At 56.5% G+C, this 48,420-nt stretch carries 53 protein-coding genes and 2 pseudogenes (1 of these 55 cut by a window edge); 28 read left to right on the forward strand and 27 right to left on the reverse strand.

Going from position 1 to position 48,420, the window contains the following annotated elements; genetic code table 11:
• The 8 genes from pqqD to Q0816_RS20325 form a co-directional block, all read right to left on the reverse strand.
• Positions 1–239, reverse strand: the 5' portion of a protein-coding gene (gene pqqD / locus Q0816_RS20290) for a pyrroloquinoline quinone biosynthesis peptide chaperone PqqD (protein WP_298854156.1). 34 nt of this gene lie to the left of the window's left edge; only the first 239 of its 273 coding nucleotides appear in the window; it begins with the start codon at positions 237–239; its stop codon lies beyond the left edge, outside the window.
• Entirely contained in the window at positions 239–988 is a 750-nt protein-coding gene (gene pqqC, locus Q0816_RS20295; RefSeq protein ID WP_298854069.1) for a pyrroloquinoline-quinone synthase PqqC, read from the reverse strand. The genes pqqD and pqqC overlap by 1 nt, the downstream gene beginning before the upstream one ends.
• Complete coding sequence (pqqB, locus tag Q0816_RS20300) at positions 985–1,881, reverse strand: pyrroloquinoline quinone biosynthesis protein PqqB (protein WP_298854072.1); 897 nt, start codon at positions 1,879–1,881, stop codon at positions 985–987. The genes pqqC and pqqB overlap by 4 nt, the downstream gene beginning before the upstream one ends.
• Before the next feature lie 23 nt (positions 1,882–1,904).
• Positions 1,905–2,006 carry a pyrroloquinoline quinone precursor peptide PqqA gene (gene pqqA / locus Q0816_RS20305; protein ID WP_085823998.1) on the reverse strand — a complete coding sequence of 34 codons (102 nt, stop codon included), beginning with the start codon at positions 2,004–2,006 and terminating at the stop codon, positions 1,905–1,907.
• Positions 2,007–2,108: 102 nt separating this feature from the next.
• A complete protein-coding gene (locus Q0816_RS20310) occupies positions 2,109–2,792 on the reverse strand; it encodes a response regulator transcription factor (protein ID WP_298854079.1) in 684 nt (227 codons plus the stop codon).
• Between the two features lie 9 nt (positions 2,793–2,801).
• The gene (locus Q0816_RS20315) at positions 2,802–4,403 is read right to left on the reverse strand and encodes a HAMP domain-containing sensor histidine kinase (protein ID WP_298854081.1); all 1,602 of its coding nucleotides are present in this window, start codon (positions 4,401–4,403) and stop codon (positions 2,802–2,804) included.
• Positions 4,400–5,191 carry an ABC transporter permease gene (locus Q0816_RS20320; protein ID WP_298854083.1) on the reverse strand — a complete coding sequence of 264 codons (792 nt, stop codon included), beginning with the start codon at positions 5,189–5,191 and terminating at the stop codon, positions 4,400–4,402. Before Q0816_RS20320 ends, Q0816_RS20315 begins: the two co-directional genes overlap by 4 nt.
• Positions 5,188–5,934 carry an ABC transporter ATP-binding protein gene (locus Q0816_RS20325; RefSeq protein ID WP_298854085.1) on the reverse strand — a complete coding sequence of 249 codons (747 nt, stop codon included), beginning with the start codon at positions 5,932–5,934 and terminating at the stop codon, positions 5,188–5,190. The genes Q0816_RS20320 and Q0816_RS20325 overlap by 4 nt, the downstream gene beginning before the upstream one ends.
• A gap of 179 nt (positions 5,935–6,113) precedes the next feature.
• Here Q0816_RS20325 and Q0816_RS20330 point away from each other — a divergent pair, with 179 nt between their 5' ends.
• The 5 genes and pseudogenes from Q0816_RS20330 (at position 6,114) to Q0816_RS20350 (ending at position 9,552) form a co-directional block, all read left to right on the forward strand.
• Entirely contained in the window at positions 6,114–6,551 is a 438-nt protein-coding gene (locus Q0816_RS20330) for a thiosulfate oxidation carrier protein SoxY (protein ID WP_298854086.1), read from the forward strand.
• A 15-nt stretch (positions 6,552–6,566) separates the two neighbouring features.
• Complete coding sequence (gene soxZ / locus Q0816_RS20335) at positions 6,567–6,899, forward strand: thiosulfate oxidation carrier complex protein SoxZ (RefSeq protein WP_298854088.1); 333 nt, start codon at positions 6,567–6,569, stop codon at positions 6,897–6,899.
• A 74-nt stretch (positions 6,900–6,973) separates the two neighbouring features.
• Positions 6,974–7,285, forward strand: coding sequence for a cytochrome c (locus tag Q0816_RS20340; protein ID WP_367180548.1), 312 nt, complete (start codon positions 6,974–6,976; stop codon positions 7,283–7,285).
• Between the two features lie 24 nt (positions 7,286–7,309).
• A complete protein-coding gene (locus Q0816_RS20345; protein WP_298854090.1) occupies positions 7,310–8,569 on the forward strand; it encodes an NAD(P)/FAD-dependent oxidoreductase in 1,260 nt (419 codons plus the stop codon).
• A 228-nt stretch (positions 8,570–8,797) separates the two neighbouring features.
• A pseudogene (locus tag Q0816_RS20350) lies at positions 8,798–9,552 on the forward strand (IS5 family transposase).
• Between the two features lie 82 nt (positions 9,553–9,634).
• Here the strand turns inward: Q0816_RS20350 and Q0816_RS20355 are convergent.
• From Q0816_RS20355 to Q0816_RS20365, 3 genes are read right to left on the reverse strand one after another with little or no spacing between them, the layout of a single operon-like run.
• A complete protein-coding gene (locus Q0816_RS20355) occupies positions 9,635–11,014 on the reverse strand; it encodes an MATE family efflux transporter (RefSeq protein WP_298854091.1) in 1,380 nt (459 codons plus the stop codon).
• A 12-nt stretch (positions 11,015–11,026) separates the two neighbouring features.
• Positions 11,027–11,614 (reverse strand): helix-turn-helix domain-containing protein, encoded by a 588-nt coding sequence (locus Q0816_RS20360; protein ID WP_298854092.1) that lies wholly within the window; start codon positions 11,612–11,614, stop codon positions 11,027–11,029.
• 8 nt (positions 11,615–11,622) lie between these two features.
• Positions 11,623–12,204 (reverse strand): carboxymuconolactone decarboxylase family protein, encoded by a 582-nt coding sequence (locus Q0816_RS20365; RefSeq protein WP_298854093.1) that lies wholly within the window; start codon positions 12,202–12,204, stop codon positions 11,623–11,625.
• Between the two features lie 296 nt (positions 12,205–12,500).
• On the opposite strand from Q0816_RS20365, the gene Q0816_RS20370 reads away from it, so the two are divergent.
• From Q0816_RS20370 to Q0816_RS20385, 4 genes are read left to right on the forward strand one after another with little or no spacing between them, the layout of a single operon-like run.
• Positions 12,501–13,247 carry an amino acid ABC transporter ATP-binding protein gene (locus Q0816_RS20370; protein ID WP_298854094.1) on the forward strand — a complete coding sequence of 249 codons (747 nt, stop codon included), beginning with the start codon at positions 12,501–12,503 and terminating at the stop codon, positions 13,245–13,247.
• Between the two features lie 2 nt (positions 13,248–13,249).
• Entirely contained in the window at positions 13,250–14,098 is an 849-nt protein-coding gene (locus Q0816_RS20375) for an amino acid ABC transporter permease (RefSeq protein WP_298854095.1), read from the forward strand.
• A gap of 30 nt (positions 14,099–14,128) precedes the next feature.
• Positions 14,129–14,962, forward strand: coding sequence for a transporter substrate-binding domain-containing protein (locus tag Q0816_RS20380; RefSeq protein ID WP_298854097.1), 834 nt, complete (start codon positions 14,129–14,131; stop codon positions 14,960–14,962).
• Between the two features lie 54 nt (positions 14,963–15,016).
• The gene (locus Q0816_RS20385) at positions 15,017–15,898 is read left to right on the forward strand and encodes an amino acid ABC transporter permease (RefSeq protein WP_298854098.1); all 882 of its coding nucleotides are present in this window, start codon (positions 15,017–15,019) and stop codon (positions 15,896–15,898) included.
• A 77-nt stretch (positions 15,899–15,975) separates the two neighbouring features.
• On the opposite strand, the gene Q0816_RS20390 is transcribed toward Q0816_RS20385, so the two are convergent.
• From Q0816_RS20390 to Q0816_RS20400, 3 genes are all read right to left on the reverse strand, one after another.
• Entirely contained in the window at positions 15,976–16,293 is a 318-nt protein-coding gene (locus tag Q0816_RS20390) for a non-heme iron oxygenase ferredoxin subunit (RefSeq protein ID WP_298854099.1), read from the reverse strand.
• Between the two features lie 3 nt (positions 16,294–16,296).
• A complete protein-coding gene (locus Q0816_RS20395) occupies positions 16,297–17,238 on the reverse strand; it encodes a fatty acid desaturase family protein (protein WP_298854100.1) in 942 nt (313 codons plus the stop codon).
• Positions 17,239–17,392: 154 nt separating this feature from the next.
• On the reverse strand, positions 17,393–18,478 hold the full coding sequence (locus Q0816_RS20400) for a hypothetical protein (protein WP_298854101.1): 1,086 nt from the start codon (positions 18,476–18,478) through the stop codon (positions 17,393–17,395).
• A 96-nt stretch (positions 18,479–18,574) separates the two neighbouring features.
• On the opposite strand from Q0816_RS20400, the gene Q0816_RS20405 reads away from it, so the two are divergent.
• Together Q0816_RS20405 and Q0816_RS20410 are read left to right on the forward strand one after the other, a co-directional pair.
• Complete coding sequence (locus tag Q0816_RS20405; RefSeq protein ID WP_298854102.1) at positions 18,575–19,498, forward strand: LysR substrate-binding domain-containing protein; 924 nt, start codon at positions 18,575–18,577, stop codon at positions 19,496–19,498.
• Positions 19,499–19,600: 102 nt separating this feature from the next.
• Positions 19,601–20,647 (forward strand): aromatic ring-hydroxylating dioxygenase subunit alpha, encoded by a 1,047-nt coding sequence (locus Q0816_RS20410; RefSeq protein ID WP_298854103.1) that lies wholly within the window; start codon positions 19,601–19,603, stop codon positions 20,645–20,647.
• 67 nt (positions 20,648–20,714) lie between these two features.
• Here the strand turns inward: Q0816_RS20410 and Q0816_RS20415 are convergent, their stop codons facing one another.
• The 3 genes from Q0816_RS20415 to Q0816_RS20425 form a co-directional block, all read right to left on the reverse strand.
• Complete coding sequence (locus Q0816_RS20415; RefSeq protein WP_298854105.1) at positions 20,715–21,017, reverse strand: GNAT family N-acetyltransferase; 303 nt, start codon at positions 21,015–21,017, stop codon at positions 20,715–20,717.
• A gap of 42 nt (positions 21,018–21,059) precedes the next feature.
• Positions 21,060–21,191, reverse strand: a complete 132-nt coding sequence (locus Q0816_RS20420; protein WP_298854106.1) for a hypothetical protein — start codon at positions 21,189–21,191, stop codon at positions 21,060–21,062.
• Positions 21,192–21,498: 307 nt separating this feature from the next.
• Positions 21,499–22,287, reverse strand: coding sequence for a phytanoyl-CoA dioxygenase family protein (locus Q0816_RS20425; protein WP_298854108.1), 789 nt, complete (start codon positions 22,285–22,287; stop codon positions 21,499–21,501).
• Between the two features lie 278 nt (positions 22,288–22,565).
• On the opposite strand from Q0816_RS20425, the gene Q0816_RS20430 reads away from it, so the two are divergent.
• From Q0816_RS20430 to Q0816_RS20455, 6 genes are all read left to right on the forward strand, one after another.
• A complete protein-coding gene (locus Q0816_RS20430) occupies positions 22,566–23,840 on the forward strand; it encodes an FAD-dependent oxidoreductase (protein ID WP_298854110.1) in 1,275 nt (424 codons plus the stop codon).
• A gap of 14 nt (positions 23,841–23,854) precedes the next feature.
• A complete protein-coding gene (locus Q0816_RS20435; protein ID WP_298854111.1) occupies positions 23,855–24,112 on the forward strand; it encodes a sarcosine oxidase subunit delta in 258 nt (85 codons plus the stop codon).
• Positions 24,099–26,969 (forward strand): 2Fe-2S iron-sulfur cluster-binding protein, encoded by a 2,871-nt coding sequence (locus tag Q0816_RS20440; RefSeq protein ID WP_298854113.1) that lies wholly within the window; start codon positions 24,099–24,101, stop codon positions 26,967–26,969. The genes Q0816_RS20435 and Q0816_RS20440 overlap by 14 nt, the downstream gene beginning before the upstream one ends.
• 1 nt (position 26,970) lies before the next feature.
• On the forward strand, positions 26,971–27,468 hold the full coding sequence (locus Q0816_RS20445) for a sarcosine oxidase subunit gamma family protein (RefSeq protein ID WP_298854114.1): 498 nt from the start codon (positions 26,971–26,973) through the stop codon (positions 27,466–27,468).
• A 13-nt stretch (positions 27,469–27,481) separates the two neighbouring features.
• Complete coding sequence (locus Q0816_RS20450) at positions 27,482–27,898, forward strand: RidA family protein (protein WP_298854115.1); 417 nt, start codon at positions 27,482–27,484, stop codon at positions 27,896–27,898.
• Positions 27,899–27,989: 91 nt separating this feature from the next.
• Positions 27,990–28,922, forward strand: coding sequence for an AEC family transporter (locus Q0816_RS20455; RefSeq protein WP_298854116.1), 933 nt, complete (start codon positions 27,990–27,992; stop codon positions 28,920–28,922).
• Between the two features lie 10 nt (positions 28,923–28,932).
• Here the strand turns inward: Q0816_RS20455 and Q0816_RS20460 are convergent, their stop codons facing one another.
• Genes Q0816_RS20460 through Q0816_RS20490 form a run of 7 tightly spaced genes read right to left on the reverse strand, consistent with a single transcriptional unit; the run spans position 28,933 to position 36,539 of the window.
• Positions 28,933–30,219 carry an amidase gene (locus Q0816_RS20460; RefSeq protein WP_298854117.1) on the reverse strand — a complete coding sequence of 429 codons (1,287 nt, stop codon included), beginning with the start codon at positions 30,217–30,219 and terminating at the stop codon, positions 28,933–28,935.
• Positions 30,216–31,406: a DUF1116 domain-containing protein gene (locus Q0816_RS20465; protein ID WP_298854118.1), complete on the reverse strand. Its 1,191-nt coding sequence runs from the start codon at positions 31,404–31,406 to the stop codon at positions 30,216–30,218. Before Q0816_RS20465 ends, Q0816_RS20460 begins: the two co-directional genes overlap by 4 nt.
• Positions 31,406–32,032: a hypothetical protein gene (locus Q0816_RS20470; RefSeq protein WP_298854120.1), complete on the reverse strand. Its 627-nt coding sequence runs from the start codon at positions 32,030–32,032 to the stop codon at positions 31,406–31,408. The genes Q0816_RS20465 and Q0816_RS20470 overlap by 1 nt, the downstream gene beginning before the upstream one ends.
• Entirely contained in the window at positions 32,032–32,664 is a 633-nt protein-coding gene (locus Q0816_RS20475; RefSeq protein ID WP_298854121.1) for a hypothetical protein, read from the reverse strand. Before Q0816_RS20475 ends, Q0816_RS20470 begins: the two co-directional genes overlap by 1 nt.
• Positions 32,661–34,031 (reverse strand): aromatic ring-hydroxylating dioxygenase subunit alpha, encoded by a 1,371-nt coding sequence (locus Q0816_RS20480; protein ID WP_298854123.1) that lies wholly within the window; start codon positions 34,029–34,031, stop codon positions 32,661–32,663. The genes Q0816_RS20475 and Q0816_RS20480 overlap by 4 nt, the downstream gene beginning before the upstream one ends.
• A gap of 24 nt (positions 34,032–34,055) precedes the next feature.
• A complete protein-coding gene (locus tag Q0816_RS20485; protein WP_298854124.1) occupies positions 34,056–35,516 on the reverse strand; it encodes an aldehyde dehydrogenase in 1,461 nt (486 codons plus the stop codon).
• A complete protein-coding gene (locus Q0816_RS20490) occupies positions 35,517–36,539 on the reverse strand; it encodes a succinylglutamate desuccinylase/aspartoacylase family protein (protein ID WP_298854126.1) in 1,023 nt (340 codons plus the stop codon). It lies immediately after the preceding gene.
• A gap of 130 nt (positions 36,540–36,669) precedes the next feature.
• Here Q0816_RS20490 and Q0816_RS20495 point away from each other — a divergent pair, with 130 nt between their 5' ends.
• Genes Q0816_RS20495 through Q0816_RS20505 form a run of 3 tightly spaced genes read left to right on the forward strand, consistent with a single transcriptional unit; the run spans position 36,670 to position 38,881 of the window.
• Positions 36,670–37,764 carry a histidinol-phosphate transaminase gene (locus Q0816_RS20495; RefSeq protein ID WP_298854127.1) on the forward strand — a complete coding sequence of 365 codons (1,095 nt, stop codon included), beginning with the start codon at positions 36,670–36,672 and terminating at the stop codon, positions 37,762–37,764.
• The gene (locus Q0816_RS20500) at positions 37,764–38,312 is read left to right on the forward strand and encodes a decarboxylase (RefSeq protein ID WP_298854129.1); all 549 of its coding nucleotides are present in this window, start codon (positions 37,764–37,766) and stop codon (positions 38,310–38,312) included. Before Q0816_RS20495 ends, Q0816_RS20500 begins: the two co-directional genes overlap by 1 nt.
• Positions 38,309–38,881, forward strand: coding sequence for a thiamine pyrophosphate-dependent enzyme (locus Q0816_RS20505; protein WP_298854130.1), 573 nt, complete (start codon positions 38,309–38,311; stop codon positions 38,879–38,881). The genes Q0816_RS20500 and Q0816_RS20505 overlap by 4 nt, the downstream gene beginning before the upstream one ends.
• On the opposite strand, the gene Q0816_RS20510 is transcribed toward Q0816_RS20505, so the two are convergent.
• Both Q0816_RS20510 and Q0816_RS20515 read right to left on the reverse strand, forming a co-directional pair.
• Positions 38,868–39,758, reverse strand: a complete 891-nt coding sequence (locus tag Q0816_RS20510; protein WP_298854132.1) for a LysR substrate-binding domain-containing protein — start codon at positions 39,756–39,758, stop codon at positions 38,868–38,870. The genes Q0816_RS20505 and Q0816_RS20510 overlap by 14 nt on opposite strands.
• A 146-nt stretch (positions 39,759–39,904) precedes the next feature.
• Positions 39,905–40,507 carry a helix-turn-helix transcriptional regulator gene (locus Q0816_RS20515; RefSeq protein ID WP_298854134.1) on the reverse strand — a complete coding sequence of 201 codons (603 nt, stop codon included), beginning with the start codon at positions 40,505–40,507 and terminating at the stop codon, positions 39,905–39,907.
• A 233-nt stretch (positions 40,508–40,740) separates the two neighbouring features.
• Between Q0816_RS20515 and Q0816_RS20520 the strand changes: the two genes are divergently transcribed.
• The 4 genes from Q0816_RS20520 (at position 40,741) to Q0816_RS20535 (ending at position 43,435) form a co-directional block, all read left to right on the forward strand.
• On the forward strand, positions 40,741–40,911 hold the full coding sequence (locus Q0816_RS20520) for a hypothetical protein (protein WP_298854158.1): 171 nt from the start codon (positions 40,741–40,743) through the stop codon (positions 40,909–40,911).
• Positions 40,912–40,946: 35 nt separating this feature from the next.
• Positions 40,947–41,627: an IS6 family transposase gene (locus Q0816_RS20525; RefSeq protein ID WP_298854136.1), complete on the forward strand. Its 681-nt coding sequence runs from the start codon at positions 40,947–40,949 to the stop codon at positions 41,625–41,627.
• Positions 41,628–41,945: 318 nt separating this feature from the next.
• Positions 41,946–42,203 (forward strand): helix-turn-helix transcriptional regulator, encoded by a 258-nt coding sequence (locus Q0816_RS20530; RefSeq protein ID WP_298854138.1) that lies wholly within the window; start codon positions 41,946–41,948, stop codon positions 42,201–42,203.
• Positions 42,203–43,435 (forward strand): type II toxin-antitoxin system HipA family toxin, encoded by a 1,233-nt coding sequence (locus Q0816_RS20535; RefSeq protein ID WP_298854140.1) that lies wholly within the window; start codon positions 42,203–42,205, stop codon positions 43,433–43,435. Before Q0816_RS20530 ends, Q0816_RS20535 begins: the two co-directional genes overlap by 1 nt.
• A 43-nt stretch (positions 43,436–43,478) precedes the next feature.
• Here Q0816_RS20535 and Q0816_RS20540 read toward each other — a convergent pair whose 3' ends face one another.
• Positions 43,479–44,180: a GntR family transcriptional regulator gene (locus Q0816_RS20540; protein WP_298854142.1), complete on the reverse strand. Its 702-nt coding sequence runs from the start codon at positions 44,178–44,180 to the stop codon at positions 43,479–43,481.
• A gap of 123 nt (positions 44,181–44,303) precedes the next feature.
• On the opposite strand from Q0816_RS20540, the gene Q0816_RS20545 reads away from it, so the two are divergent.
• The 4 genes and pseudogenes from Q0816_RS20545 to Q0816_RS20560 all read left to right on the forward strand — a co-directional run.
• Positions 44,304–45,254, forward strand: a complete 951-nt coding sequence (locus tag Q0816_RS20545; protein WP_298854144.1) for a hydroxyacid dehydrogenase — start codon at positions 44,304–44,306, stop codon at positions 45,252–45,254.
• A 37-nt stretch (positions 45,255–45,291) separates the two neighbouring features.
• Positions 45,292–46,242 carry a tripartite tricarboxylate transporter substrate binding protein gene (locus tag Q0816_RS20550; protein ID WP_298854146.1) on the forward strand — a complete coding sequence of 317 codons (951 nt, stop codon included), beginning with the start codon at positions 45,292–45,294 and terminating at the stop codon, positions 46,240–46,242.
• Between the two features lie 84 nt (positions 46,243–46,326).
• Positions 46,327–48,282, forward strand: a complete 1,956-nt coding sequence (locus tag Q0816_RS20555) for a tripartite tricarboxylate transporter permease (protein WP_298854148.1) — start codon at positions 46,327–46,329, stop codon at positions 48,280–48,282.
• A 61-nt stretch (positions 48,283–48,343) separates the two neighbouring features.
• Positions 48,344–48,420 (forward strand): annotated as a pseudogene (locus Q0816_RS20560) (sulfopyruvate decarboxylase subunit alpha); the annotation flags it as partial.

Consider the following 48,420-nt stretch of genomic DNA (forward strand, 5'->3'; position numbering starts at 1 on the left):
GCATCCAGAAAACCCGAACTGTCTTCGGCGATTTGATCATTCGGGGCGTTGTATTTTTCCGACAATATCGCTGTGATTTGGTCAAAACTGCGCTGGCCGTCGACTTCAGCCAAAATCGCATGTCCAACCTGATCCAACGTCACGGCCCTTTCTGGTGCCAATAAAACCCATTTATCCCGTACGGAATCGAAATGGATGCGCACACCACGCGGGAGCAATGGGATCTCCTGCGCCAGCATCACGATGCCCGCCGCATCAGAAGACCTGTGTCCGGTTTCCAGGCTCCCGGTGGAGTGCGGGCGGGCTCGACATAGGCACCCCACAGGGCATCCAGTTGTGACCACAGAACATCTGTCTTGAAAATTAGAGCCTTGGCCGCAGCATCCTGCTTTTCAGCAGTATCCGAATGATCCAATACCCACGCCAGACCAAAAGCCACGTCTTTCGGGGCTTCTTTTAGGCGATTGCGGAAATAGGACAAGGATCTGTCGTCCGCAAAATCGTAGTGTTGAAGCAGACCCGCAATCCTGCTGGCGTGAATTTTCGGCGCAAAAAGTTCCGTAAGCGAAGCCGCAACGGCCTCAAGCAGCGTCTTTTCGCGGACAAATCGCACATAGGCATCCACCGCGAATTTGGTGGCAGGCAAGACGCCCTCGCACGAGGCGACGTAGTCCGGATCAAGCCCGACCGCCTCGGCCAGCCGCAACCAGCGCCTGATGCCCCCCTCGTTCTCATCGGTGCCGTCATGATCTTCAATCCGTGACCGCCAGGCGCGGCGTAGGGCCGAATCTTCGACCCGAGACATGAAGGCGGCGTCTTTCATCGGGATGGAATGCTGGTAATAATACCGGTTGATCACCCAGGCGCGGACTTCATCGGGGGTACATTGACCGCCGTGCAGGCGATGATGAAAGGGGTGCAGGTCGTGATAGCGCTCGGCCCCGATCTGGCGCAGCCGGTCCTCAAAATCGTCGCGACTTTGGGTCATAGCGTGATCTCCATTCCATCCCGACCTATCGTCCAGCCTTTGGCGCACGCCTGCGCATTCTCGGCACTGTTCGGGCGCAGAACCGGGTTGGTGTTGTTCATATGGACGAACACCTTGCGTCCGATCTGCATATCAGCAAAGCCAGCAATCGAGCCTTCGGGACCGTCCATCGACATATGCCCCATACGTTTGCCTGTTTTCTGACCCAGGCCGGTCCGCACCATCTCATCATCCTGCCAAAGCGTGCCATCAAAAAATAAGAGGTCGGCCCCATCAAGCTGCGCGCGTAGTTCTGGCGTCAATGCAGCGCAGCCCGGGATGTAATAAGCCGACTTTCCTTGCGTGTGCAGCGCTACCCCAACGGTCTGTTCGCCGACCAGATCCGTTTGGACATGTTCCCCTTCCAGATACAGAGGCACTTTTCCGGGCACTGGAAACAGGGTCGCAGTGAGGTTTGTAACCAGTTCAAAGGGCTCATTCAGCAAGATCGGCCTGCGTTTCACGACTGAGGCGTTCAGGGCATCGAAAATCGGGTTTTCTGCAATCACGTCATGAATGCTGTTGGTGGCAAACAACGTGAAGGGCTGCATCTCACGCAACGTGAGCAGGCCGGCCACATGGTCGATATCCCCGTTTGTCACCAGCACTGATTGAACCGGCATCTCTCGCAACCCTGTAGGAAACAGGAGGGGTGTATTGCCCAGTTGTATGCGAATATCCGGAGAAGCGTTCAGAATGGCCCAGTTCTGGCCATCGGGGGACACGGCGAGCGACGATTGCGTTTGCGCGGGAATTTCTCCGCGTCGTGCAAGATTGCAGTTTTCGCAACCGCAGTTCCATTGCGGAAGGCCGCCTCCAGCAGCGGCCCCAAGTATTATTGCGCGCAACGTCATCTAGTGTTGGCGCTTGCGGCTGATCAGATCAGGCCGCCACCACGCTCATCATCATGATCGGGGCCGTACATATTGATTTCCATGCCGCACTCGATTTCGCGGATAACAGGTTTGCTCCAAGCCATATCGGGGTCCTCCTCCTAAGATGTGCTTGCAATCAATGTGGCAGGTCTCATGCGCCCGTGCGACTCTTAATTCATAAGAAGGAATTAGACTTTGGTCGGTACTCAGGTGTCATCCAACAACGGAGCAACCCCTTGAAGGCAAAAGCCTTGATTGCGTATCGTTATGATTTCAAAACCAAAATCATCGGATACTAACTTTTTGCGCAGATAGCCTATGTAGACATCGACCACATTTTCGTTACTGGATCTCTCCTGCGACCAAAGCGTGTCAAACAGCTCACCGCGTGATATCGGAGATCCGGCTTTGCTGTTGAGCAGCATGAGCAGATCGAACTCGCGTTCAGTCAGCGCGATGCTAGTCTCTCCGATGGCCAGGGTTCGGTCTTGCGCCGATATCCGGGCAGGATCCGGGCGTTGCGAGAGCACCCGTTGTTCCTGCACCTGTAGCCGGGCGACAAGTTCGTCAAAGCTGAAGGGCTTCACGACATAGTCGTCAGCTCCGGCCTCAAGCCCGGCGGCGCGATGATCGACGTCAGAGAGGGCCGACAACATCAGGATAGGAATCGCGACACCAGCCGTGCGCGCAGCCCGAACCAGTTCGATACCACTGTCTGCGCCCAGCATCACATCAACAATCGCACCCGAGAATTTACCGCTCTTCAATCGCTCCAGCCCTTGATCAGCGCGGTTTTCCGCTTCGGCTGAGTAGCCGTGCAGTGACAGGCCTCGCACAAGTGCCGAAGCAATTTTTGGGTCGTCATCAATGATCAGCAATCTTGAAGCCATGGGATCACACTAAGTCTCTGCCAACGGCAATCGAATGCCGACATTTGTACCGGCACTTGTGCCCAAGGCGCGTTCACGCGGGACTGGGCTGTCTATCGAGATCGATCCTTTATGCGCCTCGACGACCCATTTGGCCAAGGCCAGCCCGACGCCAAATCCCTGACTGTTTGTTGCTCCGCTCTGAACAAACCGTTCAAATATCTGATCTTGGGCACTCTCGGGAATACCTGGCCCGTTGTCGGTTATCTGTATCTGAACATTCCCGTCCGCTGATTGACCAGAAATCGACATTGCTTTGCCATCGCGTGCGTGCCGGATCGCATTGCGCAAAAGGCTGAGTAGAACCTGACGCATCCAGCTTGGATCGCAATGTAATGTACAATCCGAGAATTCGCCCGCTTCTAACCGCATGCTGGCGCTGTCGATTTCGGGCTGAATGTCATTCACAACTGTTTGCATTAACGCGCGCAGAGCAATATCGCGCAGTTCTAAAGCCAGTTCTCCGCTTTCAGACCGCGCAACACGCAGTAAATCGTCGATGCGCTGGTTCAGTTTTGCAGCACTGGTTTCGATCGTCGCCAAAGCCTCTGGCGCGGTCTGGTTGTCCCGTTGACCAATCTGGGACTCCATCATGATTACCGTCAGCGGTGTGCGTAATTCGTGGCTGATATCAGCAAAAAAGCGGCGGCGGTTTTCATCAATCCTGGACAAAGTATCGTTCGCCGCGCTGAGTTCCCGTGTCCGCTGAGCAATCGTCTCATTCAACTGGGCCCATTCTGCCTCAACCTCATCCTGACGCTGCTTCAACGCGGCTGCCATGCGGTTGGTCTCGCCATACAATTGGCCGATCTCGTCGTTGCGAGTTTCTGGCAGCGAAATAGCAAAGTCGGATTTGCCGACCTGAACTGCCGCGTTTCGCAGCCGGTCCAGACGAGAGAATTGTGGTCGCACCAACCCAAAGTAAAACCATGCCGTGCTGAGCAAAGCAAATAGCGCAAGCGCCATTGCGACCCAGGTCAGCGTCAGGCGGGTCCGTTCGATCCCGGCCAATATCGCGTTTCGAAACAACACCTCTGTATTCACGGCCTGGCTGAGCAAGGGGTCAAATGCCGATGCAAACGAGTCGATATGAGCGCGCAATCGTGCCTGATCAGCCTCTGTATCAGCAAGCCCGTCCAGCGTATTGGCCAGCAGCGCTTCCATCCTAGCCAGACCCAGGGATTGGGTTCCGTACCGGGATTGTTCGTCCAGCCCAAGCGACTGAACGGCGGTTACGGCTTCCTCCACATCGGATCGAAGTTGCAGAAAAGTTGTCCCGATCTGATTCTGGATCGGGGACAGTCGATCCAATCGGGTTTCGACGGATTGACCAGTCTGGATCGACTCGGTTGCGATCACAAGAAATGTGGCGGCCTGGGTCGACAAAGTGGCATAGCGCGCCATCCGGGTTTCTGAGGCCAACGCGGTCTCCAGACGGTTGGCGACGGTTTGCATCCCGAAATAGAGGATGGCCGCCGTCAATAATGTGCCTGACCCAAGCACAACCGCCCCAAGACCTAATCGGGTTTTGAGAAGCAGGCTGCGTTTCGTGGTTTCGGGCTGGGTCGTCATGATTTCCGCTTCATCAGACCACGTGCCGGATCATATCCCCATACGGCAATCGTGCACAAAACGACCGTGGACCCAAGAACCCAGATTAAGGCCCCCCAATTGATCTGCAGGTAAAGCAGGAACCTGATCAACTCGACAACATGCGTGAAGGGATTGAAGGCACAGATATCGCGCAGCAAGGGAGAGCTCTCGGCCATTTTCCACAAGGGGTAGAGGGCCGAGGACAGAAAGAACATCGGGAAGATGACAAAGTTCATCACTCCGGCGAAATTCTCCAGTTGTTTGATGAAACTGGACAGCACCAGACCCAGCGCACCCAACATCAAACCACCCAGAAGCAAACCGGGCAGCACTGCAATATAGCCCGGCAGGGGCAGGACAATACCGAACAGCGCTGCCAGTGCCAGAAACGTATAGACTTGAAGGATTGAAATTGCCGTTGATCCCAGCAGGCGGCAGAACAACAGCCACCAGCGCGGGAACGAGCTAGTCAGCAACAGGCGCATCGAACCCATCTCGCGGTCATAAACAAGGCTGAGCGAGCTTTGCATCCCATTAAACAACAGAACCATCGCGCACAGACCCGGTACGATGTAGGTCTCATATGTGATGTAGGTCTGATAGGGAGGGATAATCGACAGGCCAAGCGCCGCGCGAAACCCTGCTGCGAAGATCAATAGCCACACCATTGGCCGGACCAGAGCCGCAAGAAACCGTTCGCGTTGATGGATGAACCGTAGAAACTCGCGCCCGATAATGGCACGTGCGACACCCCAGAACCCGCTCATGCCGGGACCTCGGTTTGGGACAGGAACCAATCGGACAGCGTTTGATCACCTCGTAGGTCGCTTGTCTGTCCACGGGCCAGAATCTGACCGCGATGCAGCACGAGCAACTGGTCATCGTCGCGCACTTCATCGGTGAGGTGCGTGGCCCAAAGAACACAAAGTCCTTGCGTGGCCAGGTCGTGCACATGGTCGGTGATCGCCTGCCGCGCTGCGGCATCAAGCCCGACGGTTGGCTCGTCTAATAGCAGCACTGACGGGTCATGCAGAAGGGCGCGCGCCAACTCCATGCGGCGGCGATGACCTCCATTCAAATCACGCACCCGTTCTCCGGCACGTTCCCGCATGTTCAACCGGTCCAGCGCCGCGTCGATCCGCGCAGGAACCTCTGAGCGCGGCAAACCGTGCAGGGCGGCGAAATAGGTCATGTTCTGATATACGGTCAGACCCAGATCCAGAGTTGGTTGCTGAAAGACCACGCCAAGTTTGCCCAGGGCCTTGCGGGGGGCTTGGCGCAGGTTGCAACCCGCAACACTAATTTCGCCGTCTGGTGCCACAAGCAATCGTGTCAACAGTGATACCAGAGTCGATTTTCCAGCCCCGTTCGGGCCGAGCAGTCCGCAGAAAGTTCCTGCTGATATCTCGAAAGAAACTGTATCCAAAGCCGCTTTGGTGCCATAGTGAAAGCTTAACTCGAGTACGGCGAGACCGGGATTGGCTTCTGCCGATTGCCGCGTGTTTGACATTCTTCCTCCGTCCCGAGCCGTAGGGCTTGACCGCAGCTTGCAATGTCGGCTCGCGTTTCTCAACCTTCCTGTCTGAGGTGTGACCGCGACTTAAGTATGTGAAGGGTCACGGATATGTTATGTATCCGTACAGTGGTGACGCAGTAACATCGGCGTCAGACTAATGAGAAAGGGCCGCAATGTCCTTAAATCGGCGCGATGCACTGCAGGTGAGCCTTGGGGCATTGTTATGCCTTGCTTTGCCCGTACGCGCGCAGGATTTGGTGGCTTTGCCGAACGTCGCGACGCTCGAAGAACTGATCGCCAGTTTTGCCGGTAACGCGCCAACTGCGGACAGCGGTGTCTCCATTGATATGGAAGCAATTGCAGAGGATGGCTATCGCGTACCGGTAACCATTGACGCTCCCTCGGCAGAGGAGGTCATGTTAATCGCGCCCGGCAATCCGGTTCTGCCAGTTCTCAGGGTTCGGTTTGGGGTTCTGGCTGGTGCGCACTCTATTTCAACCCGCATGCGACTGGGACAATCCCAAGAGATATTAGCCCTCGCGCGGCTGCCAGACCGCAGTGTTCACCGTGGTACACGGGCGACTTTGGTCGTCGTAGGCGGTTGCGCATGACAGAGGAGTTGTGACATGGCTACAGGCGTCAAAACCCGCGTCAAGCTCCCCAAACAGGCCCGCGCTGGCGAGGTGGTCACGATCAAGACCCTGATCACCCACCGTATGGAATCCGGCAATCGTCTTAATTCCAATGGCCTGCCTATCCCCCGGTCGATCATTCATCGTTTTCGGTGTGAATTCGAAGGTGAACTGGTCATCGAACTCGACATCGGCCCCGGCATTTCGACAAATCCGTTTTTTGAGTTTCAGGCGATTGTTCCGGGGCCCGGGGTTTTTACTTTCAGTTGGTTTGACGATGACGGTGCGATCTACACCGACAGCCGCGCGATCTCGGTCGTTTCATGATGCCGGCGGAAGTGGTGGTTTTGATTGCAGGTGTAATTTACAAACGTTGTACGTTGAATGATCGTGGAACAAAGTTGAGGAAGGCCATCCTTAGCACCTGCATCTGTTTTGGCACATTGCCGATCGCCGAGGTAAAGGCAGACGCAGAAGTCGGAGATGTCGAACTCGGTGCGTATCTGTCTGCGGAATGTGTGACCTGCCATCAGACAAATGCCGAGACGGACGGTATCCCGCAGATTGTCGGACTTGATCCCAACGCGTTTGTGGATGCGATGCTGGCGTATAAGACTAAACAGCGCGAACATCCGATCATGCAGATGATGGCTGGGCGTCTGAACGATGAAGAAATAGCAGCGTTGGCGGCATACTTTAACGCGCTGGAGTGAAAACAGCCGCAGAGAGGGGTTTAGATGACGTGGAATAGACGCAAATTTCTGGGTGCTGCGACAGGCGCTTTGTCAGCGCCGGCAGTTCTGGCGGAAGGTAGCGGAAAGCCCCGGGTCGTCGTCATTGGTGGCGGCGCTGGAGGGGCCACTGCGGCGCGTTATATTGCAAAGGACAGCGATGGTGCAATCGATGTAACCCTTGTCGAGCCGTCACAGGTTTATTTCAGCTGCTTTTTTTCCAATCTCTACATCGGGGGACTGAAATCGATCGATGAGATCGGACATACCTACGGTGCGCTTGCTGCAAAATATGGGATCAACGTCATCCATGATTGGGCCGTTGCGGTCGATCGGGTCGGTAAAAATGTGACTTTGGCAGGTGGTCAAGTGCTGCCCTATGATAAGCTGATCCTGTCACCGGGTATCGATTTCGTCGAAGGGTCCGTCCAAGGCTGGGATCTATCAGCGCAAAATAAAATGCCCCACGCCTATGAGGCCGGTTCTCAGTCTCAGCTTCTACGTGCCCAGATAGAGAACATGCCCCAGGGTGGGGTGTTTGCAATGGTCGCGCCCCCAAACCCCTATCGCTGTCCACCCGGTCCATACGAGCGTATTTCGATGGTGGCGCATGTTCTGACAACCACCAACCCAACCGCTAAAATAATCATTGCCGATCCGAAACCGAAATTCTCTAAAATGGCGCTATTCGAGGATGGCTGGGCAACGTACTATCCGGGCATGATCGACTGGATTGGTGAAGATTTTGGCGGCGGAGACGTATCGGTCGACCCGGATCAGATGACGCTGGTGATTGACGGTGAAGAATTGGCCGTTGATATCTGCAACGTTATTCCTGCGATGAAAGCCGGGCGTATTGCCGAGATCGCGGGTGTTACGGATGGCCGATGGGCTCCGGTGAACTCAGCTGATATGTCCTCGAAAACAGACCCGGATGTTTATGTTCTGGGCGATGCCAGTCAGCAGGGCGATATGCCAAAATCCGGTTTCTCGGCCAATTCGCAAGCCAAGGTCTGCGCCAATGCCGTCCGCGGTGCGCTGACCGGTTCACGTATGTTCCCGCCAAGATACGCAAACACCTGCTGGTCATTGATTGCCGTAAATGACGGCGTCAAAGTCGGCGCGACATATGAAGCAACTGAAGAAAAGATAGCGCGTGTTGACGGCTTTATCAGTCAGGTTGGTGAAGATGTTACTCTGCGCAAGACAACCTACGAAGAATCCGAGAATTGGTACGCCGCCATCACAGGGGATATGTTCCGCTAGGGGTTTTGTTTTGGAATTTGTTGACAATTACTGAGTGCGGCAGTTCTGATTGCTGATAGACATGGATTGGACAATTCAGAATCGCGTAAGCTAAATTATGTGAAACTTGCACCCGCCCGCATTATTGCAAATCAAACGGCGCATGTGGCCTAGGTTCTGGACCCACTAAATTGGTTGTCGGCATCCCGTCCACATGATTCAAGCGCTTGAGGTTCAGGAGGGTGCATAATGAGAAGTCTATTCTGGTTGACCGACGAGCAGATGTCGCGGCTTCGGCCCTACTTTCCGATGAGCCATGGCAAGCCGAGGGTTGATGATCGACGTGTATTGAGCGGGATTATTTTCATCAATCGCAATGGGTTGCGGTGGTCGGATGCGCGTCGCGAATATGGGCCGCCGAAGACGCTCTACAACCGCTGGAAACGATGGAGCGATATGGGTTATTCGCTCGGATCATGACCGGGCTGGCTGCGGAAGAAGCCGATCACAAAACCATCATGATTGACGCAACTTACCTCAAAGTGCACCGCACGGCCTCCAGCCTGCGGCTGAAAAAGGGGGCGCGGCAGACTGATCGGACGCCCCAAGGGTGGCATGAATACGAAACTGCATGCAGTTACTGACAGCCTCGGACGCCCCATCCGCTTCTTCAAATCCGCTGGGCAGGTTAGCGACTACACAGGGGCTAGGGCTCTGGTGAACACGCTACCACCAGCTGAGCGGCTGCTGGGAGATCGAGGTTATGACGCCGACTGGTTCCGCGAAGCCCTTAATGACAGGGGGATTAGGCCCTGCATCCCAGGTCGCAAGTCGCGCGACAAGCCTGTCCGCTACGACAAGCGACGCTATAAACGCAGAAACCGCATTGAGATCATGTTCGGGCGCCTGAAAGACTGGCGGCGCGTCGCAACCCGATACGACAGATGCCCGAAGGTATTCCTGTGGCCATCGCACTCGCGGCTACAGTCCTATTCTGGCTGTAAATCAAAGAGTCTGGAGCCTAACTCCGGTAAAATCGCCGAAAAGTTCATCCAGCTCAAAGCTTTGCAACAAATCCCCGTTCCATCACCCTGTGGCGGAAACCCACAATCCACTGATTTCTGTTCGGGCGATGTGTGTGGTCAGCGCCAACGCGAAAACCCAGCCGGTTACAACAGCCGCTGCTGTTCCGAACCAAACTCCGATTTCGCTGAAACCCAAAAGGCCAACAAAAAACCAAACGAAGAAAGCAACCCCGAACCCTTGTCGATAGAAGCTGATCCAGACTGTCCAGATGGGCTTTTTTAACGCCTGCAGTAGCGAGTTGATCGAAAACAGCATCATGTAGAAGGGTAGGATCAGGCTATCGATACGTAGGTAGCCGACACCGACACGGATAACATCCGGCTCATTTGTGAACAGTCGCATGAGCAACGGGCCGCCGAGCCAAAGGATCGGGATTGCAATCAGTGTCATGAAGAACCCGATGCGCCAGCAATAGAACAGTGCTGCGCGTACTCTCTGGCTATCGCGGGCCCCGAAATTCTGAGATGCGATTGGCAGCAGCGCGCCGGTGACGCCCAGAATGGGCAGCAGCATAACCTGTTCCAGGCGAATGGCGATGGCGTACCCGGCAATGGCATGTTCCCCAAAGAGCTTGAGCGCAAATTGAATGACGAAGGTAGACAAGAGCATGACGGAAAAAGACACAGCCGTCGGCAGTACCTGCATGGAGATCTCGGCAAATCGGCTCAGGCGCGGGATGAAATGGGCCGGGCGCATCCGCCTCATACGTTTTCGCCGCAGAACCTGCCGGATGAGAAAAATCATCACCCCCGTCTGACTGATCACTGTGGATAGGGCCAGCCCGTCAAAACCGATGCCCGGGATCACACCGGGAATACCATAGATCAGAAGAGGATTCAGCACGATGTTTGCCAGAAACGCCACGATCAGCGCCCTCTGCATCGACACCGCATCGCCATGGGCCTGCAGGATGCCGTTGCACCCATGGGCCAGCAAGAAACCGGGCATTGCCATAAGCAGCCAGTAGAAATAGCGCAGCCCTGCATCGCGATAGTCGCCCGGTTCCGAAACCAATCGGATCAACATGGGGCCAAACCACAGGCTCATTAGAACAAGCAGACAGGATGCTATAAATCCATATGCCATCCCTTGCGCAGCAAGGCGCCGAGCCGCCCGGTTGTCGCCTGCACCCAGAGCGTTCCCGACCAACGCGCTCATGGCTGCGCCTAGCCCTACCCCGACAGAAATTGTGACGAAAAACGCCTGAAACCCAAGGGCCAGACCGGCCTGTGCACTGGTTGACAACAACCCGGCAAAGAAGATGTCCACGATATTGTAGAGCGTGTTGAACAGCATTCCCACTGCGCCAGGAATCGCCAGTGTTCGGAAGTGTCCCGGAATGGGTCCGCGCGTCAGATCAAGGTCAAGAGCCTGCGCCATGCCAGCCTGATATCACGGACGTTCTGCCTGAACAGTCAGAAAGACAAATTCGGAGGTCAGAACCTCTTCAAACCCGTGGTTGAGCTCGGCATCCACGCTGATGGTATCGCCAGCGGCCAGTTTGAACCGGGCTTCGCCATAGCGATAAACAGCTTCGCCTTCGATGGCCTGAACAAAAACGACGCCGTGTCCGACATATGTTGGTGGTGGTCCGCCATCGCGCAACAGGATCACGCGACGGGCCTGAAAGCGCAGGTCTTTGCGCGAATGCAGCGCTAGATTGACATATTCATGGCTATGCCCGGCAGAGATTCGGGTGGATCTCAGCCCTTCGCCATGGCGCACAAGTGTATAATCGGTGTGATCGGTGCGCGCTTCACGAAACAACGATATAATCGGAACTTCAAGCGCTTCGGCCAGCGCAGCGAGCGTGTCGATAGAGGGGGAGACCAGGCCATTTTCGATCCGGCTGACCATGGCGGCTGAGATTCCGGACTGCTTGGCCAGCCTGCGGGCAGATTGTTTGCGGCTTTGGCGCAGCTCTTTCAGCGAGGCACCAATTGCGCGATCAATCTGTCTTCCAGGCGGATCTCCCTGCATGGTCTGTCCTATTCTTCGTTCGCGTAATAGCCCACCACATCGCCATCCGTTGTCACGCCCAGACCGTTCAGCAACCTGTTCGCATAGTTGAAGTAGCCGACGATCTGATTGATTTCGAGAATCTCTCCGTCTTCCCAGCCAGCCTCTTTCAGTTGAGCAACGTCGGAATCGACCATCGCTCCGGGCGATACGGTCAGTTTCTCGGCATATCGCAGTGCCGCAAGATGAGCGCCGTCGAAGGCATCCTGTGGACGTCGTGCCTTGAACGCGGCTTCGATTTTATCGGCGCGTGCGTCATCTGCGATCAGGTGCCGGGCATTGGCCCAGTGGTTGGCGTAGGAGTATGGGCAAGTGTTCAAAGTCGATACGTAAGAACTGATCACCTCCTGAAACCACATCGGAACTGTGTTGGCATCGTCGTGTAGGCAGGCGCGATACAAAATCACGTGGCCTTTCATTGTGTTGGGACGCAGCGAGTGCACACGCATAACGTTGTCCACCGTCCCATGAGGCGTCCGCGCCAAATTCAGACTGTCCTGCAGCTGCGCATCGGCATCTTCGTCAGATATCATCCTGATCCAGGCAGACATTTACGGCTCCTTCTTTGAGATTTGGCGCAAGTTTCGGGCAGCTCAATTCTGTACCCCCGAGTTTTTTATTGACGAGTATTGCGTATTAAGCAACCATATTGATCGAAGTGCAACGTATTTGAGGATTTTCAGGCCTTGCCCGACTGCTCCGCTCAATCGCAGCACCGACCGGACGGGCCGTTCTAAGCTGTTGCGCAGGACATTCGGCTTAGGTGAGAGAATGCGTGCAAAAGGCTGAGCGCTTTGGACGAAAATAGACAACCAGGCATGGTGTCCCGAACCCAGACAGGCACGACATGAACCAAGCCACTCCGATGATCGAAGTGACAAATCTGGACAAGTACTATGGCGCGTTCCACGCGTTGAAGGATATCGACCTGACGGTGCATCAGGGTGAAAAGGTTGTGATTTGCGGTCCGTCGGGCTCGGGCAAGTCGACATTGATCCGCTGTTTCAACGGGCTGGAGTGGCACAATTCTGGCCGCCTCGTCATCGACGGGATCGAGGTTTACGACGGGGCCAAAGAGATTCGGGAACTGCGGCAGGAAGTCGGTATGGTCTTTCAGCAGTTCAACCTGTTCCCGCATCTAACCGTGTTGGAGAACCTGACAATCGGTCCGATGAAAGTGCGCCGCATCTCAAAGGCGCAGGCCGAAGAAACCGCACGCAAGTATTTGGAGCGGGTTCATATTCCGGAACAGGCCGACAAATACCCGTCGCAACTGTCGGGGGGGCAGCAACAGCGCGTGGCGATTGCAAGGTCTTTGTGCATGGAAACCCGGATCATGCTGTTTGATGAGCCGACCTCGGCGCTGGATCCCGAGATGATCAATGAAGTGCTGGATGTGATGGTCGAACTGGCCGACACCGGCATGACGATGGTTGTTGTCACCCACGAGATGGGATTCGCCCGCAAGGTTGCAGATACCATGGTCTTTATGGAAGCCGGCCGGATCGTCGAAATCTCGCCGCCCGAGCAGTTCTTCACCAATCCGTCCAGTGAACGTTGCCGACTGTTCCTGGATCAGATTCTGGCGCATTGAACGTGAGTGATCTGGGTATATCCGGGCCAAAGGGCCAGCCGCTGCCAAGGCCGCCTTTTCTGAAACGGTTCTTCGACTCGGTTTTGATCTCGGTCGCGATCTACGCCATCATTGTCGGTCTCATCGCATATGGCTCTTTTGTCGGCGCTCAGAGTATGGGATATAACTGGCAATGGTACCGCGTGCCGCAGTTCCTGTACCGCAACACCGAAATTGGGTTTGAATGGGGGCAAATTCCAATCGGATTGGTGGCGACAATCAAGCTGTCGGTCATTTCATTCCTGCTGGCGACGGCGATCGGTCTTTTGATCGCATTGCTTCGATTGTCGGGCCTGGTCATTGGATCTGCTGTTGCCGTCGGGTTTCTGGAATTGATCCGCAACATCCCGCTGCTGGTTCTGCTGTATCTCTTCTATTATGTGCTCGGGCCGATCTTCGGGTTTGACCGCTATACGGCCAGTATCCTCACGCTGGCGGTTTTCCACTCGGCGCTGATTTCCGAGATTTTCCGAGCCGGTATTAACGCCGTTCACACCGGCCAATGGGAGGCGGCGAAATCCATTGGGATGTCACCTTTCCAGGCTTATCGCTACATTATCTTGCCGCAATCGGTGCGCTTCATGTTGCCGCCGATGACGGGTGAAGTCGTTCACCTGATCAAGTCCTCGGCGATTGTCAGTGTGATCGCGGTGGCTGAGCTGACCACGTTTGGCCGTAACATCATATCCGATACCTACATGAGTTTCGAAATCTGGTTCACCATCGCCTTGGTCTATCTGGTGGTGACCCTGATCCTGTCGATTGGCGTGAGTCATCTGGAGAAGAAATATGCCGTCGACCAACAAAACTGAAAATACTGTCGGACAACAAGGAGAACCAAGATGAAGCTTTCTCGCAGAATGCTCGGGGCTGCCCTGGGTGCGGTCGTGGCGACTGGAATGGCGACCTCGGGCTGGGCGCAAAGCGCGACCCAGGACCTGTCCCGCGAAAGTGTGATTGAAACCATCAAGCAGGACGGCGTGATCCGCATCGGTCTGTCGCTGTTCGTGCCATGGTCGATGCGCGACAAGAACGGCGATCTGATCGGGTTCGAACTGGATGTCGGACGCAAGCTGGCCGAGGATATGGGCGTCGAGGTCGAATTCGTACCCACCGCATGGGACGGGATTATTCCGGCCTTGGTTTCGGGCAATTTCGACGTCATCATTTCCGGCATGTCGGTGACGGCGCAACGGAACCTGACGATCAACTTCACGGACCCATACGCATTCTCTGGCCTGGCAATCCTGGCGAATAAAGAGTTGACTGCGGACATGTCGCGCGAAGATTTGAACTCGCCGGATGTAACCTTTACAGCCCGTCGCGGCGCGACACCGGCAACAGTCATTGCTAAAGCATTCCCCGAAGCAAATCTGTTGCTGTTTGATGAAGATGGTGCATCCACTCAGGAAGTGCTGAATGGCAACGCGCACGCCACGATGGCCTCGCAGCCGACACCCAATCGCGAAGCCGGGCGCAACCCGGAAACACTGGTTGTGATGGAGGGTGAGCTTTTTGACCCACGTGGAGAAGCCTTTGGAATGCGCAAGGGCGACCCGGACGCGATGAACTTTTTCAACAATTGGATCGCGCAGAACTGGCGCTCTGGCTGGCTGGAAGAGCGTCACAACTACTGGTTCGCCACTGAAGACTGGGCGGATCAGGTCGCCCAGTAACATATCTGACCGGGGGCGGGGCAACTGCCCCCGGATTTGACGCGGAGCACGCCGGTGCGGGAATTTCTCAATAAACTCAGATGGCCCGATTATCTGATCCTGGCGGTCGTGGTCGCCTTTTTCGGCTATATCTGGCTGTCGATCGAAGGCACGCTGAACTATAAATGGCGGTGGGAACTAATCCCCGGCTATATTGTCGGCTGGCATTCCGGACGCGAAGAGTATTTTGCCAACCTGTTGTTGCAGGGGCTTGCCGCAACAATCCGCATCAGCATCTATTCCGGTATTTTGGCGCTTATCCTTGGGACCATTCTGGGCATCGCGCGTTGTTCGGCCAATCTGACAATCCGGATGTTGGCTCGCACCTATCTTGAGTTTCTGCGGAACGTTCCACCAGTCGTTGTCGTCTTTATCTTCTTTTTCTTCCTGTCCCAGCAACTGATTGACGCACTGAACCTTGAACGTTGGGCCAGAGGCATCGCACGGCAGGAAGACAACGCGGTGTGGGAGTTTTTCTTCGGTGAAATGCGCCGTTTTCCCTCGCTGGTATCAGGTGTCATCGTTCTGGCCCTGTTTGAAAGCGCTTTTGTCGGTGAAATTGTCCGTGCCGGAATTCAGTCAATCCCCAAAGGCCAGCACGAGGCGGCGCGATCCATCGGGATGAGCCGCATTCAGGAATTACGCTATGTGGTCCTGCCGCAAGCCATGAAAAAAGTGGTGCCGCCGCTAGCGAACCAGTTCATATCTCTCATCAAAGACAGCTCGATCCTGTCGCTGATCTCGGTGCAGGAGCTGACATATAAAACGGTCGAACTCGTGGCGTCGTCCCGCATGATATTCGAGGCGTGGATTACCACGGCAGCCTTTTATTTTGTGGTCTGCTTCGGCCTTAGTCGATTGTTTGCGCGACTTGAAAAGCGGTCCGACAAGCGCTAGCGGTCAAGCCATTCGACACATTGCCTGAATAAGTCCCGACACCGGCATGCACGGCATCGGGCCAAGGTTTGCAGGGGCTATGCCCTGATCTGGACCATTCCGTTTTCGATCCGGGTCTCAAACACCTTCATCGGTCGTGTCGCTGGTGCTGAAACCGGGTGCCCGTCTCGCACATCAAATGCACCCTGATGTAGGGGGCATTCAATGACATGCCCATCGAAATACCCGTCACAGAGATCAGCGCCGCCGTGATTACACAATGCCAGTGAAGCAAAGACGCCGCTTGGCGTGTCATAGATCGCGATCAAACGCGAGCCGAGTTCAACCCGCGTGACCCAGTTCTTTTCCAGCCGGGTGACTTCGATCACATCTTTCCATGGTTTTTCATCTGCCATGGATTACACTCTCGACCTTTGCCGTATTTGCCGCAGAATTTCGCGATGCGCGGCCAGATATCCGCCGGGTTCGACATGGATGTGATCCTTCAGTTTCTCATGCAAGCGTGGAAGGGCATGAAACGGGACCGATGAGACATAGTGGTGTTCGGCATGATAGTTCATGTTCCAGCATAGAAAGGCCCATGGGGCGGAAACCAGATTGGTTCGTGTGTTTTCTGACATCTGCGCCACAGTTGGTCGCCCGACATGTTCGGTCATCCGAATGAAACGCATCACCGGCTCACCCAGTATCAGGGGTATGATCCAGTACCAGATCAGCCCCCACCAACCTGTGATGGCCATGCCCAGAAAGATCGCCACATAGATTGCCAGCATTCGGCGGGCATCGCGATATACGGCCTGATACTCGACTTTCGGAATGAACCGCAGTTCAGCCTCGCTGAGGCGTCCGAAAGCGTGGCGAAATAGCTCAGTGAATTTGCCGCGCCAATAGGGCAGGGCGGAAAGATACAGCAGGTATTCCCCCAGCGATTTGGGCAAAGGGATCTGTTCGGGATCTTCCCCGGTCAATTGCGTATAGGTGTGGTGATCGCAATGTTCGTAGCGAAAGAACCGGTGCGGCAGGACGATAATCAAACCGCAGATCTGCCCGACCAGTTCGTTCAGCCAACGGGTTCGAAACACCGTATAGTGCACGCATTCATGCTGTAGCGAAAAATAGTGCACCAGAACAATGCCTTGCAGGAACATTGCAGGCCAGATCAACCAGCTGTCCCATGCCAGGGTGACGAGGGTGGTTGTACAGGCCAGTACCAGACCACAAAGCGTTAGATGACGCAGGCCGGGTCCGTTTGACCTTTGCATGAATCCTTTCAGCTCTTCGCGCGTCAGCTTGCCTTCGGCCAAAGCCTGAGTCAGAGGCGTTACGATTGCTTTTGACATGTGAGTTCCACAGAATTTGCCGGAGCGGGGGCTGTGCCCTCTTCGCATTTTCCGACACCGGAGACGGGAGTGCTCCGCACCATAGGGATCTTTCTGCAGAGCCCTATTGCCAACAGATTATCGTGACACCAGGCGTTCAATCAAGACAGAAAGCTTAGCTGGCGTTGCGCAATCCGATATCCATGTCGGGACTGACAAACAGTCCCGCGGCACAAGGATAACGGTCCAGTATCCCGGGCCCGTCGGGCAGACGGTCGGCATGGAAAACTCCGTTCTCCCAATAGGTCGTACCGTCGATCACGATGTTTGGATCGAACACGTTCCAACTGATCTCGCCCGGAGCATAGGCGCCGCAGGTGTGAAAATGCAGGATGCGCGGATTTCCGAATGCCGCCCCGCCCCAGCGCTCGTAATTGTCGCGCATGTTCCAGGGGTAACCGCAGCCGGGGTGAATACCGGCGTGCCAGGAGTGCACAAAGTTTCGGTCGATGCCGAACTGCGTGGCAACGCGGTCGTAATGCGCTTCGGCGCGGGCCACGTCATTGGGATCACCTTCGAACCCGGTCAGGCGACCGTTTTCCATATGGGCAAATACCGGGCGGTCAAACTCGATTGTATAATCGTCATAGTATTTCGATCCGGTGCCGGTCAGAAAACTCAATGCTACCCTGCCTGAAAAGCTGTGAGCTGGAACCGGGGTGAAGACGGACATCGGAAAACGCAGGATCGAGGTGTCGCCAGATGGATCGAGGTTCATCTCGGGCCGTCCCCGGACATTCGTGCCCAAAGGACAGGTGAACCATACCTCTTGAGCAGTGCTCAGTACCGCGTTGATCCCGGCCTTGATTTCCATGAAAGCATCATGATGTCCGTTCGAAAACCCCGACCCGAACAGTTCCCGGCTGAGGGCAAAGCTCACAATGATCTTTTTTCCCTGCGGCATCTCAGAAAACCGCAGTTGATCCCCGAGACGCGCCAGAAACAAGATGATGTCTGCCGCTTCGAACCGGGCCAGCAAATCCGACGAAAGGCTGGGATTGCCGGGATTGAATCCAACATCCACCGCATCGACAGACAGGCCCATCGAACGGGCAACGCCCGAGACAATTCCAACGCTATCGGCGTCGAAATATCCAAAACACGGAGGTTCATAGGCGATCAGCAGCCGATCACCCGCCACAGCTTGTGCGCAATTGATCAACAGGTTTCGCGCTCCGCGCTCGGGCGTGATGTCCGACATTCGCGACTCCTCTGGCTTCGAGCGCGTTAAGACTAGGTTGGAATCCTCGCATCGATCTATTTGAAAGAGTTAATGGTTGGCATTAGGATGACTAATATGATCCTGAACTTGCCCTATTCTGCATTGCGCGCGTTTGAGGCCGTGGTCCGGCATTCCGGGTTTTCACCAGCGGCAACAGAGCTTGGTGTCAGTCAAAGCGCGGTCAGCCAGCACGTCCGCAGCCTTGAGGAATGGCTGGGCCGCGACCTGCTGGTCCGTGGTGCGCGCCAGTCCCGCCCGACCCGAGAGGGAGAGTTGTTGGCATTGGCGATTTCTGAAGGGTTGGGGCGAATTTCGGATGTGTGTACGCAGTTGCGGGACAAGACGCGCAATGATCGGACGATTGTGATTTCATGTCTGCCAGGGTTTGCGTTTACCTGGCTGTTTCCGCGCCTGTTGAACTTTGATCTGGCCCATCCGGACCTGTCGATTTCGATTGCAACGGACACCGGCCAATACCCGTTTTCCGGAGCTGAGGCAGATATAGGAATTCGCTACGGCTTGGGTGAATTTCCGGGTTATCAGGTCGATCTGTTGATGACCGAGCAGCTGTTTCCGGTCTGCGCGCCTGCGCTGCTGCCGCATTTGCAACGCATCGAGGACTTGGCGCGTCACACGATCCTGGTGGATGAGAACCTGCACCACGGAACAGCAAGTCCGACATGGGAATTCTGGGCGCGTCAATGTGAGCTTGCATTACCGAACGGCGTGCGTACGCGTCGGTTGGGTCAATCGAACATGGTGGTTCAGGCTGCAATGGAGGGGTTGGGCGTGGCACTGGGGCGCGAGCCTCTGGTCATCGATATGTTGTGCGACGGACGTTTGGCGCGTCCTTTTGCCGAGGTTACGCAGTCTCCGCTGTCCTACTGGCTGGTGCGACAGCATGAGACCAAGGATAGCGCCAAAGTAATCGAATTCCTGAACTGGATTCACGCCGAGGTCGAGGCGCAACCGGAGATTCCCGCCCCTTTCACAGCTTGAAATTAGTCTGGCTTATACAATCCATTAAAACTCCGGCATGGCGTTAAGTGATATCGCCGTTCATACTGATATATGTCATCTGACAGATTGGAGAGCATTTTCATGTTTCTTAGAAACTGCTGGTACGTCGCCGCCTGGAGCAAGGATATTGGTCGCGAACTGAAGGCCGAGACCTTCCTGGGTGAGAATATTGTACTGTACCGGCAGCAGGATGGCTCTCCGGTCGCATTGGAAGATGCATGTCCGCATCGCAAGCTGCCGCTGTCCAAAGGCAATCTGATCGGTGATGTGGTGGAATGCGGGTATCATGGGTTGAAATTTGACTGTTCGGGCAAATGCACCGACAGCCCGACACAGCGCGGCATGACCCCGCGCCGGGCAGTTGTGAAATCCTATCCGGTCGTGGACCGCTACAGGTTCCTGTGGATATGGATGGGTGATCCCGCGTTGGCGGACCCAGACAAGATCTTTCCGATTGAGAATTTCGATGACCCAAGCTGGGGTAAAACCGATGGTGGCGTGATGGATATCGACTGTCACTATCTTTGGGTATGCGACAATCTGCTGGATCCCAGCCATGTGGCCTGGGTTCATGTTTCTTCCTTTGCAGGCGCTGGCACGGATGAAGAACCGCTGAATGTCGAGCGGACGGATCGCGGTGTGATCGTCTCGCGCTGGATCGAGAACAAGCCGCCGTCGCCTTATTACGCCAATCTGGTAGCCTTTGAAGGTGATTGCGACCGGCTGCAGCATTATGAGATGTGCATGCCAGCGATCGGGTTGAACAAATCCATCTATACTCCAGTGGGAACCGGTGGATATGACAAACAACCTGTTGAAGAGACTTTCATCAATATCTCTTATAACTTCATGAGCCCGATTGATGAGGACCGGACACGGTATTTCTGGTTCCAACACCGCAATTCCGATCCTGAGAACGCCGAAGTTTCCAAATTCATGAATGACGGCGCGCGTATGGCGTTTATTGAAGACAAAGAGGTGCTGGAAGAAGTCCACAAAGGTATGAAGCATGCCCGGACCCCCCATATCGATCTGGGTCTCGACGCTGGCGCCAAACTGTTCCGCAAGACGCTGGATCGGGCGATGGAGGCTGAAATCACTCCGGTCGACGTCGCAGTTCAGGCTTAAGACGATACCAGCAGCCTCAGTTCCAAAGACCTAGCCCTGGATCAGGGAGCGCGTAGCCTCGATCCGGTTATGTGTCGAGCGAAACGCAAAACCTTGGATGTGCCCCGTGTCGCTGTTTGAACCCGCACGCCAAATAAACGGCTTGAGCGTCTGAGTTTTCGGGATGCGTTCCAACCATCATGTAACCACAGCAAAGCGCACGTGCTTTCCGCATCGAACCTTCGATCAGCTGTCGCCCGATACCTCTGCCGCGAAACGACCGTTCGACAAAAAGGTGGTGCATGTCGATGCCGCGCAAACCCATTTGCAACTGGGTCAAGGGACATAGCGCGGCATAGCCGACGACCTCTGCGTTCAACTCAGCAACCAAAACATAGACCCAGGGCGGGTTGCCGAATACGTCCCGTTCAAGCTATGTTGCGCTGACGTCAGGGACATCGCCGTGGTGCGCGGCCAGAGCGCGGATCATCGATAACAACCGGGGGAGGTCATCGGGTTCCGCATTCCGTATCGGTGTAGTTGGGTCTGAGTTTGTGGTTTGCATCTTTGCCTCCTGTTTCAGCCACAGGGGCAAAATGAAAAGCGCCGCGCTGTGGCGGCACTTGCAGATTGAACATCATTGACCGCTTCGATTAGGGGGCGTGGTAATAGCAGCCGGACGGGTTGGTCATGAATGTCATGACCAGACCATGTGTTTTTCGCAGGAAGACGTCAAGTTGCCGGTTCTCTTATCAAAGTGTCACCAAGCGCTTTGAGTACAACAAACAACCCTTGTTGATGTCTCTTGTTTGCGCACTGGCAAGTTAACGCTGCCCGAAAGGGCGGGTTTGTTCGGCGGCACTCACTGCAGATTATGCCGCTCGGTAGATTACCGGAAACCGGCCGCCAGCAAAGGGCGCGCCGGGGCGAAGGCTGTCATCGTGTAACCATTCCGTCACGGCATCCCTCGGCTCATACGTTGCGCCATCCACAGCGAACCGGATCGCATAGCCGCGTCGGCGCCGGGTCGAAGTCCGGTTTCCCATCGCTGAATGCACGGTCATTCCATCAAAGGCCAATGCGTCGCCGGGTTCCATATGCGGAAAGTGAATGATGTCGTAGGCCGTGCGATTGGCCTCGAAATCGGGCATGTCGATATAATCGGGATTGTCTTCTTCAAGATAGTGCAGGAACCCTCCGAGTTGATCGGTCTTGAAAGGCCGGTACTTGGCGCCCCAAGCGTGCGATCCCCGGACAAATTCCAATGCGCCGTTGTCCGGGTCTACAGGATCCAGCGCAATCCACATGGTCATGATGGGCCCTGAGACCGGCCAATAGGGCTGATCCGTGTGCCAGCCGGTCTGGGTTCTCGTGCCCGGTTCTTTGGCAAAAATCTGATCATAGATAAGTGAGGTCCAAGGGCTGTCTGCTACTTCAGCCACTCGTTGGCCGATGTCCGAGGTTAGGCAATACTCCTGAAATACACCCGGATGTTCGCGCATATTCTTGTATGCGAAATAGCGATCACCCTTGGCGGTTTCCTCATCTACCGCCAGACGCAGCTTTTCCAGCCAGTCCTGCGACAATACCTGTTTCAGGAGCACGACGCCGTCGCGCACATAGGCTTCCCGAATGGATTTCTGTTCTGATGATTGTGTCATGTAACGTCCATATCCATCGCCTCATCCTGTGGGGCGGTTGTAAAAAGCAGGCGCATGGCACCCGGTTTATCTGATGTTACGAAACAGGTGAGCTGCGGCAGTTGATCACGAAACAGGGCCAGAGCGAGCGTGCCGACCATTTGCCAGCAAGGTGCCGATGGAACTGTGCCACACGTAAATTCATAACGTCACGATACATGAATTTCCTGAAACCGCATAGGGCTGAGGTGTCGATGTCTGTCGGGTGATGTGGATAGTAAAGTATTGACGAAAAGTGCATGATGATAAATATTATTACCATCATGCAAAAATACTCTGTCTTCTCTCTTGCCCGAAATGCGCTGTCAGGCCATCGCAACTGGCCTCAGGCCTGGCGCAGCCCGCCGCTGAAGGACAGCTATGATGTGGTTGTGATCGGGGCAGGGGGTCATGGTTTGGCAACCGCCTATTACCTGGCCAAGGAATTCGGCATCACCAATGTTGCCGTGTTGGAACGGGGCTGGCCGGGCGGCGGCAATATCGCCCGAAACACGGTGACGATCCGCTCGAACTACATGCGGGATGAGTCGATCCCGTTCTATGTCAAATCCGTCGCCATGTACGAAGGGCTGACGGATGATTTGAACTTCAACATGATGCACTCGAAGCGCACCATGGTGGACGTGGTTCAGACCTGGCCAAAGCTGCGCGAATTGCGCAGGCGGCAGCTGACGATGGACATTTACGGTTCAACCTATGAACAGATCACCACCGAAGAGGTGCGAAAACGCATTCCGGCGCTGACTGGGGGTGGCCCCGATGCGCGATTGCCGGTGATCTGCGGAATGGTTCACACGGACGCGGGCGTGAACCGGCATGATGCGGTGGCCTGGGGGTATGCGCGCGCGGCAGATGCGCGCGGGGTCGAGATTCATCAACAGACAGCGGTTCAATCCCTGCTGCGGGGCGCAGATGGAAAGATCGAAGGCGTCGAAACCAATCGCGGCGTCGTGAAGGCGGCCAAGGTTGTCGTGGCAGTCTCGGGTCACACAACCACCCTGACCGAAACCGCAGGGCTGAAACTGCCGTTGCGCACGATGAACCTGACGGCTTTTGTGTCCGAACCGGTGAAACCTCTGGTCGATGTGATCGTGAACTGCCCGGATAGCGGGTTCTATTTCAGCCAGTCCGACAAAGGCGAAATGGTGATCGGCGGTGCGCCTGACATGGGGCAAAGCTTTCGTCGCGACATCAAGCAACATGTCTTCGAAGACACTGTGGCCGCAATGCTGTCGCTATTCCCGAGTTTCAAGAAGCTCAAGCTGATGCGGCAATGGGGCGGACATCTTGATATCGCTCATGATGCTTCACCCATCATGGATCAGACGGATGTGCCGGGCCTGTTTGTCACTGCCGGATGGTGGGGTGGATACAAGGCCATCCCCGCGGGCGGTCTGACACTGGCCCATCTGGTTGCGAAGGGAGCGCCTCATCCTTTGATGGCACCCTTCACCTTGAGCAGATTCCGGCATCTGGATTTCGTGATGGAAGCCGGCACCACCACGGCGCGCTAGGAAAGGTCAGGATCATGTTGCTTATACCCTGCCCGTTTTGCGGCAAACGCAACGAAAGCGAATTTATCTATGGCGGTCCCGTCGGTGCCGACCGTCCAGACCCTAATGCCGCCACCGACCAGGAATGGGTCGAGTATCTGACCGTGATGCCGAACCCATTAGGCCCGGTTCAAGAGAACTGGTGGCACGCGCGCGGTTGTGGTGACTGGTTCACGATCTGGCGCGATACGCGGACCCATGACATTGTGGAGGCGCCCGATGGCACAAAGTAACCGCCGTGCGGCGGGCGGGCGCATCGACCGAAACCAGCCTTTGCGATTTACCTTCAATGGCAATTCTTATGAAGGGTTCGAGGGCGACACGCTGGCCTCGGCTTTGCTGGCAAACGGTGTGCGCGTCACCGCTCGCAGTTTCAAGTACCATCGCCCGCGCGGTATTATGGGGCACGGACCCGAGGAACCGGCAACATTGGTTGAGCTGGACGGCGAGGATGCCTCGGGCAACCGTCCGGCGACAACGGTGCCGCTGCGCGAAGGTCTAAATGCGCGCTCGGTCAATTGCTGGCCATCGCCCGAATTCGACCTGGGTGGAGTTAATCAGTTGTTTGCTCGGTTTATTCCCGCAGGGTTTTACTACAAGACGTTCAAATGGCCCAACTGGCACCTGTTCGAGCCATCGATCCGCATGGCAGCCGGTCTGGCCGCCGCTCCATTCAAACCTCCGTCCAAGGGACATTTCGAAGCCCGCTATGCCCATGCCGAAGTTCTGATCGCCGGGGCAGGTCCAGCCGGGTTGAAGGCAGCGCTTGACGCCGCACGCGCAGGCAAGCGGGTGTTTTTGGCGGATGAGGGGACCGAGGCGGGCGGCAGCCTGCTCAACCGGAACCTGACCATCAGCGGTCGCCCGGCCATGGATTGGGTGGCGGACGCGGTGGCCGAGTTGCACGGGATGCAGAATGTGACTCATCTGCAGAACGCAACTGTCTGGGCTTATCGCGAGCACAATCTTCTTATCGTTAATGAGCGCGCGCCTGAACAGGGCTCGATCCTCGAGCGCAGTTGGCGGGTTCGCGCAGCTGAGGTGGTCCTCGCCACGGGCGCCACGGAACGCGCGATGGTCTTTGGCGGAAATGATCGCCCCGGCGTGATGCTTGCCTCTTCGGTTCAGGCCTATGTCAATCGCTGGGCTGTCAATGTGGGCACGCGCGTCGCCCTGTTTACCAACAACAACAGCGCCTATGCAGTTGCCGCTGACCTGGCGGCCGCAGGCATCATCGTGACCGCGATATTGGATAGTCGCGAGCATATCCCCAAAGAAGCGTTGGATCTGGTCCCTGGCTTGCCAGTGCATCCCGCGACAGTTGCTGCAGGTATGTTTGGACATAAACGCGTTCGTGCAGTACTGGCCGCTCCGTTATCCGGGGGCGCATCCAAATGGATTAAATGTGATGTGTTGGCCCATTCTGGTGGCTGGAACCCGACGGTGCATCTGTGGTCGCAATCCCGCAGCACTTTGCAGTTTGACGAGGATTTGGCGGCATTTGTGCCCGATCAGGCGGTGCAGCCCTGTCGGGCCGTGGGCGCGGCAGCCGGTGATCTGACGCTGGATCGGATCATCGATGGCGGCGAAGATTCGGCCTATGGGATCGAGCCGCTGTGGCGGGTGGACGTTCCGGGGCAACGCGGCAAAGCGTTTCTGGACATTCAGAATGATGTCACCGTCAGCGATGTTCATCTCGCCCTGCGTGAAGGCTATGACAATGTCGAACATGTCAAACGTTACACGACAGGCGGCATGGGCATCGATCAGGGAAAAACCGGTAACATCAACATCATCGGCACCGTCGCGTTGCAAAAGGGTCTGCCGCTGCAAGAAGTTGGAACCACCACTTTTCGTTCGCCATATACGCCTGTGTCCTTCGGTGCGATTGGCGGTCTGCGCGAGGGTTGGGGGCTGTTTCCCTATCGCCACACGCCTGTGACCCAGTGGAACAAGGATAATGGCGCGGTCATGTATGAAGCGGGTGCCCGCTGGCGGCGGCCAGGATATTTCCCCAAATCTGGTGAAGGCTTGCAGGATGCGGTGAGCCGCGAATGCCGCGCGGTGCGTGAAGGCGTTAGTGTCTACGATGGTTCTCCGCTCGGCACATTCGAGTTGAAGGGGCGGGACGTTCCGCGATTCCTCGATTTCATCTATTCCAACATCATGTCCAACCTGAAACCCGGCGAGGGGCGCTATGGGTTGATGCTGTCCGAGGATGGCTTGATCCTGGATGACGGCGTGGCCTTTCGGCTGGATGAACACCGCTGGCTGATCTCAACCTCGACCGGTCACGCCGATGCAGTAAACCAGCACATGGAAAAACTACTGCAGACTGAGTTCCCGGACTGGCAGGTGATGATCACGACCGTCACCAGCCAATGGAACAATGCCACCATTTGCGGACCCAAAGCGCGCGAGGTGATGCAGGCGCTTGACACCGACATTGACCTCTCGCCCCAATCCTTCCCGTTCATGTCCTTCCGCGAAGGCGCCGTCGCGGGGCTCCCGGCGCGGGTGGTTCGGGTCAGTTTTACCGGTGAGCTGTCATTTGAGATCAACGTCGCCCCTCGTCACATGGCCGAGCTTTGGGATAAAGTGATGGAGGCGGGCGCACCCTTTGAAATCCTGCCGGTCGGTTCAGAATCGAGCCATGTGCTGCGGGTGGAAAAGGGTTTTCTATCACTTGGGCACGAGGTTGACGGAACTGTCGATGCGTATGATCTGGGCATGGGTTGGGTCATGTCGAAGAAAAAGTCCGATTATCTGGGCAAACGCTCGATCGAGTTGCGCCGGTCGGGCGGTGGTAAGCGGCACGAGCTTGTCGGGATATTGCCGGTTGACCCAAACCAGAAAATCCCCGAAGGCGCTCCCCTGACGCCCGGAGGCCGGAAAGAGGCCACCGAAGGTCTGGTCACCGCCTGTGTCTGGAGTGTGGTGAATGACCACTGGGTCGGGTTGGCACTGTTGGAAAATGGTCACGCGCGACAGGGCGAAACCGCCCATGTGCGACTGAAGAAGAATGTGATCCCGGTGACGGTGACGAAACCGGTGTTCCACGATCCCGAAGGTAAGCTGCTGAGGTCCTGAGATGAGCTATGATGTCACGTTTCAACGCTGCGGGATAAGCGCGCTGTTTGACCTCAAAGGGGCTGTGGATGCGGTTGAAGCCTGGGTTGGCGACGCGCTGCCGGACTTTCCGGATCGCCCCAATTACCGCACCGGAAAAGATGGCAAAGAGCTGTTCTTCATCGGCCGCGATCATTGGCTGGCGCGCGCGCCGCTGGAACAGGAAGTCGCGCTGGAAGCCCGGTTGAAACCCACGGATTGCCCGGTGGATATCAGCATTGTCCGGGTCTCGGATACCACAACCTTTTTTCGTGTGACCGGACCTGATGCAGGCGAGATCTTGGCGATTGCCTGCCCTCTGGACCTGCATGACAGCATGTTCGACGCCGAGGCCGTCACCTATACCGAGGTTTTCGGCCTCAAGGCTTTGGTGATGCGGTGCAAAGATGGAATAGAATTCGGTGTCGAACAGAGCTTTGCAGATATGATCGAAGAGTATCTGTCCCGCGCAACCGCTTAAGGAGACCATCGCCATGGCTCGAACACATATTCATAAGTACCAGACCCGCTATCATGCGCAGGCAACGTATTCCAAAGCCATTCGCGCCCGGGGTGATTTTGTCTTCATGCAGGGGCAGGTGGGTACACTGCTGGATGGCACGTTGATTGGAGAAGGGGACCCCGGTGCGCAGGCAGATCAGGCTTGCCGCAATATTCAGCAATGGATGGAAGAAGCCGGAGGCAGTTTGGCCGATGTCTGCAAACTGACGGTCTATGTCACCGACATCTCATACCGACCCGCCGTGTACGAAGCGATCAATCGCCGGTTCGAAGGCGTGCATCACTGTTCGACCGGCGTGGTCGTTCAAGGTCTGGCCGATCCGTCGCTGCTGGTCGAGATCGACGCGATGGCTGTCATCGATGATGATGAATCGAGCACCTCTGGCTGAGGATATCTGCGTTATCCGGTATCGCATTGTGTCGTGCCTCGTGTCATGACACTGTCCGGTCGCACATGTCTGGTTCTGTCTGCGAATTGCAATGCTCTCGACACTCACCTCGATCCTGCCGATCTTTCTGATCATCGCACTGGGCCTTGCCCTGCGCAAAGGCGGCATTCCCAGCACCGATTTCTGGAACCTGAATGACAAGCTTGTCTATTGGGTTCTAATGCCTTGCCTTTTGTTCAGCAAAATCTCGTTGTCGCCTTTGGACAAGTCAGCGCTGGGTCTTTATTCATTGGCCATTTTAGGTGGATTTGTTGCGGCACTCGTGTTTGCAATTCTGGCGACCCGTCTGATGGGTTTTGCGCCACCTCAGGCGACCTCGATCCTTCAGGGGAGCGCGCGGCACAATTCATTCATCGGCCTTGCACTTGCGGCGAACCTGTTTGGTCCGGCTGCGCTGGATATTGCAATTCTGGCGACTGCTATTCTGGTGCCCACCACAAATATCGTGATGGTCGTTTTGATGGTCGGCGCGCTGAAAAGCGACCGGGCCAACAGCCTGCTCGTTGCCATCCTGCGTGAACTGGCGCGCAATCCTTATGTGATCTCGATCTTTCTGGCGGTGTGCGCGAACCAGTTGGTCGGCGACAGGATTGCCGTTGTGCATGATGTGACGGATGTTCTTGGGGCTGGGGCGTTACCGATCACTCTGCTTGCTGTCGGGGCCAATCTGAGAGTTCGCGCCATGGCTGCCAGCACATTGCCCCTGATCCTGGCTTTTGCCGGAAAGATGGTTGTCTTCCCCTTGGCTGTACTGGTGATTGGATTACTCGTGGGATTGCCGAGGGACGTTTTACAGATCGCTGTGGTTTATTCGGTTGTCCCGACCGGAGCCTCTTCTTACACGTTGGCCAAGCAATTGGGTGGGGACGCGCCATTGATGGCGGCCATCGTGACGCTGCAAACACTGATTGCGGCTATCAGCATACCGGTGTCGCTTGCTGTGTTGCTCCCGCTGATTCCGTAACCAGACGTCGTTAACGCGCCAGGATGCCGTGTACCCAGGATGCGATATCCAACAGGCGGGAATCGTCGCCTTTCCGACCGATCAGTTGAAAGCCCAAAGGCAACCCTTTCTGATCTGCCCCGAACGGCAGCGCGACCGAGGGCACCTGCAACAGGTTCCACATCCGTGAATAGAGCGGGTCTCCGGTGGCTTCCAACCCTTCTGGTGCCGGACCCGGTGCGGATGGTACCAGCAATGCGTCCGTGTCCCGGAACAACTGGTCCAGCATCGCGCCCGCACGATCCCGCAGCGTCAGAGCGGCGCGATATTCGGTATCGCTGACCGCCATCCCGTTTTTGATCAGCGCGTGGAATTGCGGGCTGATGCCCGGGACGCCTATGGTGTATTCGGTGGCACGCAGACGGGCGGCTTCGTACCCCATGACTGTGATCTGAGCTTGCGTCAGGTCCGCGAAGATCGGTGGATGAGCGATTTCTCCGGTGTCGGCGCCCTCGGCAGCAATCACAGACAGAGCGCGCGTGCAGGTATCGCGCATCGCGACTGAACCGTCCTGCCAATACGGACCACGCATCAGGCTGATGCGGGGCAGAGCCTCGTCATCAAAATTGGATGGGGGCGGCAACGCGGTGCCACGCAGCACGGCATCGCTCAGCACCAGATCGCGAGGGTCGCGGGCCAGAACGCCCAATGTATCCAGGTTCTGGGACAGGCCCATGACACCGGTCAGATCGAACCGCCCGGTTGTGGGCTTGAACCCGCAGACGCCGCAATAAGCGGCAGGGCGGATCAGAGACGCCGCAGTTTGGGAGCCAAAACCCAACGGAGACATGAAATCGGCCACCGCCGCTGCGGACCCTGAAGACGACCCACCGGGCGTGTGCGCGGGGTTGGCCGGGTTGGCGGTTTTTCCTGGGTGGAAATAGGCGAATTCAGTGGTCACGGTCTTACCGATCGGAATAGCACCTGCATTCAGAAAGGCTTGTACACAGTCGGCGTTCCGATCAGGTTGGCGATCCGCATACAGGTCGCTGCCCCAACCGGTCGGCATGTCATCGGTGTCGATGATATCCTTGATGACAAATGGCACGCCATGAAGCGGCCCACCAACGAGGAGTGCATTGGCGGCCTTGGCCCGCTTCATGGCGCGTTCTGCATCGAGGGTCTGAAAGGCCCCGATGACCGGTTCACGCTCTGAAATCCTGTCCAGATGGTCCGCCATCACTTCGGATGGTCTCACATCGCCTGACCGGATCATTTTGGCGAGCTCATGGGCGGAACGATGGTTCAGCCGCGTCATGCTTCCAGCGCTTCCAATGCGTCTTGGAATGGTGTGACGGGCATGTCATATATGCCCCCGCCCAAACGTCCGGCTTCGCCCAGGCGGTCGAGAATGCCCAAGCCGATCACGGGCCCAGATCCTTGCGAAACTGCGCCGCGTGCGGTGCTGCCCAGTTTCACATTCATCGCGCGGAAATAAGGGTGGGTTCCGACCGAAAGTCCGGACATGCGCGCCTGTGCGTCCTCGGGCAGATAGGCCCCCAACCCCTTTTTCTGCTCGGGGCTCAGATCAATGGCCATAGCGCCCAGGCCAAACGCTTCGACGACGGCACTGTCACCGATGGCGCCAAGCGCCCGGTCCGTTGGCAGGTCCACGTCAAACGTACCTTTGGGAGGGCTGGCCGGGATCGTAAACCACTGTCCCGGCAGGCCTGAGATCTGGATGCCTGTCTCGCGCCCGTTGCCGCCGGCGGCGGTGACGAAGCTTGAGCCCTCAACCCCTTCGGCCAGTATCATCATGCATTTGGTCGCCGCCATCCACAGGTTGAGAAACAGCGAAGGCGAGCTGTCCATGAAAGCCAGCACGTCGTCGTCCGTTATCCCACCGGGCGTTCGGTCCTTGAGCTCGGCGATCAGCGCTTGCGCGGCCACAGGCGTTCGCCCGTGGCAATCATCCCCGCCCATCAGGCCGATCACGGCCAGCGGGACCAGCGCAATCCCTTCGGCGATCCCTTTCTCCAGCACATCCAGAAACCGGGTGTTGAGCCAGCGGATATGGTCCAGCACCGCCCCGGACCGCAGACCCAGCCGCATGGCCGGGCGGCTGCCCGCGTTGATCGGGGCGTATACCCGCTGCTGTCCGCGCCAGGCGTCGTAAACCGTGTGCAGCGGCATATCTGCCGAGACCACGGCGGCCAGCGGTGTCACAACATCATGATCCTGTGCCGGTTTCAGAAGGATTTCACCTGCGTCAATCATCGCTTCGGCCTGATCGAAATCCCGCGCCAGACCCTGCCAGACTGCTGCAACGCAGGCAGAATTCAGAATCGGCGTGGTGATCTGATCCGGGCTGGCAAAGGCGGGGCCTGCGTGCAGCAGGATATTGTCGTCCAGTCCCAGCGCCTCGGACGCCGTGTTGAACCGGTTCCAGACCGGTTGGGTCACCATGGCCTTGTCGAATGCCAGCCGATCTGCGGCGTGCAGCATCAGGTATCCTCCGGCGGAATGATCCATGTTTCCGAGAAATACAGGAACGCGGATGTCGTCTCGTACCCGGCCTGCACCCGCGTGCCCAGTTCGCCCGGCAAGGCGCGGCCATTCACGATGATCTGCGCCGAATGGGCGGGCACCAGCAGCGAGAACATGTTCTGCTCGCCCGAGGCGACCTCGTGCGGGGACAGTTCCAGCGCGCGGGGTGGCTCGAACCCTTCCCAGACCAACTCGACCGTCAGGTTCTCACCCACGATGGTCTCAGTATAGCGATGGCTCATCGGATCACCGGACGTGCGCACTACCTGCGCGCCGATCTCCGGCAGGGTGGCAAAGGCCGGGGCGTTGGCGAAGGCGGCCAGTTTGCTGATGAAATTGGTCTTCAGAAACGCCGTTAACTCGGGATTGTCGCTGAGGATCACATTCGGAGCCTCCGCTGGTCCGTCCACCTGATCCGGCGTTCCGTAGAGCAGCAACATCTGACCCTGACCCACCGGTGACCAGGCCACCCGAAAAAACAATGCCATGGCCGAGAAGTTGTCATTCTCGTCGTTCAACAGGATGCCCGGGTTCTCGCCGGTCCAGTCGACGATGCCGGGGGTGATCGGTTCGTTCAAAGGCATCACAGATCCTCCTGTGGGGTTACCCAGGTTTCCGAGAAGGCCAGAAAGGCGGTCGACATGGTGCGGCCAAAGAACTGGCGGCTTGCGACCTGTCCGGGCAAGGGGGTGCCGTTGATGACGACCTGTGCTGACTTGGCCTCTAAAAACACTGAATACATTTCGTGCGCCTTGGTGGCCGAGTTTTCTTTGGTGACTTCCACAGGCAAAGGCGGGCCCATGTCCTGCCAGATCATCTCGACCGTGACACCCGAGCCGCGCAAGGTTTCGGAATACCGGGTTTTCAGATCGCCGGGGCGTTTTTCGACGCTGTCACAGTCCAGCCAGCTCATCGTGCCGAGGCCCGCCTTACCAATAAAGGTCGGCATCTTGCTGACCCAGCCATCGACGATCCAGCGCATCATGCGCTGGTTGTCGGTCATGATCAGGTTTGGCGCATGCGGCCAGCCCTGCGCCTGATCGGGCGTGCCGAGGATCAGTGCGGCGTGTCCGCGTCCGTATGGTGACAGAACCACCCGGAAGAACAGCGCCAGCGTGTCATAGTGATCCTGGCCTGGGTCCTGTTTCAGATAGATGCCCGGGTTTTCACCGGACCAGTCGACCCGGCCGGGATTGTGGGGGGTACGTGCGGTCATGACCAGCTTGCCTCATACTCTTTCAGCGCATCGGTGATGAATGCCTTACGGGCCTCGCCCTGCAGATGGTCGGCGGATTTGTAGATCTCGGCCACCTGATGCGAGATTTCCTTGAGCACTGCGCCGTCATTGCGCCCCTGCTGCAGGGGAATGCGCAGCATGGTGTCGCCAGCATAGGTCGGGATCACCTTGCCCGCGAAATTGTCCGAGGGTTGCGGCGGGCGTTCGCCGTTTTGCAACGCGCGAATGGCGTTACGCAACAGGCGGCGCGCTTTGGCCACCCCCCGGTCGGTAAAGCTGAGGTTTTCGCGGGCGTGGATATTCTTCGGTCCCTGACTGACCCATGCGTCGTAGTCCCCCGGATCGCGTTGTCGCATCTCATACGAACGATCTGGGTCCTGACCGTAGAAATCGGTCATCCCGTAACCCACTTTGCTTTTGTCCGTCAGACCCTTGGGGTCGTCATTCGCCGCCGCATTACGGAAGTGGCGCCATGCGATGACCATTGTGTGGGTGTCGTCTATTGGTGTGATCCATCGCGACAGCCCGCAGCGTCCAAAATAGCGCGGCCCGTCAGGCACCGGAAAATGACCGCCATTCTGGGTGAAGGACGGCAACATGTGGTCATGGATACGGACCCAGACAATGTCTTCCACCCGCCGAACATTGGTGTAGAAATCGCCGGTCTGGCTGTCGTGAAACTCGATCATCGGCATTTCTGCGAAGGCGTCGATGAACTGGCTGCGTACCGCCAGAGTGTGCAGGTAGACCACATGGAACGGGTCCCATGCGTTCTCCATCACCTGCAGCCAGTTGCAGGGGGATTTGATGAGATAGGGCACTAGCTCGTCACCGTCTTCATCAAAAGTATCCATCACCGGGAAGGGGGGCTGTTCCTCGGCCGGGCCCATATAGGCAAAGGCCAGGCCTTTGTATTCGATGATCGGATAGGCCCCCAGACAAGCCTTTTTCTTGACCTGAGACGCAGGCGGTTCGCATGGGGTTTCCAGAATGGTGCCGTCCAACCCGTATTTCCAGCCATGATAGGAACACCGAATGCCGCCTTCTTCGACGATGCCAAACTCAAGGCTCATATTGCGGTGGCAGCAATGCAGATGGGTCAGGCCCAGTTTGCCTTCCTTCTTTTCGCGAAACAGAACCAGATCCTCACCCAGAATGCGGATGCGATAAGGCAGATCTCCGATCTGGTCAGTCATCGCCACCGGCATCCAAAACCGGCGCAGATACTCGCCGCAAGGGGTGCCCGGGCCAACCTCGATCAGTTCCGGGTCAGGCGTTTGCTGCCAGACGCCCTGCTGGTCGTGACCGCGGAAATTGCCCTCGGGGGCTGAGAAATGATCGTTCATTGCGTCCTCCGTGCGGTTCGGTGGTCAGGGAAATGGATCGGGCACCGGCGCGGTGCCGGTCCAGATCGATTTGACCTGACAGAAATCCTTGATGGCGTCCGGGCCGAGTTCGCGCCCATATCCTGACAATTTGACCCCGCCGATCGGGCTGGCCGGGTCAACACTGCGATAGTGATTGATGTAAACGGTGCCTGCCTCGATAGCTCTGGCGACGCGCGCGCCCTTATCGGCATCAGAGGTCCAGACCCCGGCGGCAAGGCCATAGTCGCTGTCATTGGCCAACGCGATGGCTTCGTCTTCGGTGGTGAAAGGGGTGACGGCCAGAACCGGGCCGAACACTTCTTCGCGCCAAAGCTGCATGTCGGGCCTTACATTGCCGAAGACGGTTGGTCCGACATAGAAACCTTCCCGGTCTGCTGCCGTGAGGGTCCCGTCCAGCAGGCAGTCGGCGCCATCGTCCTTGGCGCGTTCGATCATCGCGGTCACCTTGCGCAGATGCGGTTCATTGGCCAGCGGGGCGATCTGCGTTTGCGGGTCCACCGGGTCGCCTATCTTCAGCGCGCGCGCGCGGTCGATCAGGCGCGACACCAGTTTTTCTTTCAGCCTTGCTTCAACAATCAGGCGTGAACCGGCAACACAGGTCTGACCGTTCGACAGGAAGATACCGGACAGAATACCGTTAACCGCATTGTCCAGATCACAATCGGCGAACACGACCTGCGGAGATTTTCCGCCGAGTTCAAGGACTGCGGGTACTACCCCGGCTGAAGCAGCCTCTGCCACTTTTCGGCCACCAAAATCCGAGCCGGTAAAGGTGACTTTACGCGTCAGGGGATGGCGGACCAGCGCTTCGCCGACCTCATGACCCAGCCCGGTCACTACGTTCAATACTCCAGGTGGCAGTCCGGCCTCATGGGCGAGGCGCGCGAATTCCAGGGTGGAGGCGGATGCCATTTCTGACGGTTTCACAACCACGGTATTGCCCGCTGCCAGAGCTGGGGCCAGTTTCCAGGCAAGGATCATCAGCGGAGAATTCCAGGGGGTAATGGCAACCACGACGCCATAGGGCACATGATGGCCAACGCTTTGCACACCCGTGATTGTATTGGCCTGAGGTTCGGGCTGCAGCTTGCGCGCCTCGGCCGCGAAATAGCGGAACCAGTTGTGCAGCCCGGCAAATTGCCCGCGCACCTCGGCGATGCGTTTGCCGTTGTCGCGGATTTCAGGCGCGATGAGATCTTCCCATCGCGCTTCCAGGGCATCAGCCAATTGGTCCAGCATATCCGCACGCTCGGTTGGGCCTGACTTTGCCCACGGGCCGCTGCGGAACGCCCGTTCGGCGTTCCGAATGGCCCGGTCAGCAGTCTGCGCATTGCAACGGGCGACTTTACACCAAACCCGACCCGAAGCGGGGTCAACACTGGGCAAGGTTTCGCCATCCCAATCGACAAAGGCGCCGGAAATGAAGGGCGAGTAGATTTTCATTCAACGGCCCTCGGGCAGGGGTTGGGCCACCAATGCCAGCAGGTCGCCACGGCGTACGAGACCACGATTGCCATGGGCCAGAACGTGCCCGGTTACGGGGAAGGTAAGCCTGACGGCTGCGCGTTCCGGTTCCGCCGGAAAATGCAGCGTGCCGGCCAAATCGCCTTGGTTGACTTGTTGTCCAGCTGCGCAGCGGCGGTCGAACAGACCATCTGCGGTCGCATAGATCGAATGCATCGGATCGGCGATTTCTACAGATTGCGTTGGGACAGGGTCAGGAGGGTCACCCGGCAGGATACCGAGATGTTTCAAGCAGCGCATCAGCCCGGCCTCGGCAAGATCTGTGACTTCAGGGTCAACACCGCCACCGCCACTCAGCTCGGCCGCGATCATCGGAACCCCGGCGCGGGCGGCTGCCGCATTTACCGAACGATTGTCGTTATGCGCGCCCAGGACCCAGATCAGGGGCAACCCAAACGCGCGTGCCAATTCTAGGTTGGCAGCGATCAGGTCTGCACCATCGCCTTGCGCGGCCAAGGTGCAAGGTTCGAAAACGGACGCTTTGCCACCTGAATGCAGATCAATGGCCGCGTCCACACGTTGCAGCAGCACGGTTTCGACAAAATGCGCAATCATCGCCGTCGGGCCACCATCCGAGTCGCCCGGAAAGGCGCGATTCAGATTTTGGCCATCTAAAGGCGATACGCGGGATGAGGTCTGAAACGCAGGGGTGTTCAAGGCCGGGATCAGGATCACCTGACCGGAGAGCTGTACCGGGTTTAGCCGATCGGCTAACCGCATGATCGCTGTGGGACCTTCGAACTCATCCCCATGGGTGCCACCCAGAACCAGAACGGAAGGCCCGGGTTTGCCACGAAGGCTGATGACCGGGATTGGGTGATATCCCAGTGGCACCGTATTGTCGGACCATTTGAGCATCAGGTCACCCACCTGCCGACCCGGCGCATCCAGATCGATGGTCAGGTGAAGCCTGCTGGTTTGGGCTGAAAACGTATTGGCCATCGGGATTCTTTTGTTTGTCTACGGCATTCATATCATAATTTTTTTGAAAGTGAATTGCTGAAAATCATATGTTATGTGATATAAGGTGAAAGTTGCCATTGCCGCCATTTGGCGGTGCCGGAGGATTTGGATGGCCATTGCGCGCGCGAAATCAGGAATAGACAGAATCAAACCTCATATGGTGGGTGGCGCTTCGGTGGATGTACCGCCGCCCGCGATATTACTGAATTCGAATGAAAGTGTATTTGGTCCCAGCCCGGCGGCCCGTGCCGCTGCACGTGCGGCCATCAGCAATATCGAACGGTATGTGGAAAACCCAGATCGCATCCTTGCACCGGCGATTGCAGCTCAGTTCGGGCTGGATGCCGCCCGGATCACTACGGGTCAGGGGTCGGATGACCTTCTGGCCCGTCTGGCCCGCGCCTACCTTGGGCCGGGCACCGAACTGATCCGCAGCGCCAATGGTTATCTCAAAGTCCCGAACTATGCCTATGCCAACGATGCCGGGGTGGTTTCGGTCGCGGATGATGACTTCAAACCCTCGGTCGACCGGATGATCGACGCTGTGACCGAGCGGACCCGGATCGTCTATCTCGCCAATCCCGAAAACCCCGCAGGCACTTATTTAAATGGGTCAGAGTTGCGTCGCCTCCACGCGGCGTTGCCGGAAAACGTTCTGCTGATCATTGACGCCGCTTATGAGGAATATGTCGATGCGGCGGATTATGAACCGGCACATAAATTGGTCGAAGCTGCCGATAACGTTGTTATGTGCCGGACATTTTCCAAGATATTCGGACTGGCTGGCGCCCGTGTCGGCTGGATGTACGGGCCCGAAGATGTGGTGGACAGCGTCCGCAGGATCGGTCTGACCTTTCCGGTGACGTCCTCTTCGATCGCTGCAGCCGTTGCGGCGCTGGATGACACAGCAAATACTCGTTTTGTGCGCGAGACCAATTTGAACAGCCGGAAGAGGTTGACGGCCGCACTGACGGAGTTGGGTTTGCGCGTTGTCCCGAGCCAGGCCAATTTCGTGCTGGTTCATTTTCGAGACCCCAAGAGGTCTGCCAGAGCCGTAGACCGATACCTGCGGGGGCAGGGAATCGCCGTGCGCCGGTTCGCCTCGCCCGCCTATGATGAATATATCCGCATCACGATCGGTCACCGCCATGAATTGCAGGCGGCGCAGGATGGGATCGCTGCCTTTCTGGACGGAGGCGTCTGATGGTTGCCTCCCCACAACCAACCGAAGACGCACCGCAGGTTGCGCATCCGTCGGGTGCGGCGATCATTGCCGCCATCAAGGCAGCAGGCGTCGGAGAAATCGTGGCATTACCGGACATCGTCACCAGCGACGGGCTGCTCTGGCCGATCTCGCGCGATCCCGATTTTCGCCTGACCCGTATCTGCAAAGAAGATGAGGGTGTCAGTATTTGCGGGGCGATGTCTTATAACGGTACGCGGGCGGTTTTGATGATGCAGCAGACCGGGTTGATGGATTCCCTGAACGCAATCCGGGCCATTGGTGTAGATTATGAACTGCCGGTGGTTATGATGGTTGGCCTGCAGGGCAAAGAGCCGCATATACTTCCCGACCAGTCTGCCTCTTACGGGGTGCGGATCATCCGGCCGGTACTTGACGCGATGAGGCTGTCGCATTCCCTGATCGAAGAGCCCGGCGACGAGGATCATGTCCCGCAGGCGATAGAAGAAGCTTATGCAGCCTCAAAACCCCATATTTTCCTGATAGGCCGAGCCCCGGAGGCGTCATGACCATGTACCGCGACGCGGCGCTGAAGGCCCTGATCCCTTATGTCCGCGAAGACGATATCGTTGTCGCTGTGTATCAGAGCTGTTTCGACTGGCTTGCGCTGAACCCGCGCGATCTGAATTATGTGGCTGTCGGAGCGATGGGTCAGGCGTCATCTCATGGCTTGGGTCTTGCGCTTGCCAATCCGGATCGGCGCGTGATCGTGCTGGATGGCGATGGTAGCCTGTTGATGAATCTGGGTACGTTGGTGACGATCGCCAATGCCGGGGCGCAAAACCTCTATCATTTCTTGTCGGCCAACCGGGTCTACGAGGTAAATGGATCGCAGCCTCTGCCCGGAGCGGACAGGGTTGATTTTGCCGCAATGGCCTGGGCTGCTGGTTACGCAGGTGTGCAGCGATTTACAGAGCTGGAGCAGTTCTCGGTTGCACTGCCGCAAGTGTTGTCATCCGCCGGTCCACAATTTGTTTCGATGGAACTGACAGCGGGTGCCCCTTATCCTCGGGACTATGCGTATATCCACAGTGCGCAGGCGCGGACCAGTTTCCGCGAAGCGCTTAATCGTCGCTGATCTGCGATTGCACGATTTGCAGAAAGGATTGCCCCACTGCAGAAAGGGGTTTGTTCTTGGACCAGAACAGAACCGCGCGGAAGGTCAGAGGCGCCTCAAAAGGCAGGGCGACACAATCAGGTATGGTCCTGAGGTAATCCAGACTGGCACCCACAACCGAGACACCCAATCCACGCGCAACAAGGCGACAGGCTGAGTCGGTAGTCCGCGTCTCGTACTGCATCTGCCGTGCGACACCTTTGGCCTCGAAGAACTGATCAATTTCGAACCGGAAACGCGAGGATGGCATGTATGAGATAAAGCTCTCGCCTACCAGATCCTGCGCCTGAGCGCGCTTTTTTTTGGCCAGAGGGTGGCCGGTTGGGACCACGCAGCAAACGTCACTGTTTCGGATGACGAGCCTGTCAAAGGACGGGTTGGCAGGCTCGGTTGTCGTGATCCCGAAATCGTAGTTCTGCGAAACCATCCACTCGACCGCATCATCGCTGGGGGCGATTTCCATTCGGGCCATGGCGTGTGGACAGGCAGTGGCGAATTCCTGAATAAGATCGGGTCCCAGTTGGGACGATACACCTGGGGTTATCACAAGGCTAAGCCGCGCGTGACCGAATTTTCCGATGGCTGCGGCGGATTCCTTTATGTGCTCCATTCCACTGACGGCTTGTCGCACCTCTTCCACAAGAAGCCGGGCTTCATCGGTGGGAACCAATACCCGGCCAGAGCGTTGAAACAGCAGAAATCCGACCTCGGTCTCGAAATCTGAGATAAGGCGGCTCACCGCAGGCTGCGAGATACCCAACATCGCAGCCGCTTCGGTCACGGTTCCGGTCGAGACAACAGTTCGAAACGCATCAACCTGTTTGAAAGTAATTTTCATAGACGACAATACCGTCTTAGTTTCGGGGTAAACCATTCATAGTAATATAATATGTTATTGCCAATAAAGGTTGGGAATTGTTAATGCGCCCCGTTCCTACGGCGAGCATGCAGGGGTCTCGGGAACGGACGTGGGGGCCAGACCCTCTATTGCGGCCGTGTCGAGGTGGTGATGAACTCGATCCTGTCCGATACAATCTCGCAGAAGCCATGCGGGAGTTTGGCGTCGAAGCTTAGGGAGTCTCCGGTTTCCATGGCGAAATCTTCGGTACCGCAACGGTAAACCGCTTCGCCCTCGATCATGTAAAGAAAAACATACCCTTCGTGCTGATAGCTGGGCAATGTTCCCGACTGGTCCTTGGCAATGCTGATGCGCGCGGATTGAAACAGCCCGCCCGGCCCGCCATGTTTGCCAAGCAAAAAATAGTCATGCGCGTGGCCCTGCGTGATCCGCCGGGACACCAAACCCTCGCCAGCCCTGACGTGATGTACGTCTGCCGAACCCTCGGTATGTGCGAACAAGGCCATCAGCGGCACACCCATCGCATCCGCCAGAGACTGAAGTGTCCCGAGTGACGGGGAAACGCTGCCATTCTCGATACGGCTGATCATCGAGGCCGAGATTTGCGCTGCGGAAGCCAATTCGGAAATGATCAGGCCGCGCTCTTGCCGCAATCTTTGCAGGGTTTGCCCGACCTCGTGTTCTATGTCTCTTTGTTTGGTTACGGTTTTCAGTGCTAATGCTCCCAATAGGTATTAGACTGTCACTCACACTACTTGTTGCATCTGTCTTCACGAGTCAACGATTGGGGTTATGTAGCGAAGCTTTGGCAGATGTGTTGTAAATGTCCGATGTCAGCACCGATGGGACAGTTTAAAGTGATTTGATAGGAGAGGGTTTCTGGCTCATCATAACCGCCAAGGAGTGGAGATGAGAAAGGTCAAAGCGTCAAACGTTTGATCCAGTGGATCAAACGTAGCGCGTGACCGGAACGAAGCAGAGCCACGGCGAGAAGGTCGTCAAAGACATCCGCCATCTGATGCGCAAGCAGTATTCTGCCGAAGTGAAGATCAGGATCGTGCTGGACGGTCTGAAGGGCGAGGGGTTCCGTTGCAAACTTTTGGCCATTGACGCTTTCGGAATTAGCGAGTGAATGACTGTCGGTCGTATCAAGTCGAAAGCCAGCTCATGATTTCCTTCAAAGGTGCACAGTATCCGAAAGATGTGATCCTATTCGCAGTGTTCTTCTATATTCGATACGGCGTTTCCTATCGCGATCTGGAAGAGATCATGGCAGAGCGAGGTGTTTCCGTCGATCACACCACGCTGAACCGCTGGGTGACACGTTATACAGGCGTAATCGCTGAAACAGCGCGCCGTCGTAAGGGTCCGTGTGATCGCTCTTGGAGAATGGACGAAACGTATATCAAAGTGAAAGGTACATGGGTTTACCTTTACCGAGCGGCCGACAAACACGGCAAAACTCTCGATTTCATGCTTTCACAACGTCGAAACAAATCGGCTGCGACAAAATTCTTCGCTCAGATGTTGGAGGTCGATGGTCTACCGCGAAATATCGCCATCGACAAAAGCGGGGCCAACACGGCCGGCATCAAAGCCATAAACAAGATGCTGAAAGGCTTTGGCTGCCCAATACAGATTGAGATGGTTAGGCGGAATTACCTCAATAATATCATCGAACAAGACCATCGATTCATCAAACGACGGATCAGGCCCATGCTCGGTTTCAAATCCTTTGCTTCAGCCGCATCTGTCCTGGCAGGCATAGAATTGGTCAACATGATCCGCAAAGGTCAAATCACGCCCGGACTCCGCCCGTTTCAGCAATTTGTCGAACTGGCTGGCTAAACTGCCCACCAATTTCAAAGATGCTTTACCATTCAAGAAAGTTTGCGACAGAACCATTACGTAATACATAGAAAAATAAAGAAAATTTAGAAGCCCTCCTAATTCCATGGAAAATCTCGTGAACGTCGGTGTTAGCCTTGGATCAAGGGTTGAAACTGACGCTCGGTAATCATCCGAACGCGGGCAGGATTTGCGGGTTTCTTTTGGTTTCAAGAGACATTATGTTGCTCTTAGGCGATAATATCGAAACGAAAGGGCAATATATTGGCCTTTACATTTGAAATCCCGACTCCCGGTTCGGCGCAGGACAAGATTCGCATGTCTGCCCGCGGCCTGCGTTTGGCTCATAATATGACACAACAGGCTTTGGCCGAAAAATCGGGCGTGCCGCTGTCGACGCTCAAACGATTTGAACAAAGCGGCGAGATCTCACTGGCGGCACTTTTGGCGGTTGCCGGGGCGTTGGAGGCGTTGGACGCATTCGAAAATCTGTTCCCAAAGCCTGTGGTCGCGTCACTGGAGGAGCTGGAATCCGCAAGGGCTGACCGCAAGCGGGCCGGAAAAAGGCAGGGCTGATGGCGGATCTTCTGAACATCGAACTGGACTTTGGAGATCATCGGCGTGTGGTCGGACAAGTGGCTTGGGTCAAGGACCAGCGACGTGCCGCCATTGAATGGGCGCCAGAGTTCGTTGCAAACCCGCTGCCGGTTTCGCCATATGCGATCCGATCCTGGCAGGGGCTGCATTTTGGCGACCATACGCCGTTTGACGGGCTGCCGGGTGTCCTAGCGGATTCACTGCCTGATGGCTGGGGTCGCTTGCTGATTGACCGCGAGCTGGCGCGGCGGGGCAGGGCGGTTCATGAGCTAACGCCAGTGAACCGTCTGGCCATCGTGGGCCAGCACGGCATGGGGGCGCTTTGTTATCATCCCGAAGAGGAACTGACCAAACAGGTAGATATAGACCTGGATTGGTTCGCCAAAACTGCCCAGCATATCGAAGATGACGTGTCCGTCGATGACTTGTCCCGGCTTCGCGCAGGCAGTGGCGGCTCGGCCGGCGCTCGGCCAAAATTCGTCGCTTTGCTGAACACTGAAACCGGCGTGTTGCGGGATCATCGCAGCACCGCAGGGGAAGGGTTCAGTCACTACCTCATAAAATTCCGATCCTCGTCCGACCCGGTCAGCGCCGCGCGAGAGGAACAAGCCTATGCCGAAATGGCGTGCGCGGCCGGAATCAACATGTCAAGCACACGATTGCTTTCGACCGGTTCGGGTGAAAACCTGTTCGCGACCCTTCGATTTGACCGGCCCGAGGGCCGGCGGCTGCATATGCACACGATCGCGGGTATTCTGAACGCCGACTTCACCGCTCCGGTTGTGGATTATGAAACCTTGTTGAAACTGACCTATTTCATGACCAACCATCAGGGTGACGTTGAAGAGATGTTTCGGCGCATGGCGTTCAACGTTCTGACCCACAACCGCGATGACCACATCAAGAACCATGCCTTCCTGATGGACCATCACGGAACGTGGCGCCTGTCGCCCGCATATGACCTGAACTTTTCCGACGGTCCCGGCGGCGAGCATCATCTGAGTGTGAACGGAAACGGCAGGAACCCAACGCATAAAGATTTGGTTGCAGTGGGAGAGGGGTGCGGCATCCGAAAACGACGTGTGCTCGAAATCATCGAGCAGGTGCGTCTTGCCGCGGAACAGTGGCCTGTCTTCGCTGATGCAAGCAGTGTTCCTGAAGTTCGAAACAGAGAGATTGCAAAAAGACTGAATTCGGTCGGCAAAAGTTGACCAATGCGGTCCCGGTTCCTTTGACGGGATCGCAGTTTTTTGCCTACTCCAGCTTCGCGGAGTAGTGCGCCTCTGTTGTAAAGTAGATGTTTGTGCGGATTTCGACGACCCGGTCCAGCAGGTCCAGGCTTTCCCGTCGACCAACAAGGACTGGGCTGGTAGGGTCTAACCCATGGGGGCCTGCTTTCTCCTCACCCAGAATTTCTGCCCGAAGCTGCTCGACCGCTGAAATGATGACGCAGGCATAGGCATGTTGAAATAGGACGTACATTGCGTTTGGAAGCGGGGCGCGTTCCGGTAAACCCGGAAAAAGTGGTGCTGGAACAATACTTTCCTCAAGCGTCAGCGGCGAACCGTTCAACGTGCGATAGCGCGAAATGACAAAAACTTCTTGCGGAGCATCGTGCAATATCTCCTGTTCAGCTTTCGTGGCCTTTCGCTTTGTGACGCTCTCGTTTTCGAGGTCTGGGATGACCTGTTGGCCCTGATCGTCCCGAAGTGGATAGAAATTGAACAGCGAATCCTCCGGGGTGCGCAGAGTAACAAATGTTCCTTTGCCTTGCCGCCTTTGGACCACGCCTTTTTGTTCCAGCAGGGACAGGGCTTTTCTTGCGGTCCCCTGGCTTACATTTAGCCGTTTTCCAATTTCGAACTCGTTTGGAAGAATTGAACCGGGTGGAAATGTACCTTCGGCAATAAGCTTCAGGATCTCGTCATATGCGGTTTGATAGAGCGGTTTGTTCACATTGGCACCTCTGTTTGAAGGATATAGGAGGAATCGGGGGGTCACAATATTATATCTTTACTCTTATATAAGAATTAGGATAGAAGTCCTGTCCATCGCAGATAGGAAAGGTCGCACAAGAACATGAAGGTCCTCGTTACAGAATTCATGGACCGAGATGCCCTCAAACTGTTCGGGGCAGATGCGATGGTGATCTATGAACCTTCGCTGGCGAATGATCGCGCGAAGCTGTTGACGCAGATCGAAGGCGCATCTGCGGTGATCGTGCGCAACAAAACTAAAGTGGACCGCGAGTTACTGCGGCATGCGCCCAATCTGAAAGTCGTTGGGCGGCTTGGTGTAGGGCTTGATAACATCGACGTTGATGCGTGCCGGGACAGCGGCGTCGATGTGCGACCGGCAACAGGCGCAAACGCAATCTCGGTCGCTGAATATGTGATATGTGCGGCGATGACTCTGGTTCGGGGTGCTTTTCATTCGACAGAAGCTGTGATCGCGGGAGGATGGCCGCGCGATAATTTGGCTCGCGGCGGAGAGTTGTGTGGCCGGACACTGGGCCTTTTTGGATTTGGCCTGATTGCTCAGACTGTTGTGCCACGTGCGAAAGCGCTGGGTATGTCTGTTGCGGCCTTTGATCCATTTCTACCGCCGGATCATCCGGCATGGCAAAACGTGGAAGCGTGTGACGCGGAAAACTTGATTTCAGATTCCGATGTATTGAGCCTGCATGTTCCGCTCACGCCTGACACGAGAAACCTGATCGGAGCTTCGGAAATTGACCGCATGAAAGCGGGCGCGGTCCTCATCAATACGTCGCGCGGCGGCATTGTGGACGAGATCGCAGTTGCTGCTGCTCTGAAAGATGGCCGCCTTGGTGGGGCGGCATTGGATGTTTTCCACTCGGAACCTCTGCCTGCAGCCGAGGCGGCGATCTTTGCCGATATTAGAAATCTGATCCTGACGCCGCATATCTCGGGCGTTACCAAAGAAGCCAATATACGTGTCAGCGATGTGACGGTTCGAAATGTGTCGGCTTCGCTGATAATCGAAACTTCAAATCAGACAGGTGTGTAACAAACAGAACCTTATCAATACTCAGGGAGGAGAAGTGATGAGACTCAGGACGACAATTGCGACGGTGGCGGTGGCGCTTATTGGTGGCACTGCTTTGGCGCAGGATTTTCCATCGGGTAGCGTAGACTATGTGATCCCGTTCGGGCCCGGTGGTGAATCCGACATAACCGCGCGTTTCCAGCAGCCGTATTTTGAGAAACTCTTTGGCGAACAGCTTGTAGTCTCGTATCAGCCCGGAGGAGGCGGAGCGGTTGGCTGGTCGCAGTTGAACGGTATGGCCGGTGATGGATCCGTCATCATGGGCATCAACCTTCCGCATATCGTCGTCAAGCCAAAGCAGGGCGATGTCGGGTTTCAGACCGAAGATATCGCGGCAGTGCACATGTTCCACTATACACCGGATGCCATTGTGGTGCGTGCTGACAGCCCCTTCCAAACCCTTGCCGATCTGGTCGAGCACGCAAAGGCCAATCCGAAACAGGTGATTTTTTCGGGCTCGGGCAAGGGCTCGGCCAATCATCTGGCACAAGTCCAGTTTGATGCACTTGCAGATATCCAAACGACCTATGTCTCGTTCAAGGGAACCGGTGCCGCAGTGACGGCTCTGCTTGGCGGTCAGGTTGGGGCCGAATGGGGATATACGACCGTGGGTGCCAAACAGGGCGATACAGTACGTATGCTGGCTGTCGCCATGGAGGAACGTCATCCCGCATTTCCTGATGTCCCCACCTTCCGCGAACTCGGCTATGATCTGGTTTCCGGTGCATATCGTGGTGTGGCTGTACCGAACTCTGCCTCTGAGGAGGTTCGACAGGGCGTTGCCGATGCAATTGCTGCAATCAACGCAGATCCCGACTTCCAAAAGCAAATGATCGACGGCGGGTTTGCTCTGTTGGATGTTAGCTATGGCGAGGCCATGGACGCCTTTCTGGCCGAGAAAGCCTCAGGTTACATCGAAGCGGCAAAGAACGCCGGCATCATCGAGTGATAAAGCGACAAGGGCGGGCCCTCGAACCAGTGGGCTCGCACGATCTGCTCCCGGATCTCGTTGGGGCAAAAGGAGGGATTTGCAATGTTGGATTTTCTCGTTAATGCCATGTCGCCACTTAATCTGGTGTTGGCCTTGTTCGGTGTGGCTGCCGGGACAATCATCGGATCGATACCGGGGCTTACGGCAACCATGGCGGTGGCGGTACTGGTTCCCCTGACATTCACCATGTCCCCCGACAGCGCTCTGATCCTGATGGGGGCGATCTACACCGGTGCGATCTACGGTGGCGCCTACGCTGCCATCCTGCTGAACACGCCGGGTACACCCTCTGCCATTGCGACGACCTTTGATGGTTACCCGATGGCAAAACGGGGCGATGGCGATCTTGCCGTTTCGGTCGCATGCTTGTCTTCGGTTGTGGGTGGACTGGTGGGTGCACTTGCTCTGTTGATGCTTGCCCCGCCCTTAGCCGAAGCGGCCCTTGCCTTTGGTCCGGTTGAATATTTCTGGCTTGCAATCTTCGGCTTGTCTCTGATTGCGGCGCTTTCGACCGGAGATTTCTTCAAAGGTATGATAGGCGCCTGCTTTGGGTTGCTGATCTCAATGATCGGAATTTCGGAGACATCGGCCGAAGTGCGCTTCACCTTTGGTACCAACACGTTGCTTGGCGGGATCGAAACGGTTTCGGCCCTTATTGGACTTTACTGCATTCCCGTTCTGATCGACCTGGTCGCAAGCCCGGATCGCCACTTAAAACCTGCGGAACAAAAGCGCGGATTCAGGTTGCCGGAAGCAACGGTGATCCTGCTCAAAAACAAATTCAATGTGATGCGCAGCTCGGTGATCGGTACGATGGTTGGCGCATTGCCGGGTGCTGGCGGGTCCATCGCAGGGCTGGTCGCGTATTCCGAGGCCCGCCGCGGTGGCAAAGGCGATGAGAAATACGGCGAAGGAAATCCCGGCGGCATCATTGCCACGGAATCCGCAAACAACGCGACCGTTGGTGGCGGGTTCATTCCGACTTTGGTTCTGGGTATTCCCGGAACACCCCCCGACGCGGTTATTCTGGGAGCGCTGCTGGTACAGGGTGTGCGCACGGGACCGAGCCTGTTCTCCGGTGGTGCGGATATCGTCTATACCTTCATTTTCGGTCTGCTGTTGGCGACGATTCTGATGTTGCCGGTTGGTCTGCTGATCGGTCGCTTTGCCTATGGGGCAATCGTCCGCGCGCCCAAGGCGGCGTTGGTTCCTGTGGTGGCGTTCATGACTGTCATTGGCACCTTTGCGATCCGCAACAGCGTGTCAGATATCGGCATCATGATCACGTTGGGCATTATCGGTTGGATTGCCTCAAAGCGCGGCTTTTCTGTCTCGCCCATCGTTCTGGGCCTCATTCTGGGTCGGATTGCCGAACAGGGATTTGTTCAAAGCTGGACCATTGGCGATGCATTGGGCGATCTGCCCGGTCAGTTCTTCGGGCGTCCTCTGTCCATGGTAATCATCGCACTGACGCTGCTGAGTTTCCTCTATCCTTTCTGGCCTCAGATCAAGCGGCTGGTTCTGCGTTCGACCACCGATCCTGTTGTCGATCGCGATCCGGCACCAAACGCAGCTGTCATGCGGGATCTGGGCGGGTTTGTGGCTTTCGGCGCGGTCAGTCTGCTCGTCATCAGCCAATCGTCAACGCTGAATGCCGAGGCGGCGGTTTTCCCCCGCACAATCGCAACCGGAATGCTTGCACTGGTCGTATTGGCCATCCTAAGGCTGTTTATCACCCGGCATGTCACGACCGTCAGCATAGAAGGATCAAGGGCCAGGATGCTCGCAGTGCCGATCATCATGCTTGTCACCGTCGCCCTGATATCGCCCCTTGGCTTCAAGTTCGCCGCGATCTTCATGGGTATCGCACTGATCATACCCGCCCAATATGAGAGCTATTCCCCCAAAGGCTGGGCTGCCCTGATTGCCGGAGTTGTCGGAACGATATTCGTTTTCTCGACCCTCTTCAGCGACGTACTGGGCGTTCCGCTTCCGTAACTCTTCAATGTCCACCTGCGCCCGAAATGGGCTGAATCCGCTTGCGAAAGGCTAACACCGAATGAACATAGACAAAAAGATCACCGACGATCTGGTGGCGAACGATATCTCGTTTGTCACCACTGTCCCGTGCAAGCA

The organism is uncultured Ruegeria sp. (genome assembly GCF_947497005.1).
GTDB lineage: Bacteria > Pseudomonadota > Alphaproteobacteria > Rhodobacterales > Rhodobacteraceae > Ruegeria.

What these genes read in the sequence shown, in the direction of transcription:
- pqqC (WP_298854069.1), bottom strand. Translation starts at nt 988, where the DNA reads ATGACCCAAAGTCGCGACGATTTTGAGGACCGGCTGCGCCAGATCGGG.
- pqqB (WP_298854072.1), bottom strand. Translation starts at nt 1,881, where the DNA reads ATGACGTTGCGCGCAATAATACTTGGGGCCGCTGCTGGAGGCGGCCTT.
- pqqA (WP_085823998.1), bottom strand. Translation starts at nt 2,006, where the DNA reads ATGGCTTGGAGCAAACCTGTTATCCGCGAAATCGAGTGCGGCATGGAA.
- Q0816_RS20310 (WP_298854079.1), bottom strand. Translation starts at nt 2,792, where the DNA reads ATGGCTTCAAGATTGCTGATCATTGATGACGACCCAAAAATTGCTTCG.
- Q0816_RS20315 (WP_298854081.1), bottom strand. Translation starts at nt 4,403, where the DNA reads ATGACGACCCAGCCCGAAACCACGAAACGCAGCCTGCTTCTCAAAACC.
- Q0816_RS20320 (WP_298854083.1), bottom strand. Translation starts at nt 5,191, where the DNA reads ATGAGCGGGTTCTGGGGTGTCGCACGTGCCATTATCGGGCGCGAGTTT.
- Q0816_RS20325 (WP_298854085.1), bottom strand. Translation starts at nt 5,934, where the DNA reads ATGTCAAACACGCGGCAATCGGCAGAAGCCAATCCCGGTCTCGCCGTA.
- Q0816_RS20330 (WP_298854086.1), top strand. Translation starts at nt 6,114, where the DNA reads ATGTCCTTAAATCGGCGCGATGCACTGCAGGTGAGCCTTGGGGCATTG.
- soxZ (WP_298854088.1), top strand. Translation starts at nt 6,567, where the DNA reads ATGGCTACAGGCGTCAAAACCCGCGTCAAGCTCCCCAAACAGGCCCGC.
- Q0816_RS20345 (WP_298854090.1), top strand. Translation starts at nt 7,310, where the DNA reads ATGACGTGGAATAGACGCAAATTTCTGGGTGCTGCGACAGGCGCTTTG.
- Q0816_RS20355 (WP_298854091.1), bottom strand. Translation starts at nt 11,014, where the DNA reads ATGGCGCAGGCTCTTGACCTTGATCTGACGCGCGGACCCATTCCGGGA.
- Q0816_RS20360 (WP_298854092.1), bottom strand. Translation starts at nt 11,614, where the DNA reads ATGCAGGGAGATCCGCCTGGAAGACAGATTGATCGCGCAATTGGTGCC.
- Q0816_RS20365 (WP_298854093.1), bottom strand. Translation starts at nt 12,204, where the DNA reads ATGTCTGCCTGGATCAGGATGATATCTGACGAAGATGCCGATGCGCAG.
- Q0816_RS20370 (WP_298854094.1), top strand. Translation starts at nt 12,501, where the DNA reads ATGAACCAAGCCACTCCGATGATCGAAGTGACAAATCTGGACAAGTAC.
- Q0816_RS20380 (WP_298854097.1), top strand. Translation starts at nt 14,129, where the DNA reads ATGAAGCTTTCTCGCAGAATGCTCGGGGCTGCCCTGGGTGCGGTCGTG.
- Q0816_RS20390 (WP_298854099.1), bottom strand. Translation starts at nt 16,293, where the DNA reads ATGGCAGATGAAAAACCATGGAAAGATGTGATCGAAGTCACCCGGCTG.
- Q0816_RS20395 (WP_298854100.1), bottom strand. Translation starts at nt 17,238, where the DNA reads ATGTCAAAAGCAATCGTAACGCCTCTGACTCAGGCTTTGGCCGAAGGC.
- Q0816_RS20400 (WP_298854101.1), bottom strand. Translation starts at nt 18,478, where the DNA reads ATGTCGGACATCACGCCCGAGCGCGGAGCGCGAAACCTGTTGATCAAT.
- Q0816_RS20405 (WP_298854102.1), top strand. Translation starts at nt 18,575, where the DNA reads ATGATCCTGAACTTGCCCTATTCTGCATTGCGCGCGTTTGAGGCCGTG.
- Q0816_RS20410 (WP_298854103.1), top strand. Translation starts at nt 19,601, where the DNA reads ATGTTTCTTAGAAACTGCTGGTACGTCGCCGCCTGGAGCAAGGATATT.
- Q0816_RS20420 (WP_298854106.1), bottom strand. Translation starts at nt 21,191, where the DNA reads ATGCAAACCACAAACTCAGACCCAACTACACCGATACGGAATGCGGAA.
- Q0816_RS20425 (WP_298854108.1), bottom strand. Translation starts at nt 22,287, where the DNA reads ATGACACAATCATCAGAACAGAAATCCATTCGGGAAGCCTATGTGCGC.
- Q0816_RS20430 (WP_298854110.1), top strand. Translation starts at nt 22,566, where the DNA reads ATGATGATAAATATTATTACCATCATGCAAAAATACTCTGTCTTCTCT.
- Q0816_RS20435 (WP_298854111.1), top strand. Translation starts at nt 23,855, where the DNA reads ATGTTGCTTATACCCTGCCCGTTTTGCGGCAAACGCAACGAAAGCGAA.
- Q0816_RS20440 (WP_298854113.1), top strand. Translation starts at nt 24,099, where the DNA reads ATGGCACAAAGTAACCGCCGTGCGGCGGGCGGGCGCATCGACCGAAAC.
- Q0816_RS20445 (WP_298854114.1), top strand. Translation starts at nt 26,971, where the DNA reads ATGAGCTATGATGTCACGTTTCAACGCTGCGGGATAAGCGCGCTGTTT.
- Q0816_RS20450 (WP_298854115.1), top strand. Translation starts at nt 27,482, where the DNA reads ATGGCTCGAACACATATTCATAAGTACCAGACCCGCTATCATGCGCAG.
- Q0816_RS20455 (WP_298854116.1), top strand. Translation starts at nt 27,990, where the DNA reads ATGCTCTCGACACTCACCTCGATCCTGCCGATCTTTCTGATCATCGCA.
- Q0816_RS20460 (WP_298854117.1), bottom strand. Translation starts at nt 30,219, where the DNA reads ATGACGCGGCTGAACCATCGTTCCGCCCATGAGCTCGCCAAAATGATC.
- Q0816_RS20465 (WP_298854118.1), bottom strand. Translation starts at nt 31,406, where the DNA reads ATGCTGCACGCCGCAGATCGGCTGGCATTCGACAAGGCCATGGTGACC.
- Q0816_RS20470 (WP_298854120.1), bottom strand. Translation starts at nt 32,032, where the DNA reads ATGCCTTTGAACGAACCGATCACCCCCGGCATCGTCGACTGGACCGGC.
- Q0816_RS20475 (WP_298854121.1), bottom strand. Translation starts at nt 32,664, where the DNA reads ATGACCGCACGTACCCCCCACAATCCCGGCCGGGTCGACTGGTCCGGT.
- Q0816_RS20480 (WP_298854123.1), bottom strand. Translation starts at nt 34,031, where the DNA reads ATGAACGATCATTTCTCAGCCCCCGAGGGCAATTTCCGCGGTCACGAC.
- Q0816_RS20485 (WP_298854124.1), bottom strand. Translation starts at nt 35,516, where the DNA reads ATGAAAATCTACTCGCCCTTCATTTCCGGCGCCTTTGTCGATTGGGAT.
- Q0816_RS20490 (WP_298854126.1), bottom strand. Translation starts at nt 36,539, where the DNA reads ATGGCCAATACGTTTTCAGCCCAAACCAGCAGGCTTCACCTGACCATC.
- Q0816_RS20495 (WP_298854127.1), top strand. Translation starts at nt 36,670, where the DNA reads ATGGCCATTGCGCGCGCGAAATCAGGAATAGACAGAATCAAACCTCAT.
- Q0816_RS20500 (WP_298854129.1), top strand. Translation starts at nt 37,764, where the DNA reads ATGGTTGCCTCCCCACAACCAACCGAAGACGCACCGCAGGTTGCGCAT.
- Q0816_RS20505 (WP_298854130.1), top strand. Translation starts at nt 38,309, where the DNA reads ATGACCATGTACCGCGACGCGGCGCTGAAGGCCCTGATCCCTTATGTC.
- Q0816_RS20510 (WP_298854132.1), bottom strand. Translation starts at nt 39,758, where the DNA reads ATGAAAATTACTTTCAAACAGGTTGATGCGTTTCGAACTGTTGTCTCG.
- Q0816_RS20525 (WP_298854136.1), top strand. Translation starts at nt 40,947, where the DNA reads ATGATTTCCTTCAAAGGTGCACAGTATCCGAAAGATGTGATCCTATTC.
- Q0816_RS20530 (WP_298854138.1), top strand. Translation starts at nt 41,946, where the DNA reads ATGTCTGCCCGCGGCCTGCGTTTGGCTCATAATATGACACAACAGGCT.
- Q0816_RS20535 (WP_298854140.1), top strand. Translation starts at nt 42,203, where the DNA reads ATGGCGGATCTTCTGAACATCGAACTGGACTTTGGAGATCATCGGCGT.
- Q0816_RS20545 (WP_298854144.1), top strand. Translation starts at nt 44,304, where the DNA reads ATGAAGGTCCTCGTTACAGAATTCATGGACCGAGATGCCCTCAAACTG.
- Q0816_RS20550 (WP_298854146.1), top strand. Translation starts at nt 45,292, where the DNA reads ATGAGACTCAGGACGACAATTGCGACGGTGGCGGTGGCGCTTATTGGT.
- Q0816_RS20555 (WP_298854148.1), top strand. Translation starts at nt 46,327, where the DNA reads ATGTTGGATTTTCTCGTTAATGCCATGTCGCCACTTAATCTGGTGTTG.